This window comes from Methylobacter psychrophilus (genome assembly GCF_025583945.1).
GTDB lineage: Bacteria > Pseudomonadota > Gammaproteobacteria > Methylococcales > Methylomonadaceae > Methylobacter_C > Methylobacter_C psychrophilus.
In genome coordinates, this window is sequence record NZ_JAOEGU010000018.1 from 1 (window position 1) to 57,671 (window position 57,671).

Sequence of the window (57,671 nt, forward strand, 5' to 3'; positions counted from 1 at the left end):
CCTTAAAAGTTAAGGCGCGCACGGCACGCCCTACTTAATTAATTAATGACTCTGTATCAGTTCCGGCTTAACTTAATGGCAGTGCCTTGGAGTTTTAGCCATTAATACTCAGGCTAATATTTATTACACCGTTTTTGTTGATTTTTTTAAACCGGGTATTGCCAACAAAGCCGAGGCAAATAACCAAGCAGCAGAAGGCAGCGGTACCGGTGAAGCTTGCAGTGTTCCAGCTACACCAGCACTTGCATATAGCGCTTCAAACTCACCGGGGGCAAGGGTAAAGTTGAATGCTTGTGAGTTTAGCAAAAAGGCCGTACTTAACGACTGGTTTGTTCCGGCGTAATCAGCACCAAAAAAAGTCGGATCAGCGGTCATGTCGAAAGCAGCGTTGTAATGTTCCGCCGAATAATTGACAACAACATCGGTCAATGCCTCATCGCCAGTGGCACTGGCAGAAAGCGCATAAGACAGGGTAAGGCCAACGTTATAACTATCGGTCGCTGACAAGTTACTAAAAGCAGTATCAAAATAAGCCAAATAATTGGTAAAAACAAAACCGTTATTGCTGGCTGACCCGTCCAATTGGAATGTCCGTGTATAACTACTGCCGACGGCAGCGGTTATGGCAGTGGGCTCTGCATCAAAAGCTGATGCAGTCACTGAACCAGTCCCGGTAATGTCTTGAAAATAGCCGCCGGGTGCCAATACAAAAGAGCCTGCTATATCAAGTCCCGAAAAATCGCCGGCATTGGTCAAGTTGCTCAAGCTGTCAATGGTATAAGTCACTGTTGCATAACTGCTAAAGTTTGCCGCCGCTTGCGCGTTTTGGATGGTCAAGGAGGCTAAAGTAGCCAGTGCCAAAGTAGGTAGTAAGTATTTTTTTGTCATTATAAAATTCATTTAAAGTCCATGATTAACGGTTTGTTGTTACTGGCCAAATGCGGGTGCATTTGGCAACCCGATTAAATCAGGTTGCCAGAAAGGCTGAATAACTTAATGTGCTATTAGTTGATCAAACGGTAATAGCGGGTCGGCTTTACCGTTGGCACCCACGGCAGGAATCACCAGTACTTCATCTTTCGCCAGAACAGGGCTTAAGGGGTTGCCGGCATTAACAGAGACAGCATTACCTTCATGGCCGTAAGGCAAAATAATCTCTGGATGATCAAACGGCGCTTTTTCGTAACGTACCCGGTCATCGGTAAAGGTTTTCAAAAAAGCGATAACGTCTGCACGGTTTTTTGCACGTTGGGTTTCAGAAACATCTGAATTACCTGCACTGCCTAACGTGAGGCCATTGACGATGGCGTGTTTATCGATGTTGTCAACATTGCCATGGCGTGAATAAAACTCTATAACCTCATCCAGGGTAGCCATACTGCCATTGTGCATATAAGGCCCGGTCAATTCGACATTACGCAAGCTGGGTATTTTAAAGGCCGCCTTGTTTGCTATCGCCATTTTCTGCGTGTTTACGTTAGCTATAGCAGCTGCTGTAGTTGGCATATAAGCTGAGTCAGGATCAAAGCAAAATTGGCTGCTACTGTTGGCTATCAAACCATCTACATCAGTAAAACGCCAGTCATCGGCATCCGGTACGTTGGTTGCAAAAGGCACTTCAGGGATAAAGTTACAGGTACGTACGCTAGTGACACCGGGATCAAGGATCTTTTTGGCAGGATTGCCTTGCAGGTAATCCAGATATTGCGCACTAAAAGACAGTGGCTGGCCAAAGTCATCAACACCACCAACACCGGGGTCAGAATCAGGATCGGCAACGCCGGTATTGGCGAAGCCAAAGTCCATTAGCTTGGGGCCACCTTCCGTTTCATCACGAACAATGACATTGGTAAACCGGCTTATTCCTACTGCCTGAGCGCCAAATTGTGGACCTAATGCTTGAGGACCATATGCTCTGGGATAGGCCGCAGGACCAAAGGTTTTTCCGGTGGTAGGGGTTACCAACAGGGCATTGGTAGCAACTGATGCAATGGTGATGGTTGGGCCGCCATGGCATAGATTACAATGGTTGCTGATAAACAAGTCATGCCCGTTTTTTAGCGAAACAATCTTTTCAGGACTATAACCCAGGCCCAGCCAAGTTGGCACATAGGTGGCAGGAACACGTTGTGTTAAATCAATAGGCGCTTGATCAGAAATCAGGGTTGCCTGATACATCTGCAAAGCAATACCAAAAAATAGCGAAAAATTGGCTTCGGTTTGGTTATACGGCATTTGCCCGGGCGCGGGTGCACCAAAGGGGCCAAGCGCATTATAGGACCAATATTTCTTGTTAAACGCCTTGGTAATCATGGTCTTATAGGTAGTATTTAAACCTGTTTTTAGGTCGTTTGCGGTACTTAATGTTAAATTTAAGGGGGCGAAAACGCTGTCTTCACCATGCACTTTCTGGTTTTGTAAAGGTTTGCGCAGGAGTAACTTTCTGCCTATTGCCGCCAGATTACGACCACGGCAACTCATTTCGGTGGCATTGAGTGGTGGACCCATCGCCAGTGAGGCAAGTGATGAGTTTTCCAGATGTAAGCGCTGCTTAACAACTGAGCGAGCGCCGCTGGTTACCCAGATACCTGCAGTGGGATCGCGATCACCCCAAGTACTACTGCCGTTAAAAATGTTATTGGCGCGACCATCCCAAAAATTACGGTAATTAAATATGTCATTAATAACTGTCGGCGTGTTTCTGGGTTCTACGCGTCGAGTGCCCGTGTTGCCAATATGAAAAACAGGATCGGCGCTCCGGTCGCAATTATCATTTGTGCCGTTAAACGGATTGGCTCCCTTAAAGGTGCCACTGAAAGTACCCGCCGAGGACACCACGTCATCGGTAATATAAGTTGGCACGCTGTTACTTTTATTCAGCGGATTGGGATATCGGTAGAGCGGAAAATCGGCAAGTTTTACGGTATAGTTAGGGCCGCCGCCAGTACCTGAAGGCAGCATGTCAAATGTTTGTCCGCTGGCATTGCTGCTTTTCTCACCGGGATTAATCTGATTTTTATCTCTCGCATCAGCGCCTGCATGATAATGGCATGAGCCACAGGCCTGACCGTCACTGCCCACATTCATGTCCCAAAACAAAGCCTTGCCTAAAGCAATAGCCATGTTTTTATCAACCACGATAGGACTGGTACCATCCAAAAGGCCGGGAACAGGAGGCAACGGTACATTTTGCAAGGGGTAAGGTATCGGACCATGCGCATAAACAGCTTGCGTTATTAGCAACCCGAAGCCCAGCATAATTTGAGGGAGAAATTTCATTATTTATCTCGTTAAATCGGTAAGATCAGTAACTACAGCCGATAACGCCGGGTATAGTTATTTTTTGCCAAGCCGGATAAGTCATCCGGCTTGGTGTTGTTAAGTCAGGTTTTAGGTCGTGCTTTTTTTACGACCACGTAAACCAATCAAGCCGGCCATGGCACTACCAAACAACCAAACCGCGCCGGGTACCGGTACGGCACTGATGCTTAATTTATAACCGTCTTGAGTTGCACCCCATGAGCCATTTCTATAGCCGCCAAGGGCGATGGTATAAATTTGACCTGCTTCGGCATTAAAACTGATGGTATTCAGGTTGCTTGGCGTAGTGCCGCCAATGCTGTAGGCAACCATATCGGCAACAGAGAAAGACGTATTACCCTTTGGTAGGGAAGATGATGTAGGTGCGCTTAGTTGAGTGTTGTTGCCCAGGTTCCATGAACCATGATGGTTATAATCGACAGTGCTGGTGTCCATACCTTTAAAGATGGTGAATCCAAAATTGGTGCCACTTTGGTTAATGCCCTGGGCATTGACGGTAACCGTGCCACCGACATCCGATTTAAACAGGCCAAAGTCCACATCATGTCGCCAGCCTTGTGCACCGCTCAATCCCTGGTCGCTCCATGCGCCTTTGGCGGTATCGATGTCAGCGCCAACACCATAACGGGTCAGGGAATCCTGGCTGGAAATTTCTGCCGTACCGTTTGCAGTCATGTGTACTCCCCAATGCAGAACACCGCCACCGTTGTAGCCAAACGGTGTGGTGTTGGTGCCACCGGTGCCTGCCCAAGCCGCAACCGAGTTCGTTGAACCTAATGGTGCGCCGTTAAATCCCCAGACCCAGCCATCGGTTCCTGCGCCACCATTGCAGGGCGCACAAGCTGTGGTATTGCTACTGAAATCATTGCCTTCATAAGTCGACAAATTGTACATGGTTGTCGACGATGCCGAGGCATTGCTGATAGCGCCTACAGACATTACGGTACCGGTGATTGCCATGGCAACGGCTTTAGCGATTTTGGTTGGTTTCATTGTGTTAATCCTGAATGGTTAAGTTAAATAAATAACACTGTTCAAAGTAATAAGGCTGGAGATTAGTCCATCAGTCTTATTACAAGAAGCAACCAGGCAGTCTTTAATCACAAGATCCTTGGCTTTCCGAACCTGCCTCACGACAGGAGTGGCTATTAAATTACTGATCATTTCTGTTGAAAAATTAATTTCAATAAGTGCATAACAAAGTAAACAAATTTGCCTGCTCTTACCTAAGCTATTAGCAATAATTGAGCCATTTTTAAATATCCCCTTTTTTATTCAGGGTAAATGTGCTTGTCATCATTTTAAAGTTGTGGGTTTAGGAATTTAACAAGTCTCAATAATTGGTATTTACTTATTGTTTTATAAGGATTTATTGGTAAAAAATTAATTTTCGTCCTATGCAAATAAGTAAAGAAAAAAGCCATTCTATGGTTGGTATTCCAGAAACAATATCGGTAATAATTTGCGGGATAGTCTGGTGATTTAAAGCTGAATATTAAAAAACTAGGTTATTTGACACAATTAATCAGGTTAAATAACACGATTTAGTTTTAAAGAGCTTGGTCTACGAAAAGCACGAAAAAAATTGCCGGGTTAGTTTGAAAAGCCTTATTCGACGTGTGGCCCTTTGGAAATTCTGACTGATATTGTCGCGATGAACTCCAACCTGATTTCAGGTATTAAATATTTTTTTCGTGCTTTTCGTGGACAACAGCTTTTGCCTTGCATGGCTAATATTTACCAGTAATTTGCTGTAAATAGTGTGTACACTGACATTTTTGTATTTTTAAATGCCCCCATGCCCTTAACACTCTACCGTTTTCCCTTTCGTGCGATGGGTTCGCCCTGTGAAATTCAACTGTATGCTGACGATAAGCAATCCGCGCAGTGCGTCGCAGATAAAGCCATGGCTGATGTGTGGTGTATAGAAGCACGGTATTCCAGATATCGGGAGGATAGCGTGTTGTCTGCGATAAACCGTGTCGCGGCCAAAGGTGGGGTAGTGCCGATAGATGAAGAAACGGCGGCTTTGCTTCATTATGCGGATACCTGCTACCGGCAAAGTAACGGTTTGTTTGATATTACTTCCGGCGTATTGCGCGGCGCTTGGGATTTTAAAGCGCAAGTTTTACCCGAAAAATCTGCCATCAAACAACTGCTGCGTGGTGTAGGCTGGAATAAAGTCCAGTTAAGCACGACACACATTGCTTTTAGCTGTGCCGGGATGCAGCTGGATTTTGGTGGTATTGGCAAAGAATACGCGGTTGACAGAGCGGCAGTTATTTGCCGGGAGCAAGGCATTCAACATGGCTTGGTTGATTTAGGCGGCGATATTAAAATCATTGGCCCACATCCCGACGGCAAGCCGTGGTCTGTCGGTCTAAGGCATCCACGCAAGCTCGGTGCTTTGTTGGCAAACGTCAATGTTTATGACGGCGCGGTGGCCAGTAGTGGTGATTATGAGCGCTGTATGGTCGTTAATGGTAAGCGCTATGGCCATGTAATCAATCCTAAAACCGGCTGGCCGGTTAATGGATTGGTTGGCGTAACCGTATTAGCCGGGCAGTGTGTGATTGCCGGTAGTGCTTGTACGATTGCCATGCTCATGGAAAAACGCGGTAAACAATGGCTTCATGATTTGGGCTTGCCACATATTTGGATGGATAACCAGGGCAAAGTTGGCGGACAATTGGAGTAGTTTGGCGATAAGCACTGCCCATGTAGAGTGGAACGATTTTACAGATAACATCTCTTCAAGGGATGGTATCTGATCCGGCTTGGTTGATAGTTATTATAATTTCAAAAAAACGAGTTATATAACCTGTTTTTTTATAAAAGCAGGTTATATAACCTAGTTTAATAAAGCTATCACCGGGTTTTATTCAGTCAATCCCGGTTTTTTATTACCTGTTGATGAAAAAAATCAATAATTATTTAATAAAAATAAAGGCTTGTAGTTATTGTCATTGTTATTATTTATTTGTATACACAAGGTGGCTTATATTTTGCTTAATTTGATTGGAGGGGGCTGTAAGACAGTTTCCCACTCCTGTTCCAAAGGTTAAACCATTAGTGGCTTTATTTTGGAATTTTTGATCGATGTGCAGGGCTTATTCTTTTTGTAATGTAAAGAGTATCCGGCGATAAGAAAAATGTAAGGAATTTATATGAATAAAAAAATAATTGGCGGCATGTTGTTTGCCGCTGTTGCTGTCAGTGGTACGGCCAATGCGGCTATTACTACCGAGACTATCCTTAACTTCAACAAAGGTGAAGCGGCTACTCCAAATACTGCAAGTACAACGGGTAACCTGGGCATGACTCAGTCTGCTTATGCCGGTTTTGCTAATGTTGCTCCTCAAGCTGGTGGTTTTACTGCTGGCACAAATTCCGCTGGCGCTTATTATGAAGATGGCTTGGTGGTGGGTATTGTCGAAGATACCTCAAATGGGATTGCCCATGTTCATCGTGGTGGTGCTGCTACTAACAGAAGCGTTATGTATCATTCCGACTCCAGTGGACTTTACATCAGGGCTTTGGACAGTACCGCGTTTAGCCTGACATCGCTTAATTTTGATGCATCGGCCAGTGATGAAAATCCGTATGCCACTGGCACTTACATTAGCGCCAATACCGGAGATTCAGTAACCAGTGTGGCTGGTGCCAATGATTATTGGGAAATTTTGGGTTATGGCTCTGCTTTAAATCCAACGCTGGATACCGATGCTAATAGTGGTGCCTATATTGCCCGTCAAACGCTGACTAACGGCTTTAACGGTCTGGTGACACTCGATAGCGCTTTTGATAATATTAGTGCTTTCTGGATTCATTATGCCGGTTATCAACAAACACCAAGTGATGGTATGCAGTTTGCCATGTCGTTGGATAATGTTCATGTCAACGCTGCTGTTGTTCCTCCTCCTGTTGCTGCGGTACCTGTACCTGCTGCGTTATGGATGTTTCTTAGTGGCATGATGGGTTTGTTGGCTTTCGGTAAAAAGAAAGCCCGTTTAGTTGCTTAATAACGCTGGTTAGTAAAGTTAAATTAAGGTGGAAGCTGGCAACCGCTTCCACCTTTTTTTGTCGCTGATGTAGTGGTGTTCCAGTTTTGTAAAGTCACTGATGATGCTCATCAGAGATTGTCATGTTCATGAAAAAGCCATTAATCCACGAAAAGCACGAAAGACACGAAAATATTTAATAAAAATGTTGGCTTGATAGTTAATTGACCGGACAGAATGATAGGTTACCGGTGAAGTAACTTCTCATTAGTCACAGGTAAGCTTATTTTTCAATAAGTTAGCGGTATGGAAATTCACTAAAATTCGCTTTTTTTAATACCGGATAATAAGAAATCAATGAGTTACGATGAATCCCTATGATGGAAGGCATGATTTTTCAATTTTATCGCCATGTAAGTCATTGATTTATAATCTACCTGCAACTAATGAGAAGTTACCCGGTGAACAATCACTGATTTGCACTGCATAACATTATAATAATTTCAGCAACGATTAATGTGTGCTTGGCAATGACTGATGAGTACTTGGCAATGATTATTCAGTGCCCAGCAATCGTTCATGAGCGCTGAACAATGATAAAATAATCTCAGTAACGATTAATGAGCACTCGGCAATGATTGTTCAGTGCCCAGCAATCGTTGATGAGCACTGAACAATGACAAAATAATCTCAGCAACGATTAATGAGTGCTCGGCAATGACTGATGAGCACTCGGCAATGATTATTCAGTGCCCAGCAATCGTTGATGAGCACTGAGCAATGACAAAATAATCTCAGCAACGATTAATAAGTGCTCGGTAATGACTGATGAGCACTCGGCAATGATTGTTCAGTGCCCAGCAATCGTTGATGAGCACTGAACAATGACAAAATAATCTCAGCAACGATTAATGAGTGCTCGGTAATGACTGATGAGTGATCATCATGGATTTAATAACGCTCGAAAAAACAACCTTGATGTCTGCCAAGCATTATTAAATCCCGGGCATGAACAACATGGCGGTTTTTTTGTGCTTTTCGTGTTTTTTGTGGACTTGGCGCTACTATCTAAAACGCATAATTCCAGCTTACTGCCAAGGCACCATTGCGATTAAGCTGATAACCGTTGTAATCGGTACTGACCGGTTGTAGCCATTCAAAACTGACATTATGGCCCACGAATTTGCCACCGGTAACCGAGGCATTAAGACCCACACCGACATCCAGAAAGCGGCCACCGTAATTACTGGCAGAGTCCACGGTTGAGGTAACTTGATGCGCCTGATTGGTTGCTCCCTTTATATCACCCTGTGCAGTATAGACACCGCGCACCGAAGCCGATAACCAATTAAACGCCTGATAGCTGCCCCAAGGGGTTGCCTGAAAAATATCCCCATAAGCATAGTCATATTTATTTTTTTCCAGACGCTTAACACCGCTCACTTGTACGCCCCAACTAAAGTCATTGACTTGTCCTGTATAGGTCAGGCTGGGCTTAAAATCCCAGGTGCCGCTACCGGTTTGCATGCCGTAATCCTGTAAGTTGCTGCTATCCAGTCGTGCGCCGATACTACCGGTTGGTGTACTCATACCTAATCCTAAGTGAACATGATGACCGTTTTTGTCCAAGACTTTAACCAACGCGGTAACTACAGTGTCACCGATATCGTTACTAAAATGCTTGGCTCCGCCATGGCCGCTAAAGTCATTTTCCTCGGTCTGATTGACATAGGGACGGATAGGATTGCTCATGGTCATATCCATACTCATCAATTGCGGCATCAGCATGATATTTAACCAGTCCGTCGGTGCGTACATTAAATCCAGCATATGCATTTGCATGTTCATGGAAGTGGGTTTATACAAGCAACCCTGGTTATAGTCTGTACAAGCATTACTAACCAACGCCTGATCGTTGACCGAATCGCTGCCATGCAGCATGGCGCCACCCTGATTACTGTATTGATAACGATAACCGACCATAATCTCGTCAGCTTGGCTCATCATGTGTCCATACATAACCCCGGCTGGTACCGGCACGCCGTGATGATGCATGGTGTGGCTACTGTGATCGCCACCGGTCAGTGCTTTGGCCGATAAATCCACGCTTAAATTGGCGTGGGCCAGGTAATAATCAAAGTTGGCATAATTACCAACCCCGCCGCCACCGAGTTTTAAAGAGCCTGAATGGGTAACATATTCAGCGCCAATCTCCAGACTGATGCCGCGAGCAAACTGTTTTTTTAGGGTGGCACCGCCACTTAAGTCACCAAAGGCAGATAAACGAAAGTCGCTGGAGTAGTTGCCGTCAGCACGGGGTGCCAAAAAGTACGGCGCAAAAAAGTCGGCTTGCGACTGCGAATAATAGCGAATACTGGGGATAATGGTAAAGCCGCCGGGCAGGGTTTGAAACCATTTTGCTTCAAAGGTATGAGAATTAATACCCCAGTCGTCGGTATAAAAGCGATAGTCAACATGTGCGGAGGCATCAAGCTCGGGTATATAGTGATTAATACGGTTGGATAAAGAGCCGATATTGCGTTGTCTGGGGCGATTTTCGCGGAATAATTCCAAACCAACGACCTCCAGATTGGTTACTGCATTCCAGTCGACGCCAGCATCGGTAGGATTCCAGAGATTATAGTATTCTGTCGGGGTGATTTCACCACGCACATAAACGGATTTATAGGGATTGCTCAAATAGCCGCTTTGATTGGTATAGCTGGCGGTGGACTGAAATAAGGTGTTTTTGGAAAGTACCTGGGCGATACTGGTAGTAAAGCTGTTAAAAGTACTTGCCTCATTTAATGCTTGGTAACTAGTCGGATAATGTGCCGGGTCACTGCCATGATGGGAGCTATGGCCACTGCCGTTGCGGGCAATGGTATTGCTGGTCATGCCGTAACCGGCGGATACTGTAGTGAGTTTGTCATTAAATTCATGACTGATGTTGGTGGAGCCAAAATTGGATAAATAATCCGGTTCGTCAGAAAGACCGCCGGATATTGCCAGTGTAGTTGCATCAAGATAATATTTGACGTTGACTTGAGGCATTGAGCGGGTTTCTTGGGGTTGCACCTGAAAAACCTGTACGGCTTGGGTGCCGGTGGGCACCTGACTATTGAGAATATCACTGTATAAAGAAATGGCGGCTTGCTTGGCCAGTTCGTTGAGCGATGCAGCATTCTGAGGCGATTGATCGATATAGCTTTGGTTTATTGCTGCTGTTTGAGTAGTATAGTTGCCCGTTAATACAGACATTTGCATCGTGTAGTTATTGGTTAGCAAGGCTAGTTGTACAGGATCGGTTAATGCCGCCAATTGTGTATTGTAAGTGGCGGTTAAGGTGGTTATTTCAGCATTATAAGCATTTACTTGATTGGATAATGCCACGACAGGGGAAACACTGATATTATCCAATGCCATGCTGAATTCTTTGCCATCTGCTGGTGTTTGCGGATAACCCTTGAAATGTATCCAGGCTGCATTAATATTATTGAAGCCACTATTAAGCTGCAAGGTACCATCAAAGCCGTTGGCAACCGTCTGATAAGCAACACGAGTGGCATAGTTGGTGCCGTCACCGGTATCCAGATTGGGATTGAGTGCGGTATTAAAGCCTAAAATTTCCCAATAGTCATTGGGGCCGTTATCGGGGTTTGCCCCAGAGATAGGTGCTTTAAAATTCATAGAATCAAGACTAAACGCCTTACTGTCTTGGGAGCGAATATAAATACCGCTGGAGTCTGAATGATATTGCAGGGATCTATCAGCCACAGTACCGGCACGATGTAAGTGGGCAATCGGGTTTGACGTATCCTCAACAATGCCAATCACCATGCCATTTTGGTAATAGCAGCCACTACTACCTGAGCCGGCACAGCCACCATCGGGGGCAGAGGTACCATTAGCAAAGCCGGCATAGGACGAGAAAGTCATACCGGAATTAAAGTCAATAGTTACAGGGCTGGCGATATTGCCGGGAACTGCGGCCAGATTGGTCTCGATAACGGCTTTATCGGTTTCGTATTGGTCTGTCAACGCAGGAATTGCAACATTGAGGTTATTTAAATCTGATTTGTAAGTGTCTGTAATAAGAGCCTTATCCGCATTATAAGAGGTGTCTAGCGCTGCTTGATCGTTGGTTTTGGTGGTTTCAAGCGCGGTTAGTTGGGAATTTTTATCAGTAGTAATTTCTGCCTGAGCTGCGGTATTACCATCAGAAAATGACTGAAAACCGTTAAGACCCCCAAGTATGGTTAATCCTGCTGCCGTGACACCACCTGATGCGGCTGATATGACATCAACATAACTAAGTTCGGTTGAGTTTGTGCCATCTGCTTTTTGTTTGTATTTGGGCACATTGGTCATGCTTGCCGGCATGCTAAACGATGGCGTGGCACCACTGTAAGTATCGCGATCAAGGCTAAAAGCCAATTCAAGCCGGTCGGTCAACGGAATAATCGCATCGGCATGGTAAATATCAACCTGCATACGGTTATCACTTTCCTGGTAATGGCCGTAACTGACATTGGATAGTATTTGTGCCGAAGGGATGGCGGCCGAGACAGTCAATCCGGGCAGACTGAGTGCCGCTGTCGTGAATGCCGCCAGTGCAGTTTTTTTGTCTGATTTAATTGCAGCCACAACCGCCTCCTGCACCGCTATGTCCACCTTGTGAGGCTTCTTTGCTGGTAAAAATATGATCACGAAAGCTGTTTAAATTGGGGTGGGGATTGATACCCATTTCCGGCTTGGCCAGATTACCCCGTTGCCAGGGCGCAACCGTGCTACAACCTTGGCAAACAAGCACGCTGCTACAGAGTAGGGCGATGACCAGTCGGTGAGTCCATTGATTTCTCGTGTAGTTCGATAAGTTACCGAATGTAACGAACACATTGAGTGTCGGTCGCATAGTCTTATCCAAGGTAAGACGTTGCTCACCAAGCCATTGTGTTAAAGCGTGCATGATGTAAATCCTTAAAGTTATTCAGCCAGTAGCGCCGAAACTTGTGCACTAATCATGTCTTTGTCCTCATCCCGAAAGCCGAGATGTATTTTTCTGATTTTGCCGGTTTTATCGACCAGATAAGTCGACGGCATGGCTTGAACATCAAACTTGGCAGGGCAGTCGCCTTTTGGATCAAAAGCCGTGACGTAATCAACGGCATTGCTAACAAGAAACTGTTTGGCTTCTTCGCTATTTTCATCGACATTGATGGCAATAATCTCAAAGCCGTTTTTGACGTGTTCGTTACGCAAACTGTTAAAAAACGGCATTGATTTTTTACAGGGCGGACACCAGGTAGCCCAAAAATCAATCAAAATCACTTTGCCTTTATAGGCATTAAGGTCAAGTTTTTCAGCATTGCCAGTAAGTGCGGCGGGACATTGAGGGGTAGGTTGACCTTCTTGTGCTGCGTTTGCCAGAGGGGCAGTAGCCAAAAATATCAGGGTTGATAAAAGCAATTTTTTCATGACGGTGGACGTTATTAGTTTTAAAAGACAAGCGCTTACATCACCTGTTTCTGTCGGTAAATAGCGGTATGTCGAAACGACAGAAAGGGTTGTACTAGGCGGCCGGGAAGGCATCATCTACAAACACAAAAACCCGATACATCAATTTGATGTGCCGGGTTTTTGTTTATATCAGCAGTTTTAAGATTTTATGCCGCTAATTTGCGTCGACGCAGACCGACAAACCCGGCTAACGCGCTGCCAAATAACCAAACGGCACCCGGCAAAGGAACGGGCGAGGTGGTTTTAATATTTAACGCATAACCATCAACGCCGGTATTCCATCTGGAAAAGCCAACACCGCCTAAATAAACAGAATACTGTTTACCGGCTTCTGCCAAAAAGCTATAGCTATCAACCGAATTAACGTTATCAGAATAGCCAACATTGGTAAGTCCGGTTGTTCCAAATGGGTTGCTTTTTGTGAATAGTGAAGGTGTTGTTGCGCCTGGCGCATTCCAAGCGCCATGATGACTATAATTTGCAGTATTCGTATCAACACCATCAAATACTGTCACACCAAAACGGCTAAAAGTGCCGCCGATAGTTGAAAGATTTAAGGTAACAAATTGAGCAACATCTGATTGAATAATACCGATATCAGTTTGATGTCTCCAACCGGTTGGACCCGTTGTAGTAGCAACACCAGATGCATTTAAGCCATTATCATTCCATGCACCGCCACCGGTGTCGATTTCCGCTGCTGTGCCATATTTTGCTAATGAATCAGCCGCAGAAATGGTTGCTGAATCACCTGCACCGCTTAACTTAACTGCCCAGTTTAAATGTGAAGAACCGGTGTAACCAAGAGGCAAAGCACCAGCAGACGTTCCCAACCAAGGCACGATAGAACCTTTGTTGCCCTGACTTTGAGGGCCGGTTGCAATGCCGGGTGAGGTGGTACCGTTGTCAAATGTGCGTGTCCAGCCATCAGTAGCTGAAGTAGCTGTTGTTGTAAAGGTGTTGTACATTGTGGTTGACGCGAATGTGGTAGTCGCGCTCATGGAAAGTGCTGTGCCGGCAATGGCCACTGTGATGGCTTTAGCTAATTTGGTTTTTATCATGGTGATCGTTGTCGCTTATTTTAAAAGTTAACCTGTCCAGCATCTTGCCAAGGATTTATTGTCATTAACAAAATACTGGGGCCCTCTTTCGCTAATTGACGAAAGAGGCAGCCCGGCTATCTTAAGTAAAACCCAAGATCCGTGGCTTTCCGAGCCCGCTTCACAACGGGGGTGGCAAAGTTATAAAGTTTTGCATCATCTTTATGCAGTACTTTCTTTTTTGAGAGCAAACCGGCTGTGATAGTTGTTGCTGGTTTATTCTGTATTTTTAACAAGCAGATTTTATGCCATATATTTAACAAATATAGAGAAAACCTTTGCTTACAACAGGTTGCTTAATAATGTTATTGCATTTGTAGTAAAAACCAGTGCGAAACTGGAGGCACAATTATTTAAACTGTGTTATTTGACATAAAAAAAATGAAAAGCGGGGGATATGCCGTAATTTAATAAAACGGTTTATTTTAAGTGCCGGATAAAAATTACGGAAGCAGGGGAGTCGGCAAATAGCTTCGATGGCGTAAAGCAGAATCAAGGTGTCTGATTTCGATTAGTCACGATTCCATTACATTATATCGAGTCTACTTGCCGGGTATTATTTTAACGGTTCTATTGGGTAATTGCTTATGCCGCTACAGACCGACGACGCAAACCTATAAAACCAGCCAACGCGCTACCAAATAACCACACTGCACCGGGAACAGGAACAGCAGTAACGGTTAGTTCATGCCATCCTGTACCCCATGATTTAACGCCGGTAGTTGAGTTAATTGAAGTAACAGGGCCGCAGTTTTGAAGATCAACACAGCTGCCGCCGATAGCCAGTATGTAACTGCCCGCTGCCAGATTAACAGTTAGGTCAGTCCATTTAAAGCCGTTAGCATTGGTTCCGGAAGATGCGCCTGCAGAACCTGAACCAACTAAATCACCATTGCCGTTATACCAGCCACTGACACCGGAATTTGAATAACCAACAATACCATTCACGCCGCCTGCAGTTAAAAAATTACCATTGTTGCTGCTTGACGGTGCGGCTACTTGGTTAAAGCCCATCTTGTTGTTATTGCCGCCGGTTGTATAGCCATAAGCCAACGGGCTTTGAACGGTAGTTGCATTGTTGCTTTGGCCTGTACTGGTAAAGGTGCTGCCAGCTAACGACCATACTGTGAGCGAGGGGCTGATTGTGGTGTTTTGGTTAATCCAGGAAGCGGCGACATTGCGTAAACCAATGACTTCATCTTTGATCTGGTAAGTCCCAGAGTCAGTGATATTTAGTTGTACCCAATCTACTGCGTGCATCCAGCCAAGATCGATTTGCATATCTGCCCAAGATTTTACTGTGGTGTAATCATGGTAGATGGCTGACTGTGCTGTCCCTGCGGTAAGAATATGACCACCTGCATTGTTCATGCTGGTGCCAATAACGTTGGTGCCGGCACTATTCGTGATGGTACCAGTGGCATTAAATGTTTCTGGTGTTGCGCTAACACTAATGGCACTGGCTTGTGTAGAAACACCGGCTAAAGCTGCGCCAGCAAGAATGGTGGCTATGGTTGTTCTGAGTATTGTCATTTTAATTTTCTTTGTTAATAGTAAAAGTTTATTTAATTGGCAAATAAAAGTCATAGAAACGGATTAGTAGCAAGTAGCTTCGATAGGTAAAGTAAAATTGAGGTGTCCGATTTCGATTAGTCACGATTCCATGACGTTATATCGAGTCTATTTGCCGGGTATCATTTTAACGATCGTATCTGTGATCTGTTATGCGGCTACAGAGCGACGACGTAAACCTAGAAAGCCAGCCAATGCGCTACCAAATAACCAAATTGCACCGGGAACAGGAACAGGTGAGGCAGTGATGTTGGCTATATAGCTTTGAGAGCCCACTGGTGAAGCAATAGTACCGTTACCACCAATCCACAAGCTGTAATTACCTGCTGCCAGATTGGTAAAAAGATATGATGCAGCGCCACCAGCAACTGTTGTAGATGCTTGCCCCAAATAACTTAAGCCGCTGGTACTTCTGGGATTAACCGGAACTGCCGGAAGCGCAACATTCCATGAACCATGTTTATTGCTGGTTGCAGAAGTATCCCAGCCACTAAAAAGAGTGAACCCGGGCATAAAGGTAGAGCTTTGGCTGGTGTCAGCGGCAACATTAATTAATAAATTGCCGGTCGTATGCAAAGTAATCAAACCAAAATCAAGTGCATTGCCCCAACTGCGAGTTGGGTTCCATCGATTAGATGACGACGCAACCGAGTATGTACTGGCTGCGCCCTGGGTTATAGCATTGGCTGTCGATACGGTGTCAGTGGCATTTGGGTTGCTATTATTTTGAATATCGGCTACCCACGTTACCGGCATTCTGCCGGTGTAACCGATTGGATTTACCGTTGTTCCATCAGACCATGGGCCGGTTGAATTAGAATTGGCTGTTGAAGGATTTAAGTTGTAAGTCACGCTGGCTTCCGTTGCCGTTGTGATTAACATCAATGTGCTTATCGCACCGGCAATAGCCAGTTTTTTAAATTGATTCATTATTTCTATTCCTGATTGTTATGTTTTGCAGTCCCTCAATGTAAAGGGAGCAACCCGGCTATCTTGCAGGTAAACCCAAGACCCGTAGTTTTCCGACCCCGCTTCACAACGGGAGTGGCTTTATAGCATATGGTTTTTAAATAAGCCCTTACAGCGCTCTCTTTTTCTAATAGCAGGCAGACACGATAATTATTGCTTGTCTGGTCTATCGGATAATTAATTAGCAGGTTTCATGCCATCTTTTAAATAAACAGTGAAAGGTATTACTTACAACAGGTTGGATAAATATTTAAGTTACGGTAAGTAACAAATTGCGGCTAGGTTAACGGTTGATTAAGTAAGTTGTGTTATTTAGCATAAATTTTTTAAAAAGTAGGTGATATCCCTGTTTTTTAATGAAAATTGGTTGCTCTAGTGCTTGTTTTTGTTGTGATCGTAATTGTTAATATTAAGTAACCTATTGTAAGTAAATACTTAAATTCTGCTTTAAAAAAAAATGGCACAAAATCTGCTTGGTACATAACGCTCTATGATAGATAGGGGCAAGAGCCAGTAATAACACTGATGACTGGTTCACTTTCAGGAAAGATGGTGCGGAAAGGGATGCTGTAAATGCTTTAAAATTTGCCACCCCCGTTGTGAAGCGGGCTCGGAAAGCTACGGATCTTGGGTTTAACTTAAAGACAGCCGGGTTGCCTTTCTCGTCATTTAACGAGAGAGGGCGCTGGTGTTTTTCTGATGATAGTTAATTATTAGTAAAACGCCGGATAGAGTGACTTTTAAAAACGAGAAATAACGATGACAAAAACAAAATTAGCTAAAGCAATTGCTTTGACAATTACTGGCGTTGCTTTAACTGCAGGTTCTGTTTCCAGCGCCTCTGCGTCTTCAACAACGATGTACAATTTGTTTCATAGCCAAGGTACGGTTCCTTGTGCGCCTTGTTCTGCCGGAGAAACGGATGGTTGGGTTTGGGGTGGTGTGGCTGATAGTACGCCTTCCGGAACGGATACGATTGATCTGGCGACCGGTGCTGGTTGGTTAGGTACTGCTGCTCAAGACAAAACCCCTCTTGGTTATAAAGGCGGCGGTGTTTTGCATTGGGCAGTACAACTCAACGGCGGCGGTACAGCGCAAATATCCAATGCCGATTCAATTGCCCGTTATGGCGTATCTGCTGATATTGATATTGCCAAAGGTGGCTGGAGTGACAATATTAGTGGAAATACTGGAGTAGCTGGCGGATGGCGACATGATGTTGATTTCGGTCTTTTTAAATCCGATATCGCTGGCTTGGTTACCCTAAGCGCACTTGCTGTTAACGGCACTAGCCCAACGACTACACCCAACATTGGCTTTACCATCTTTAAAGGCATGGATATCAGTACCGCTAGTTATCTTCACCACGGTGCATGGAACTCCACCAATAACGCATCAGGCTTAACCTCGGCTTCATTACCCGGTGGGGGCACTAACTTTTCTGGCTTGGCATCTGGTACTACTGCAGTTAAAAACGCTGCGGCAATTGCCAATATCGTGGCCTATAGTGTGGGCGGCGCTTCGACCAGCAACTTGAATGATATTAGCTTTACTGCTGAAGCCGGTCAAATCTATACTATTGCTTTAGGTGGTTATAGAGCGGGTGGTTGGGTTGATACGTTGGATGGTTATAAATTAAATGTTGGTCAAGTCAGCGCTGTTCCCGTTCCTGGCGCCGTGTGGTTGTTTGGTTCTGCCATGGCCGGTTTCTTGGGTTTGCGTCGTAGTAAAAAATTCGCCGCTTAATTTTTTTAAGCGCAACAAGCTGTTTTGCTTCCTCAAGCAACCTAGTCTTCAATTGCGCTTTTTATAATTCAAAAATAATTAATAATAACCAAGGAGCTTAATTATGAAAAAAATCTTATTTATCGCCACAACTTTACTGGTATCTTCACAAGCTTTTTCTGCAAGCACACCTTGCACACAAGCCAATTTGGTAGGCAACTATGTCATGTACCAAGCGGCTATCAATCATCATAATCACATGGGTCGCTGCACCATAAATATTGTTACCGGTGGTGCTTTAACCGGTAACTGTGAGTTTGGCAATAACGCCGCTAATGAACCTGGCTATAACGGCCCTGTTTATGGAACGGCATCCATGAATACTAATTGTTCAGCGACTGCCAACATTAGTTTTGATCCGGTTCCTGGCATTGTCCATATCGATTCTTACTTTGACCTGCAATTTACACCAAACAAAGAATCATTTGTTGGTAACTTCACCAATACTTTTGGGGTTGAAGGCATTACTAACGGTACACGTTATTCAACTGTACTACCTGCCACTACTGCACCTTAAGGATTATTGATCATGACTATTAAATTTTTGGCGGCCGCTTTTATTGCCGGCTTTATGATAATTGCTCCTGCACAGGCATCGCTTTATAACTTTACCCAAACCGGCTATGAAGAAGGCGCTTCTATTTCAGGTTCATTTAGTGCTAGCGACGTCAATAGTGATGGCTGGATCTCAGGCGCAAGCTGGTCAAATTTCACTGAAATTTCTGACTACACAGTCTCTTGGTCCGGTAACTCGTTAGTGTCGGCGTTTACGCATATCTTTGCCGATTTGACTGCTTTAAACTACCAGCCATCCAGAACAGAGCTGGGAGATGTTGATCCTGAAATAATAGCTTCCAACTGGTTTACTACAACAGGCTTTATCTATGTGAGTGGAGTAGGTGCAGGTTCTCAAGGTGGCTCTGTATTAAATATGGCACTTGGTACTGAATCATTGACCACAAATTTAATTCAAGTCACCCCCGCAGCTGTTCCCGTACCTGCCGCTATTTGGTTGTTCGGCAGTGCCATGGCAGGCTTTATAGGTTTACGTCATCGTAACAAAAGCGCCGCTTAATTTCTTTTAAACGCAACGGACTGCTTTACTCTCGCAAACAGTCTTGTCTCACGAAACCCGCCGAAGGCTACTCTGGCGGGTTTTTTTATGCCTGGCGTCGTCGCTTCCACCAAATGATTAATTTGCTGTCAGTCGTCGTAGCTATAAGCGCTGATGAATGGTTGTAACCAAGTCGAGATTTCTGCATATTCGGCTTTGTAATGCCGCCAACGACCAACTGATGATGAATACAGCGGTTGTGCGACTTGGTTAAAGCTGGGGCTGGCAATGTATTTGCCGGCTGCCTGTTTATGAAAATCCGCAACGGCTGGATCCCAATTTACATCCAAAAAATCAAAAACTTTACGAAATGCCGGTTCAAACTGGAATACGGCATCTTCATAACGAAATTCGATAAAATCCATGGTTAACTGTGGCTTTATCGTCATCCACCAATCCATAACCTGCGCATAAAATTGTCCAGTATCTTGCCAGCTAAGTAGATGTACGGTTGAAGGTGTGGGTATCATGGTCTGCATAAAGCAACTCAGGCAGACATCACGAGGATCACGCAGCAGGAAAACCAGTTTGGCATCAGGAAAAATACAGTTGATCAGTCCTAAATCAATGGTGTTCATGGTGGTTTTATCAAGTAACAAGCGACTGCCAATCTTGTCGCCGTATAAGGCATGGGCTCTGTGCCAGTAAAATTCTCGCAAGTGCAGTACACCGGCTAAATCAAGTTTCCTCAGTTGATCCGGTACGCTGCCCTGGTTGTGGGAAAGCCGGTTTAATTCTTTAACCACGGTAACAATTAAATCGGTTTCGTCAGCGACAAAAATATCAGGGTTAGCACCCAACACTTCCTGGGTCAACGTGGTGCCGGTACGCATAAAACCCAGCAAGAAAACCGGCGCAGGTTGATCAGCCGGAAACAGGGTGTTTGACCAGCGCCCCAGTAATTCGTGGTCAAACCCGGCTTTATTGATTTTCAGCATCTGTGGTACCAATTTTACGTCTTGGCGTGATACTTCAGGCAGGCGTTTGGAAACGTCGGCTGATTGATGCAAATGCGTAAAAACCTGGTCATACTCGCCCAGTTTATCGAGGAAGCGAGCCAGTTCTTTATGAGCCCTGAATTGTTCTTCAGGGGTTAGTGACGGGTTTTGTAGTACTTTTTCCAGTCGGCGTTTGGCCTCTGCCGTAAGGCCGTCTGCAGCTTCCAGAGTTGCCAGCAGAATGGCCAATGTAGCGCTATCTGGAACCAGTTGTAATGCTTTTCGACCTGCGGCCAGAGCGGACTTTTTTTGATTCAGTCGTGAATGTGTCAAAGCCAGTAATTGAAAGCCTCTGACGAAACCGGGATTAATCAGTACTGCTTGTTTGCAGACATCAAGAGCACCTGGATAATCATGCCAATATTGCAGTTGATCAGCCATATCCAGAGCCAGCTGGGTATCGCGACTTTTACGGGCTTTTTTTAGTAATAATTGACCTGACTGACGTAAATGAATGATGCCTTGGTCACGCTGACCTTGCCAGCAAAGCGATTGTCCCAGACAAGCCAGGACTTGCGGATCTTTGGGGGTTTCTGTTAAGGCTTTGGTAAACCAACCGACGGCTTCAGCAATATTCTTTTGTTGAATGGCGGCCTGGCCGAGTTGCATAAATTGGCTCATATTTTTATCGTTAGTAGTCAGGTTACAAAAAAGAATCGGATGAAGTCAGATCAAGGTCTACTTGCCTTAATTTCGGGTATTTTAACACAGCAAAAAAACCGTCCAGAATCCAAAGCGGACAAAGCTGCTTAATTTGGATCTACCAGATTTTCTGGGGGTGACGGTATGCAGGAGTGAAAATAACCGCTTGATCATATGGTTTTTTTAGGAAAGTGACTTTAGCCGTATTTTTTTAACGGCTCAAGTCGCCTTCCGCGATCATTTTTTAACGGGGCGTACGGTGTGCCGTTCCTACGTAAATCCAAAGGCAAGATAACGGTTATGCAATCAAGCCGGTTTTCTTGCGACCGAATAAACCAAACCCGGCCAATGCGCTAGCGAAAAGCCAGACAGCAGCAGGCAGGGGAACGGATGAGACGGTTATGTTTTGGCCGTTGGTAGCGATATTCATTGTGGCGGAGCTAAGCGTAATACTATAGTCAGCATGATCAGTAACAGGATTAACAAAACCTGATGGCGAGGAGAAGGCATCACCTCCATTGATACCGGAAACCGCTTCAGTGGGTGTCAATCTGTAATCTGCCACCAGATAGAGATAGTCGCCTGCTGCCAGGGTAACGGTAAAAGACGGGTCACGTTTGTGAAGAGAGCCGTCGGCTGAACCAATGGAATTACCGGTCGAAGTATAAGAATCGGTCAATTTGATGGTGGCATTATTGACGGCGGAGCAATTGTTATTGACATCGTCGCAACGAGCCAGAAAATCTGCGGCTGCCAAAGGATTACCAGTATCTTTGTAAAAATTGGTTTCCGGGTCTAAAAATGTCAGTTCGCCGTCGCCGTTTAAATCAGCAGTTGCACCAGCCGCATTGGCCTCATAGCCCAGTAAGTCAATGTTAAACGAACCGGCGTTGAGCATGTGAATATGCCAGGTATCAAAAGTGGTTCCTGCCCCGATTTTGTTGATAGTTCCAGAAACCGCCGTGGTATTGGCCTGAACATGGGCTAATGGTATCAACGCCAACAGTAATAAACTTGCCGCTAGCAGGGAAGGTTTTAGGGCGAAAGGGCTTTGCATTTTTAATTCCTTTAATATGGGTAATAAATTGATTGAATCCGATTAGATTCGTAGAGATCAACAGCAAGTATTACGCCAATAAGACTGCAAAGAGAGTTATTTTTAGCTAAAAGTATCGGGAGGGATGTAATCCGGACAAACAAGGTCCGTTGCGCCGTGCGGACGTGCAAACCCACGACCAGGTTGGCGGGAATAGAGTATGGGGATGGGTAGAAGATGTATGACTGTCAATAAGGGTTAAGTGATTTCCTGTAAAAAAATAGTCCACGCTAAGCTTAGCTAGATGATTTTTTTGCAAAAGTGTGTGATATCCCATAGAAACGGATTTTTGTACGTCAAATAACTTAGTTTGAAAATTGACTGATTAGTCAAGGCTCATAATGACTACAAAAAGAAAGTGGTATAAATATTGCTAATAATTTAAGCGAAGATGTAATTAGATACCTACTTAACCCGGGCTTAGGTGATTTTCTGTGACTTTAAGAAAGATAAGCGGCCTTAACTTTTTACCAACATTGACAAATAAAATGACACGAAATCGACTTTTAGGATTAATTACGATCATGGTTCTTATTAGTGGCGGGGTTGCTAATTATGCCTTTAAAGCTGAAACAGAAAGCAGTGGAGAAATGGTTTTAGGTCATGGCAATCTGGATGCACTGAAAGGCATTTATGGCCAATGGCAAGAACATTACGAAGCGCGGGGTGGTAATGCGACTACGTTACGTTTATCACTGGCCCATTCTAAAGTGTTATCAAATACCGACTCAAAAGCTCGCGGCACTATGGAGCTTAACTTAATAAACGGTTCCATAGTCGTTAAAGTGAAAGATCTTGACAAGCAAATTTATGATGTGTGGTTGGTTGATAATCATGAAGGTGTTAATCGTACCGTTAAGCCGGAGACTGGCGATAGTTTTTTTCGTCTGGGTACGTTAACTCAACATAATGATATAGCTGAACTGACAACACAAATCAATCGAATCGCCCTGGCTGATTTTAAAATTGATATGGTAACAGTAACCTTGGCAGGGAAAAGCCCTGATCAAAGTATTGTTATTGCAGGGGCCCCCGATTTCTTACAGAATTTATATTACGCTGACAAGATCTGGGCTCAAGCGGCAGTTGGTAGTGTAAAAGACGTATCTGAAACCCGTTCACCTTTTGATTTTTTGTTACCTAAACTGGCACTTGCCGTTGATGCTAATCAACTTAATTTGGCTGGTGTAATGGGTACACAGATTGCCGAAGGACGCCGAATTTTTGTTAATGAAACGTTTAACGGTAATGGACGTACCTGTAGCACTTGCCATCGATTGGATAACAATCATACGATTGATCCAAAATATATCGCTAATCTGCCGCTTTCTGATCCGTTATTTGTCGCTGAAACCAATCCGGCCTTGAAGACAGGTTTTGAAAATCCCAAGCTGATGCGCCAACTGGGGTTGATTTTAACCAATATTGACGGTTTTAATAAACCTGCAGTGATGCGCGGTGTACCTCATACCTTGGGGTTATCTAAAACAATGACTACTGAACTTATGGTAAATCCAAACGGTGCAAAGGGCGAGTTTGCTTTGGATGAAGAATTTGCTCATGCATTGGGTTGGTCTGGAGATGGCTCGGTGGGTACCGGATCTTTGCGCGAGTTTACCTTTGGTGCAATTGTTCAACATTTTACCAAGTCTTTGGCAAGAACCCCCGGCACCGATTTTCGATTGCCAACTGATGCAGAATTAAATGCTTTACAAGCCTACATGCTTTCGTTGGGACGTAGTCAGGAATTGAATTTAAGCAAGATGACTTTTACATCCGAAATTGTCCAACGCGGCTTGGTCTTATTTAACGTAAAAAATAATCCGGTTGTTGCCGGTAAAGCAGTTTTAGGTACGGGAGCTAATTGTAATGGCTGCCATAGCAATGCCGGTGCAATCAGTTCTACAACGGGTGGGAATCCTACCAGAAATACCGGCATTGAAGCCATGAAAGATCAACCTGCGGTGTTATTGGATCCGACCATTGCTATTGACGGCGGAATTGGCGATGTCGATATTAAAGGTTGGTGTAACGATAATGATGAGGATACACCGTGTAGTTATGGTGAAGGTCGCTTTAATTCACCCAGTTTAATAGAAGCGGCAGATACGGCACCTTTCTTTCATAACAACAGTGTGAGCAGTATAGAAGAAGCCGTTGCTTATTATAATACCGATGATTTTAATCAGTCGCCAGGTCACCTTACCTCGTCTAACGCGGATAGAACTATCAAGATTGGTTCTTCGCAAGTGGTTGCTGTGTCTTTATTTTTAAGAACTATCAATGCGTTGGAAAATATTCGTAATTCCAATGCCCTAGATGATCAAGCTATTCGGTTAAATGCAGGCAATGGTAGAGAAATTACTTTGTTGGCGTTAGCTGATACCGAAGATGCCATTCAAGTACTGACAGAAGGACAGTTATTACCTTATCCTGAAGCAGTGAACAAGCTAAAAGCTGCTTATAAACTGGAATATACCGCCTCTTTGTCGCCATTGCCGGGACTGCGTAATATTATGTTGAATAAAGCTAAAGCGTTAAAATTGCAAGCTGATGCCTTAATGGTAAACAGAGCCCCATAATGATTAGTTAATCAATAACGGTGTAGTCAGGCCTGACAGGTACATAAAGCCTGTCAGGTTTGCTTTCATCAGCATTAGCGCTGTTTACGTTTGTGCCAGATGATAAATCCTGTACCGATCAACACTAGCGGGATGATGAGTAAAAAGCCAAAACCTATGGCAGCAACTGCTGTTTGGGTTAATTGCAGGCTTTTATCGCTTGCGATTTTTGCCGGAATGTTGATAAACCGGTCATCATGAATGAGCCATGAAACCGTTTTTAAGCCCATATCCAGATTACCGACATTGCCTAAGTAGGCATTGGATAAAAAGTCGCCATCACCAACCACCACGATGCGTTGCTGCGTTGTTTTATTGAAATTTCTGGTTAAGGCATAGGCAAAAGCAAGCGGGCCTTGTTTTTCTTGGCCATTGGCATCAAAACGTATTTTCCCTTTGATAGCCCCTGTTTCTGTCCATGACTTTGCCGAACTACTTAGCAAGGGTGAGCTGGTAAAATCAGTTTTACCGTCAATTTCAAGTGCTGCCACAACCGGATACAGGGTTATAGTCTGAAAACCTTTGGTGACAGGATGAGGTGCGTATTCGCTGACGAGTATAAAGCTGGGGTCATCAATACCATAAAGCGTTGAGTTACTGTCAACGATAATTCCATCAAGCTGCTTGATACCCAAGAATTTTAGTAAGTCAGTAAGTTGTTTGTTATCAGGGTCGGTTAATACCAGTAGATTGCCACCGCGTTGAATATACCCCTTGATGATAGCTATTTCACCGGTCAGTAACGCTACTTTGGGAGCGGCAATGACCAGCAAGGCCGAGTTGTCTGGAATAGCCGGTAGCGTTACCAAATTAAGTGTTTGAGCATTGATTTTTCGATGAGCCAATTCTTTGCCAAACTGTCCAAAATCGAAATTGGCTATACCATCAGGCGAGCGTTCACCGTGACCGGTTAAAAAAGTGATCCAGCGTTCATTGGCGTTGGTTAGTTGTAACAGGGCATTGGTCAGCGAAGACTCATCAATGAAGGTGAGCTTTTCGGTGCGTTCCTGATAGTCGACAATAATAATCCCTTCCGGGCCTATATTGAGTTCACGGGTTTTTTCAGGCTCAAAATCAGGATCGATAAAGTTAAGCGTTAAATTGGCTTTATAGCGGCTATAGCGATCCACTAATTGTGCAATTTGGGTTCTTATCGGCTGGCCTTGTTTAATATAAGCCGTAACAGTGACTTTATCGGGTAGGGAAAGGAGTAATTTTTGCGAGGCTTGCGACAGGGTATTGCCGGCATTGTTGGTAATATCTGTTTGTATGCTGTAACGCGTAGTTAAAAAAGCCAGTGTACCCAGCACAAATAATAACAGTGCGGTAACAAGAGTGCTTTTCAGGCGTAGTTGTTGGTGTATTCGTGGTGATAATTTCATTTTTGTAAGCGGTCGTTATCCAGACTGCGGATACTTAGCAAGATAAAGGTAGCAGTAAACAGTAAAAAATAGCTTATATCCACCGAGCTAATCAGGCCACTTTGAAGATTTTGGAAATGCCTTAAAATGGATAAATATTCAAAGAGTTCGCTGCGCTGTTCTTTCATCCCCGCTGACCAGTCCAGTATCCATAACAGTAATAAAATACCGAAAGTGCCCATTGCTGCAATCGTAGGATGACCTGCTACAGTGGACATAAACAGACCGGTAGCAGTAAAGGCACTGACCAATAACAATAATGCCAAAAAATTGGCAAATAATTTACCCATATCCAGTTCGCCGCCAATCAGTAAAGACAACGGCATCAAGGTGATGAGACATACCAGAAGCAACAATAAGCCAAGGCTGCCCAAGTACTTGCCGATAATAATATCGACAGTGGAAATGGGCGCAGACAGCAGCAGGGTCAGGGTTTTATTCCGGCGTTCTTCACAAATAAGGCGCATGGTTAACAAAGGAGTGACCAGTAATAAAATAATGCCGGCGTTACCATATAACGGTGTGACGATAATATCGGTTAAGCCGGGTGCACCGTCAATGCCGGCTAATTTGGGCTGGATTAAGGTGAAGGTTTCAACTTGGGTTAAAAATAAATAGGCCAACAGGCATTGCAGGATGGCCAATACTGTCCAGGCCAACGGCGATATAAACAGGCTTTTAAACTCTCGTGTGGCTATTGTTAAAATCATGCTCATGACTGACTATCCTTGGTCAGGGCAATAAAAACATCTTCCATTGACTTTTTTATAGGTGTCAGTTCCTGAAGTTCCCAGCCATTGGCAATAATAGTTTCGATAATTTGCCGGGTTGGATCATTAACTGTGTTGTAATGGATATTGAGCTGATGGTCGGTAATATTTTCGATAGCATTTATGCCGGAAATGGCTAATAAAAGGCTTTTGTCCGCGGCTAGTCGGGTGGTAACGTGAAGACTGTCGGTATTCATGGCCTCGTTAAGACCGGCAATACTTTCCTTTAATATCAGTCGTCCTTGATGAATGATTTGTACATGCGTACAGGATTCTTGTACTTCGTTAAGAATATGTGTCGATAGAATGATCCCGTGATCTTGCCCCAATTCACGTATTAAGGTGCGGATTTCTTTGATTTGTATGGGGTCAAGGCCAACCGTGGGTTCATCAAGAATAATAACATCCGGGTTATGCAAGATAGCCTGGGCAATACCGACACGTTGTTGAAAGCCTTTGGACAGATTGGCAATCAAACGGTGTGATACAGCCATTAAGCCACAGCGTTCCTTGGTCTTGTTAATGGCATGAGTGATGGCATTTTTAGGGATACTTTGAAGTGCCGCGCAATAGTGTAAAAACTCTTGTACACTCAGTTCCTTATAAAGCGGTGGTGTATCCGGCAAATAACCAAGACTGCGTTTGGCCTTGTTGGGTTGATCCAGTAAATCAAAACCATTAATGATAATTTGCCCTGAACTGGGCGCGAGGTTACCGCTCAGCATTTGCATGGTAGTGGTTTTACCTGCACCATTAGGACCAAGAAAACCAAGTACTTCACCTTTTTCCAAGGTAAAACCAACGTCATTAACCGCACAGACTTTACCGTAATAACGATAGAGATGGTCAACTGTTATCAGGTTTGCCATATTGGCGACTAGACCTTTTTTAGCAGGATTTGTAATTCAGCCTGAATCTTTTTGCGGTAAAACAAAAACTTCCAGCGCGTACCGCCACATTGTCGCCACAAGATAGCTGATCTTACACCTGCCAGCAAACAAGCACGTATTTTATTGGCAATTTCGGGTCTGGATAAATATTCCTGATTACCATTAACCATGATTCTTGGTTGCAAGGTACTGATGGTATTCTGATAAACATCGCCAAGATTTGCCAGTACGTTTTCATGTAACAAACCAAAGTGTTCACTCTGTGCCTGCGCTTTAGAAATGCCGATTTGAATGATATTAAGCAGATCCTTGCGATCTGATAACTGATTTTCTAGAAAAACCAGTGAAGCACAATAACGCGCCTGTTCAGGATTAACAATTTTAAAGCCGGTCATTTGTATGTTAAGTTGCGTCAAGCCCAGTTTTATTCCATCCAGGCTTCCATAAATATCAATGACGCTGTCTGAATCTATTTTTAAGACACTGGCAAGACTGGTTTCCATGGCTAGCGGGTCAGCAGTTCCTTTGGTGGCCAGTTGTTGTACCAATGCGGCTGCCTGAGCAATACCGGCAAGCGCAATAGTTTGGTTGGTAATGGTGTTTAATTGCATAAGTAACGTCGTGTTGTTTGGCAGTTAAAGTGATATCCAGAAATGAATAGGTTCAAATTACGCAGAAAACGAATAAAAAGTCATATTCTTCTCAGGAAATCACCTAAGATGGATAACTGTGTATTTAAAGTTAACACGTTGTATCATAATTACTGACGATTAGTCGAATATGATATAAAAATGTAAATTACTAACCCAAGGAAAAAGCAATGATTGAATCTACAGTTTTAACAGTGACCGGTATGAAATGTGGTGGTTGTGAAAGTAATGTAACCGGTAAGCTAAACGCCATTGATGGTGTTATTTCGGTTAAAGCAGTATTTAAGGATGAAACTGTTAGCGTCGAGTATGATACTGAAAAAACAACATTGGATACTATTAAAGACACCATTACTGGCGCGGGTTTCTTGGTAAAGTAGCTAATAAATTATCGAACTTTTAGCGTAGGTACATTTTATGAGTACAGAAAAAACCTCTGATGAGGTACGTTTATCTATTTTAGGAATGCGTTGTGCAGGTTGCGTAAGCGCTGTTGAAGGTGCTTTGGCTGCCGTTGATGGAGTTACTTCTGTCAGTGTTAATTTTGCCGATCATTCTGCGATGATTAAAGGCCATCCTGACACGGATGCTTTAAAGCAGGCGGTTCAAGAGGCTGGTTTTGATGCCGCAGTCATGGAGGGTATGGAAGATCCGGCCGAGCAGGAAGCGCAGGAATTACAGCGTTATCGCCAGCTAATGAAGAAAGCGGCGGTTGCCGGAGTTTATGGTGCCTTACTGATGCTGGCAGAGCATTTTAGCTGGCTGCCAGAAATAGGTTCTGCGACCGGGCAGTGGCTTTGGCCGGAAATTGCCCTGATCACTTTAAGTATACTGGTTTATTCAGGCTGGAATTTTTACAGTGGCGCGATCAAGTCCTTGCGTCTGGGTCAGGCCAACATGGATACCTTGATTGCCTTGGGTACCGGTTCGGCATGGCTTTACTCCTGCATAGTCATTGATTATTCAGCAACCTTGCCCACCTTGGCAAAACATGCTTATTTTGAAGCGGCTGTAGTGATTTTGGCTTTTATTAATTTGGGAACCGGTCTGGAAACACTGGCCAGAGGTAAAACATCCAGCGCGATTCGTCAATTAATCGGTTTGCAACCGCGTACCGCTCGTGTGGTTAGAGAGGGCGAAGAACTGGATATTCCTATTGAAGAAGTGGGTTTGGGCGAGACTTTGCGAGTCAGGCCCGGCGAAAAAATTGCCGTTGACGGTATTTTGCTGGAAGGACATTCAACAATGGATGAATCCATGTTAACCGGTGAGCCGATGCCGGTAGAAAAAACTGTTGGCTCAGAAGTAGTGGCCGGTACCATGAACCAGACCGGCAGCTTTCTGTTTCAGGCAACCCGTATCGGACGTGATACCGCTCTGGCACAAATTATTAAAAGCGTACGGCAAGCACAAAGCAGCAAACCTGAAATAGCCCGCTTGGCTGATAAAATTTCCAGCGTTTTTGTCCCTGCCGTCGTTGCTATTTCAGTGCTGACTTTTCTGGTCTGGTACACTTTTGGTCCCGATCCGTCATTGGGTTATGCTTTTGTAACGTCAATGACAGTGCTGGTTATCGCTTGTCCTTGTGCGCTGGGTTTGGCAACACCCATTTCAGTTATGGTTGCGGTGGGTCGTGCGGCACAGTCAGGTATTTTGATTCGTAAGGGTGATGCATTACAGGCAGCCGGCAAATTAACCTGCTTAATCCTGGATAAAACCGGTACGGTAACGGAAGGCAAACCTACTGTGTCAACGCTTGAAGCCTTCGATGATTATACCGAAGAGCTTGTCTTGCAATTAGCTGCAAGTATTGAGTCAGGTTCGGAACATCCTTTGGCGGCGGCTATTTTAAAAGCGGCAGAAAACCGGCAAATAAAACTTGAAAAAGTGCAGCAATTTGAAGCGGTTGCCGGTTTTGGAGTCACCGCCAACATTAATAAACAAGCTGTTGTTTTTGGCAACAAGGAATTGATGGATAGCAAGGGTATTAATTTTACCCCTTACAACAATAGTCTGGAAAAGCTGTCAACCTTGGGTCAAACGCCGATGCTACTTGCAGTAGATGGCAAAATAGCCGGTATTATTGCGGTCTCTGATCCCATTAAAAAGGATTCGTCACAAGCGGTACAGCGTCTTAAAAATCAAGGCCTGCGTATCATCATGGTGACCGGGGATAATCCACTAACGGCAAATGCTATTGCCCGCCAAGCCGGTATTACTGAAGTCAGGGCGCAAGTATTGCCGCAGGATAAAGCGGCTGTGGTGAGAGAGTTGCAACAACAGGGTGAAATCGTCGGTATGGTTGGCGATGGTATTAATGATGCACCTGCCTTGGCACAAGCTGATGTAGGTCTGGCTATTGGTACCGGTACTGATGTCGCTATTGAAAGCGCCGATGTCGTCATTTTACAAGGCTCCTTGTTAAAAGTACCTGAAGTAATCGAGCTATCCAAAGCGACCGTCATTAATATTAAACAAAACCTGATTGGGGCTTTTTTCTATAATACTATCAGTATCCCCGTTGCCGCAGGTTTGTTGTATCCCGTATTTGGTATTTTGTTAAACCCCATGATTGCTGGTGCAGCCATGGCCATGTCTTCTTTGACGGTAGTGACTAACGCCAATCGCTTACGCTGGAAAAAATTTGATGTCGATAAATAATATATCAAGAGCTTTCCCAATTCTTTGACTCGTAGAGGCTAACCTGTGTGTTTACCTGATTTAATTGATTTTTTCATTTTTGGTAGATATACCGGCCTGTCTTTACGCTTTTGTTATTGAATGTTAATGCTTTGACCGTACAAAAATGAGGCATGGGTGACTAATACTCGATTAAGCTTCACATATTGCCTTACTGTAGGTAAGAAAACTGATAATTTATGAGAGGATAACTGGCATTAACAGCCCGTTCAAATTAAAATAGACGGTTTTTTATTGAAAGTAATCAATAATCATATCAAGACAATCACCTCCGACGGACTTTTAATGACTGATCATAAACTAACACACCTTAAAGAGCTGGAAGCTGAAAGCATTCATATTATTCGTGAAGTCGCAGCTGAATTTGAACATCCTGTCATGTTGTATTCCGTTGGCAAGGATTCTGCCGTCATGTTACATCTAACCATGAAGGCATTTTTCCCCGGTAAGCCACCATTTCCGATGATGCACATCGACACGACCTGGAAGTTTAAGGAAATGATCGAATTTCGTGATCAACTGATTAAAAAGCTGGGGCTGGATTTAATCATTTATACCAATCAGGATGGTGTTGATCAGGGCATTGGGCCTTTTACCCACGGTAGCAAAAAACATACGGATGTCATGAAAACCGATGGCCTTAAGCAAGCACTGGATAAATACCAGTTTGACGCGGCTTTTGGTGGTGCGCGTCGCGATGAAGAAAAGTCACGCGCCAAAGAACGTGTGTATTCATTCCGTGATAAAAATCATCGCTGGGATCCAAAAAACCAGCGCCCCGAATTATGGAATATTTATAACGGAAAAATAGATAAAGGCGAAAGTATCCGGGTATTTCCGCTGTCCAACTGGACGGAATTGGATATCTGGCAATACATTCATTTGGAAAACATCCCTATCGTACCGCTCTATTTTGCTAAGGAACGCCCGGTTGTTGAGCGCGATGGCATGTTGATCATGGTCGATGATGAGCGCATGCCTATCGGTCCTGATGAAAAAATTGAAATGAAAAAAGTGCGTTTTCGTACCTTGGGCTGTTATCCGTTAACAGGTGCCGTTGAATCAAATGCCACGACACTGCCGGAAATTATTCAGGAAATGCTGTTAGCGACCACTTCTGAACGCCAGGGACGACTGATTGACCATGATCAATCCGGTTCCATGGAACAGAAAAAGCGTGAAGGGTATTTTTAATCTATTCCAGTCATACTCTGGTTATCAATGATGATTAAAATGTTTGTTCTGGCTTTTGCCGTGCTTTATTGCGTCAATGGCCAGGGTGGTATTTACAAATGCACCGATGTGAAGGGGCATGTCATCTATACGGATAAAGCTTGCCGTACCAATACCGGTCGTCAGGCTATTGAAGTGATACCAAAACAGGACGCGCCACCATCTTCATTTTTTTCTGCGCCCACTGAAAAAATAAAGGGGATTATCAAGAGTTTTTCCAGCGAGCGCACAACAAGCTCTGAATTACCGGCCAAGGCCTCATCTACTGTACAGCAAACCTATCATTGTGATGGTAGAACTTACTGTTCACAAATGACTTCTTGTGAAGAAGCGACATTTTTTATAAATAACTGTTCTAATACTCAAATGGATGGTAACAACGATGGTGTTCCGTGCGAAAGCCAGTGGTGTCAATAGAGCTTTGTTTTTTGTGTTTTTAACCTTTTACCTTTAAACCTTGAACCTAAATTATGTCCCACCAATCCGAATTAATTAATACCGATATTGACGCTTATTTAGCGCAACATGAAAACAAAGAGTTGCTGCGTTTTTTAACCTGCGGTAACGTCGATGACGGCAAAAGCACCCTGATAGGTCGTTTGCTGCACGATTCCAAAATGATCTACGAAGATCAATTGGCTGCGGTGCAGGCAGACAGCGTCAAGTCAGGCACCACCGGTGCCGGCAAGATCGATCTTGCCTTGCTGGTTGATGGTCTGCAAGCCGAACGTGAACAAGGTATTACCATTGATGTGGCCTATCGCTATTTTTCCACATCCACCCGTAAATTTATTATTGCCGATACGCCGGGGCATGAGCAATATACGCGTAACATGGCTACCGGAGCTTCAAATTGTGATTTGGCCATTATTCTCATTGATGCCCGTTACGGAGTGCAAACCCAGACTAAACGACACAGCTTTATTACTTCGTTATTAGGTATTAAGCATATTATCGTCGCGGTCAATAAAATGGATCTGATTGATTACAGTGAAGCCACTTATAATAAAATAAAACAGGATTATTTGCGCTTCACCGATAGACTGGATTTACATGATATCTATTTTATCCCCATGTCTGCATTGGACGGTGATAATGTCGTCAACCGTAGCGAGAATATGCCCTGGTTTACTGACGAACCGTTAATGGAAAAACTTAACAGCGTTGAAATTGCCAATGACCATAATTTTAGCGACACCCGTTTTCCGGTTCAGTATGTCAACCGGCCTAATCTGGATTTTCGTGGTTTTTGCGGCACAGTAGCTTCCGGTATTTTCAGAAAAGGCGATCAAATTACTGCCTGGCCTTCCGGTAAAAGCAGTAAAATCAAAGCGATTGTCACTTATGATGGTGATCTTGAAGAAGCTTATCCACCGATGGCAGTAACCTTGACATTGGAAGACGAGATTGATATCAGTCGCGGTGATGTTCTGATCAGCACCGAAAAACAGTCGCCAATCATTGCTGATAAATTTAATGCCACTATTGTCTGGATGACTGAAAAAGCATTAACGCCGGGTCGCCAATACACACTAAAACTGGCAACACGCAGCGTGTCCGGTTCCGTTGCCATGATTCATCATCGCATTGATGTTAATACGCTGGAACACCATGATGCCATTGAGTTGCAATTAAATGAAATAGGCTCCTGTACGGTGACAGTCAATGCACCCGTTGTTTTTGATGCTTACAAAATCAATAAAGGCACCGGTGCGTTTATTATTATTGACCGCTTGACTAACGGTACTGTTGGTGCGGGGATGATTACGGGTGCTGTCACTGATGAAAATCAGCAACCTGTTAGTACAGAAGAGCGTGCCGCACGTTATAGCCAGAAAGCTGTTGCTATTGCCTTAACCGGTTTAGTCAGTCAAGAAGTGGCTTATAAGCTGGAAAGAAAGCTGTTTGATAACGGTCATGCCACCACTATTTTGGAAACCCAAAATGCAGCGCTTATACCGATCATTAAAAATTCCGGCTTGATTGGTTTGTGCATCAATTACAGTGCTGATTTGGTTGATATAACCTTTGATACTGACAAACAATCTATCGATGATATTTACAGTGCCTTAAAAGAGCAAAAGGTTGTTTTTTAAATTGTAAAAAATCAGTTTTTCGCTCATTTTTTGAAAAATACAGGTGATGCTTATCTTGATAGCGGATTGGTTAATAGCCAATCCGCTATTCGGTTTTACTAAAAGCATTTGCGAAACAAACTAAAATACTTGATACTTGAGGTCAGCTGGTCTTGCCAAAAAGTAGACTAACGAGACCAATTTTACAACTATTAGCAGGTGACTATAGATGAAGAAAATGATCGTTTTAGGATTGACAGTGGCTGTTGTTGCATTAAACTCCGTTAGTACTTTTGCTACCGACAGCAAATATCCGGCATCGGATTTTGAACCCAGTGTTATTTATATTGATAAAGATACGATAGCTATTGATCCTGTTAAAAATGAAGTCGACCCAAAATACCCGGCCTCAGACTTCACTCCCAGCATTGTCTTTGTTGACAATCAACTAGCTGATCAAGCACAGGATAAATTTGATCCCAAGTATCCCGCCGCTTACTTTAAACCAAAAGTTATTTATCCCTGATTTATATGGATTGTCGCTTCGACAGATTAACCTGACGCTGTAGTAATCTTGTCGAGATTTAAGGGAGCTCTCTACTCGGCTTTTTTAACACGAATCTTGTTACCGGCTATATTCTTGCCGTTGAGGGTATTTATCGCTATCTTGGCTTCACCCAACTTGGGCATTTCGATAAAACCAAAACCTTTTGAACTGCCGGTTTCTTTATCTATGACCAGGTTACAGGACTGCACTGTACCGTGAGCTTCAAACAATGCCTGAAGCTCTGCTTCTGTAGTCGTGCGGGCAAGATTGCGTATCAGTAGTTTCATGGAATTTCCGTGTTATTATAAAATAGATCAATTATACCGCTTCTTGACAAACCATTCCTTATAACAATGCTATCAACTTTGAAACACCAAAGGTGATGCTTTTTTTAGCTTCTAAAAATAGCCGGACTGTTATTTGGCAAGCAATGTTGATAGAAAAATAAAAGACGGCAGTTAACGCTATAAACTCCCCAGACTTCGTGCTTGTTTGAGGTACTCTAATTGCTTAAACCTTAAGTCATATCAGTAAGCGTCGCATCAACAATAGCTTAATCTTGCATAGAACATAATAAAAATCGAATAATGAATAAGTTACTAAAAAATGCTATCTGGGTTCTCATCGCCATTCTTGGTGCATCGGCTATTGGAGGCATTGCCCTTAACCGCGGTGAAAACATCAACGCACTTTGGTTTATAGCAGCAGCACTTTGTGTTTATGCCATTGCCTATCGGTTTTACGCGACATGGATTGCCACTACCGTTTTGATGGTTGATGAAAGTCGCGCAACACCGGCAGAGCGCCTGGATAACGGTCGCGATTTTATACCGACCAATAAATGGATAGTGTTTGGTCATCATTTTGCTGCGATTGCAGGACCCGGTCCTTTGGTGGGACCGACATTAGCCGCGCAGTTTGGCTATTTGCCGGGTACGCTGTGGATATTGTTTGGTGCTGTGTTGGGCGGTTGTGTTCAGGATATGGTGACGTTATTTTTATCGACCCGACGCAATGCCAAAAGCCTTGGGCAGATGGCGCGTGATGAGTTGGGGCCACTGGGTGGAACGGCTGCATTAATAGGCACATTTGCCATTATGATTATTTTGATTGCCGTACTGGGATTGGTAGTGGTTAACGCCATGAAACACAGCCCGTGGGCGACCTTTACCGTATCAGCAACCATTCCTATCGCCATGATTGTGGGCGTTTATATGCGCTATATTCGCCCGGGGCAAATACTGGAAGGCTCGCTAATAGGCGTTGTTTTATTATTGTTGTCGGTAGCCGGTGGTCGTGTCATTGATGAAAACGAGATCTTGCGCAAGGCGTTTGATCACGAAGGTCTTACGCTGGCTTGGTGGGTTATGGCTTATGGCTTTGCAGCCGCTATTTTACCGGTTTGGTTATTGTTGGCACCGCGTGATTACTTGTCGACTTACATGAAAATAGGCACTATCACCTTGTTGGCGGTAGCCATTATCATGTTACAACCGGATGTAAAAATGCCGGCAATAACCCAGTTTATCGATGGCACCGGGCCTATTTTTGGCGGCAAATTATTTCCGTTTGTATTTATCACCATTGCTTGCGGAGCCATTTCCGGTTTTCACGCGCTGATTGCATCAGGTACCACGCCAAAATTACTCAGTAATGAACGGGACATTCGTATGATCGGTTATGGCGGTATGTTACTGGAATCGTTTGTTGCCATCATGGCAATGATTGCTGCTACCGTATTGGACCCGGGTATATTTTTTGCCATCAACAGCTCTGCCGGCGTAGTCGGTGCGGATGCTGCTGAGGCCGTTGCCAAAATATCTTCCTGGGGTTACCCGGTTACCGTCGAACAAATGCAAAATCTGGCGCGTCAAATGGGTGAAGCGACGCTATTTGCACGTACCGGTGGCGCACCTTCACTGGCGGTGGGCATGGCAAGTATTTTCGGCAGTGCTTTTGGTGAAGGTTTATTGGCGCTTTGGTATCACTTTGCCATCATGTTTGAGGCTATTTTTATCCTTACTACGCTGGATGCCGGAACACGCGTTGGGCGTTTTATGTTGCAGGATATGCTCGGTAATGTTTGGCCAAAAATGGGCGAAACATCCTGGACACCTTCCGTTGTTCTGACCAGTGCTCTGGTGGTATCCAGTTGGGGCTATTTTCTTTATATCGGCGTGATAGATCCGAACGGTGGCGTCAACATCCTGTGGCCGCTGTTCGGTATTGCCAATCAAATGCTGGCGGCTATTGCGCTATGCGTAGCGACGGGTATTTTAGTCAAATCCGATAAATTAAAACAGGCTTGGATAACGGGTTTACCGTTAGTTGGACTAATAGTGATTACCACCACGGCAGCATGGCAAAAAATTGCCAGCGACGATATCCGCATAGGTTTCTTTTCTGCTGCCAACGATTTAACAGACAAGCTGGCGACCGGTCTTTTACCGCCGGCAAAAGCCGCCATTGCCCCACAATTGATATTTAATCTGCATCTGGATGCCTGGCTTACGGTGTTTTTTATCAGTATATTGTGGTTGATTGTTTTTGATATGCTGCGTGTTTGCATCCGTTACTTGTCAGGAAAATCCGTATTACCCCTGACGGAATCAGCGCATAGCACCAGCCGTCTGGTTGAAGATTGGGTAAGAGATTAATGATAGCCAAGCTCAAAGCGTTCTGGCGTATTGTGCGCCGTCTTTCAGGTGATGATGCTTACGAGCAATATTTAAAGCATTATGCGCACTATCATCAAACCGATGCCGGACATGAATGCCATCCGCCATTGAGCAAGGCCGATTTTTTCAGGCAGTGGCAAGATGAAAAATGGAATGGCATTAAGCGCTGTTGTTAGGAAAGAAGCTGGGGGGAAATGTTGCAATATCGTATTGTTAAGACGAATATCTTACAATATATTGAGTTGACTTAAGGTTTTAGTATTAAAAGCAGCATTCCCACGACGGAAGAGTATGGGAATGCTTTATAGTTTTCAATAGCCGGCTTTATTTTTTTACCAGCTTATTACGAGCAATTTCAATCAGATTACGGGCAAAATTAGTTAGTGGACGACGTTTGACTACGACGGTATAGCCTAATAATCCCATCACCAAGCCATAAAACAATTTGCCGAAGGCTGATGAACCTTGTTGTTGAGCGGCTATGGCTAAGTCTGATGCTTTTATGGCAACAGTTTGTACGGCTACTTTAGAAGGGGTAACTTCTGCATCGGTATCAGGTAAGCCCAAGCTGCGAAAAGCATCATAATCTTGCCATATAGGATATTTTCCTTTCCATAATGACTTGGAAAAATACGGTTCCAGGCTCATGCCATGTGCGGTGGGAATACCTCTTTCATCAACAAAACCTTTATAAACGACCAAGCTGATATCGCCGCCTTCGCCATGTCCGTCAGTAGTAAACGCTTTTTCAACGTGGTCATGAAACATCCAGATACCTTGTCCAAAGCTGTTCAAGCCATCGTCGACGCCGCTCAATTCAAGATCCAGTCGTTGTGCCGGAACCATACCATGTACATCGCGTTGGATATAAGAACCCGGGCCGTTGTCGACGCCATCATAATGGGTAATGGTCGGTTTGTGGCCATGGATATGCATCGCCAATGCTTCGGTATGACCATTTAAAACCCGTAATTTTACTTTTTGATTTTCTTCCATGTGAATCAATGATTCCCTTAAGGTATAAGGGAAAGAACGGCCATTAAGCATGAAATAATCATCGTTGGCATCGGTGATGTCGTATTCGGTGTTCATATGCTTGGCAATCAGGCGTGGATCATTGGCTGACCTTGCCACAACCTCATGCAATTCTTTATCCGCCGATTCATAATGCAAGTCATATTCACGGGCATATTTTTCAAGCACGGCTACCGACGGATGACGAACTTGACCGGCACCGACATTAAGCGTTTGCGGCCAATTGTTCGGGCGATTTTCCTCAACGACAAAAATGCCCTGCAAGCCCATAGGGATATGGGTGTGTGGTTGCACATGGCAATGGTAATACATCGTGCCGGGTTGGCGAGGCTTAATCACATAGGTCTTACTTTGTCCCGGCATGGTATCCATATTACTGGTTTGTGCCACACCATCATTACCGGTGCCGCTCATGTCCATAAAGGGATGGTCTATGCCATGCAAGTGTATGGAATGTGGCAAGTAATGCGTATTTTCCAAGACTATCCAAACCACATCATCCTGTTCGACACGGATAACCGGCGATGGTACGCGCAACAAAGGGTTGGCTTCCAGCTCATAAAGGCTTTTAGTCGACATGTCCCGGGTTTTTGGCGCATAAACCCAAAAAGTCGGTTGTATACCGGGTGCAATATCAAAGGTTGTCGTTGGGCCTTTCATGTCAGGTGAATGGCCGTTGAGTTCGACTACTTCAAGTTTGATAATGATTTTATCAGGGTCACCATCACCGTCCATATCGTCTGACATGGTAATGGCATCAGCGGCCAGTTGTGTCGACATCAATGTTTCCATTGAAACGCCATTGGTGCCTTTAACAAAGGCGGCAATGTCCGCCGGATTATCGGGATTACAGAGTCTCGATTCTTGTATGGTTACGCCATCAATAACCTGTTCTTTGCGCCATTCCGGATCTGTAAACGCAGAACAGACTTCTTCCACCGGGCCTAAATCAACTTTTGCTGAAGGTGGCAAATCAGTGGCAGCCTGACTCAAAGTATGCACAAAGAGCAGTGCAGCACCACCGGTAAAGGTAATAAGTTTTTTACGCATACAAGAACCCCTGAAAAACACTCGATTAAAAAATGAAACGTCGCCCCTAAGGCGGTATATTTATTATTATCCTTACTATTTTAACTGAATAGTTGGATTAAGTCTTATTTGACTGCTGAATAAATTAAAGCAGGTAATAATGTGCTTACTTTCTTGCGAATCGGTTTAAGAAGCCAATACGGTTTATATAGTTGATCAATAGAATATAAAATGGCCATCGGTAGATGGATGACAAAACCGGCGGCTTTAAGTTATAGCACCCTGAATTAATAAAGCAGGCAGTAGCTTATGTTGCAAGCGCTTTAGCTTACAAGGGCGGGCACGGCATAATATCTTTTAATCAACAAAGGCATCACTATAATCTATGCAGATATCTCCGATGTAATGAATAAATTTACACTTATGTTCTAAAAAAACTTTACACTAAATAAGAGAGGCAGCACGGATAAGTTGCCGAATTAATTAATCACTCAACATAACACTTATTTTGAAAAATCAAACACCATCTTATTTAGTCGGTATCGATTTGGGCACAACCCATACCGTTGTTGCTTTTGCCAACGCTGAAAAAACCCAGCAGGAAATACAACTGTTACAAATTGAACAGCTGATTGCGCCAGGACAAGTGGCGGCCAGGCCATTATTGCCATCGGTACGTTATCATCCGGCACCGGGTGAGCTATCGGCTGCTGATATTGCCTTTCCAAGTTATCGGTCAGAGTTATTGTTTTCTGATGAAGCCCCGGTTATTGGTGAAGCTGCACGGTTATTGGGTGCCAAATCCAAAGGTCGATTTGTTACCAGCGCTAAAAGTTGGCTATCACATCCTTCCGTCGATCATAGTGCTGAAATTCTACCATGGGGCAGTAGCGACGAGATTAGCAAGGTTTCACCAATTGATGCCAGCGCCAGTTATTTGGCACATATTCGTACGGTTTGGGGACATAAGTTTCCTGATGCGCCCTTGGAACAACAGGATATTGTTATTACCGTTCCCGCTTCTTTTGATGAAGCGGCTCGTTCGCTGACGTTGGAGGCGGCAAGCATTGCCGGACTGACAAAGGTGCGGTTGCTGGAAGAGCCTCAAGCGGTTTGTTATGACTGGTTACGGCGTAATGCGGAAAATATTAAACACGCGCTGGCTAATGTGCATTTATTGCTGGTGTGTGATGTCGGTGGCGGTACGACCGATTTAACCTTGATTAAAGTAGAGCAGGGCATAGATGAGCCAAAACTCACCCGTATCGGTGTCGGTGATCATTTAATGTTGGGTGGCGACAATATTGATTTGGCATTGGCGCATTTGGCTGAAAGTCGTCTGGTTGATTTAGCCGGTGGTGCAAAACGATTGTCTGCGGCTGATTTATCGCAACTGATTGAACAATGCCGACTGGCCAAAGAGCATCTGCTGGCTGAGGATGCACCAGAGCATGTGACGGTTACCTTGCTGGGTGGCGGATCCAAACTGATTGGCAGTTCCCGCTCTGTGCTACTGACTCGCGAAGAAGTGCGAAGTCTTGCTCTGGATGGCTTTTTCCCGTTATCAACGCTCGATGAATTACCTGACAGAAAACGTAGTGGCGTTGTTGAATTTGGACTTCCTTATGCTGCGGAACCTGCAGTCAGCAAACATATCGCGGCATTTTTAAAGTTGCATGCTGCCGCTTCCAGTGAAGCCTTAAAAGGCGAAGGTAGAGTACCTGATGCACTGTTACTTAACGGCGGCGTGTTTCGTAGTCAACCCATTACGCAGCGACTGGTAAACTTGCTTAATTCATGGAGCACCAAGCCGCCGGTTTTGCTGGAAAATAAACATCCCGAGCTTTCCGTGGCTTTTGGTGCGGTCAGTTATGCTATTGCCAGGCGTGACAAGAAATTAAAAATTGGTGGTGGGGCTGCGCGTAGTTATTTTCTGTTGGTCGATACCGAGCAGTCAACCGAGCAACAAGGGATCTGCATTTTGCCCAGAGGCAGTGAAGAAGGCGATGAAGTTATCTTAAAAAATCGGCATTTTGCCTTGCGATTGGGTACGCCGGTACGTTTTCATTTAGCCTCGATGAGCGGTGACAGCGAATTTAAACCCGGTGATGTCACCGAAATAACCGAACATTTTCATTCCCTGCCACCCCTTGCCGTGGCTTTTGAAGGCGATGAGAGCAAGCCGAATGCTGAGGCGATTGTACAGTTGGCGGTTACTCAAACAGAAGTGGGAACCCTTAAAATTCAATGTATTTCTGTCGAAAACAGCGAGCAACGCTGGAATGTTGAGTTTCAAATCAGAAAAAAAGGTGGCGCAGGAGTGTCGATGGCTGCGGAATTACCACCCCAATTTAATGGTGCCGTAGAAAAAATACACAGTGTTTTTGGCTCAAAATCCAGGCAGATAGATCCTAAAGCGGTCAAAAACTTACGTGCGGATTTGGAAAAGCAGTTGGGAGCTGCGCGAGCAGAGTGGGAAACTCCCTTGCTAAGAGCCATGTTTGCTACCCTGCTGGAAGGAACCAAATATCATCGCCGTACCGAGAATCACGAAAGGGTATGGCTAAGTCTGGCCGGATTTTGTTTGCGCCCCGGTTTTGGTTATCCGCTGGATGACTGGCGTGTAGAACAACTCTGGAAAAATTATTCTCAAGGCATACAGTTTGTCAACGAAACTCAAAACTGGACAGAATGGTGGACGCTCTGGCGACGAATTGCCGGTGGTTTATCCGTCATTGCGCAGGAACAAATTTTTGCTGATATTGCCAAGTTTATTAATCCTGCTGCAGCAAGACAGCCCGGGGTTGCCAAGCAAATCAAAAATCGCGGTTATGATGAAATGGTACGCCTTGCTGCCGTGTTGGAACGATTGCCGGTTGACAAGAAAATACAGTTAGGCGAATGGTTGTTAAAACGCCTGCAAAAATCCAGCGAACCAACCCAGAGCTGGTGGGCTGTAGGACGTATCGGTGCAAGGTTGCCGTTTCATGGCAGTAGCCATAATGTTATTCCTGCTGATATAGTTTGTGGCTGGTTAACGCAGATTTTGTCTGAGGATTGGAAGAAAATACCCCATGCCGGATTTGCTGCTACCCTTATTGCGCGGATGAGTGGAGACCGCACGCGAGATATTGATGATGCGATACGCCTGCAAATTATAGCAAAACTTAAATTCAGTAAAGCGCCCTTATCCTGGATAGAGATGGTTGAGCAAGTTAAAGAATTGGATGAAAGGGAAGAAAAGCAGATTTTTGGTGAAGCACTGCCGCCCGGATTAAAACTAATCAATAACGAGTAAAATACGCGAGGATAATAAGGAAATTGATCCCGTCGGGATGTTTGCTTATTTGTATACTGACTTAATCACACAGAAGTAATCAGTAGTTAGTTGACAAAATATAATTCCTCTTTTAAAGGAGCACCATGAAATACCCTGTAGTTGATGCACAAATTACCCCTGACGGTCGTCTGGATGTTTTATCCAAGGCTGAAGTTAACAAGCTGTTCGATAGCAGTCAGGGTGATTTATATAAAACATTCCGCAACTGTTCGCTGGCAGTATTAAATTGTGGCAGTGCTATGGATGATGGCAAGCAACTACTTGAGCGTTATCCTGCTTTTGATATTCGTGTGGTTCAGCAACAGCGGGGGATAAAGCTGGAGGTTACAGGCGCTCCTGCTCATGCTTTTGTTGACGGTAAAATGATTAAAGGCATTAATGAGCATCTGTTTGCAGTATTACGCGACATTATTTACGTCAGCGACGAGATTAGTGATAATCCAAAGTTTGACATGGATTCGTCAGACGGTATCAGTAATGCGGTGTTTCATATTTTGCGCAATGCCAATATTCTGCGTCCGATGATTAATCCAAAACTCGTGGTCTGCTGGGGTGGACATTCCATTAGCCGTAAGGAATATGAATATACCAAGCAAGTGGGCCATGAAATGGGCCTGCGTGGTTTAAATATTTGTACCGGTTGTGGGCCGGGTGCCATGAAAGGACCAATGAAGGGCGCGACTATCGGACATTCCAAGCAGCGCGTTAAAGATGGCCAGTATTTAGGCATAACTGAACCCGGCATTATTGCCGCTGAATCCCCCAATCCGATTGTCAATGATCTGGTTATTTTGCCGGATATTGAAAAACGATTGGAAGCTTTTGTTCGTACCGGACATGGTATCGTGGTATTTCCTGGTGGTGCCGGTACGGCCGAAGAAATTCTTTATTTATTGGGCATACTGTTACATCCTGACAATAAAGATATGCCGTTTCCGTTGATTTTTACAGGGCCAGACAGTTCCGAGGCTTACTTTAAGGAGATTGATCAGTTTATTGCCGGTACCTTGGGTAAAGAGGCGCAGCAGCGATACCAGATTATTATTGATGATCCTGAGTTGGTTGCTTGTGAAATGCTGGCAGGAATCAAGCAGGTGCGGGCTTTTCGTAAAGAAAAAGGTGATGCCTATTATTTCAACTGGCTACTCAAAATTGACCGGGTATTTCAGCAGCCTTTTATCCCCACACATGGAAACATGAGCAGTCTGGCTTTACACAAAAATCAGGAGAATCATTTGCTCGCGGCTAATCTGCGTCGTGCTTTTTCCGGTATTGTGGCAGGTAATGTAAAAGATGATGGTATTCGCGCCATTGAACAATACGGCCATTTTGAAATTCATGGCGACGCCAATATCATGAAATTGATGGATTCTTTATTGGCCTCTTTTGTTGAACAACATCGCATGAAGTTGCCAGGAAAAAAATATTTACCCTGCTATCGTATTATTACCTAAGCTTGGTTGCATTAGCTGTATTAACAGCACGTAGCAAAAAGTTTCGGGCGATTTTGCACGATTAATGATCATGCCTACGCTCATGCCCATTTCTATGGTTTTGGTGTCTATTGTCATATTGATAGCTTCTTTGGGAATGGCGGTTTTGGTATCTATTGTTATACTGATAATTTCTTTGTGGGGGATAGTTTTGGTAGCCATTGCCATACTGATAGATTCTCTGAGGGCCATTACTATACCCCTGACTCCAACCAGAACCTTGGAAGGGCTGATGATGTGAGCAGGCCGCTAATAGCAGAAATAAAACAGCAAGACTTAATGTCGTAATAATTTTCTTCATTTTTATATTCCCTTAAATTATAAATGCCGGTTTAAGATTACCTGATAGACCTGAATGCCAAGTGAATTAACAGTTGTTACGCAATAGTTCGTCATAAGCCCTTTTGCCGCACAGTATTAAGCGGTAACTGGAGCTTTTGAACCCGATCAATAAAACTTGTTGTGATAACGACACTAAAGTTGATTTCATAATGATCTGCGTAACATCAGTACATTAATAAAATATTACCTCCTGATAATGAAAGTTATACTTACCGAAAAACCCTCAGTTGCCCGCGATATCGCTAAATGTTTACATATCAATAATAAACATGATGGTTATTTTGAGGGTAATGGTTATCAAATTACCTGGGCATTTGGTCATCTGGTTGAATTAAAAGAACCTGATGAATACTATCCCGAATGGAAACGCTGGTCGCTTGATTCTTTGCCCATTATTCCTGAAGAATTTGGCCTGAAAGCACGCAGTGATGTGTCGGCACAAAAACAATTAAATACTATCAAGCACCTGTTTAAATCAGCGGATGAAATTATCTGTGCTACCGATGCCGGGCGGGAAGGTGAGCTGATTTTTAGATATATTTTGGCCTGGACAGGATGTCTGCAAAAACCGTTTACACGCTTGTGGATTAGCTCATTAACTGATGAAGCCATACGCAAAGGTTTTGCCCAATTACAGGATGGTAGTCTCTATCAGGGGCTTTATCGCGCTGCTAAATGTCGTAGTGAATCAGATTGGATAGTGGGTTTAAATGCAACGAGGCTTTATACCCTTAAGTTTGGTCAGCAGGGCTTGTTATGGACGATAGGTCGTGTACAAACACCGGTGCTGGCGCTTATTGTCCAAAAAGATTTGGATATCGCCAAATTTATCCCCAAGGATTTTTGGGAGTTACATACCCTTTATCGAGCTGCTGATTTTCAATATGTTGGCGGGCGATTTGATAAAAAGCCCGATGCCGAGGCCTTATTAAGCCGGATTGACGGTCATGATTTTAAGATTACTTCGGTTAAAGGTAAGCGTGAGTTGGTTCATCCGCCGTTATTGTATGATCTGACGGATTTACAAAAAGATATGAATATTCGTTATGGTTTTACTGCGGATCAAACCTTAACGTGTGCCCAGCAGTTATACGAGAAAAAACATATCACTTATCCGCGTACGGATAGTCGTTGTTTAACCAATGATATGAAGTCAGGTATTAAGTCTTTGTTGGAAAAATTACGCTTGCGTTTTGAGCCACAGATAGCTGCGCTGGATCTTGATAAATTGTCCTTAAGTAACCGTTATTTTAATGATGCCAAAGTCAGTGATCACCATGCCATCATTGCTACGACTACCTTACCTGGTTCTTTAGCCAATGATGAGGCTAAAGTCTATGAAGCCATTGTGTTGCGTTTTATTGCCGCTTTTTATCCGGCTTGTGTCAAACAAATTACCACTGTGCTGGGCTGTGTTGACACCAAACCAATGCTGGCGGCCTCTTTGGCTAATACTTCCGAGTTGCCCTCAAGCGCAACTAAAAAAGCGGCTATCAATTTTAAAACCACAGGTACCATTATCGAATCACCCGGTTGGCAGGCATTGTTTAAAAATGTATCGCCTGGCGAAAATTCTCCAAAGGCTCAAGGTAATGAAACAAAAATTTTGCCCAACTTTGTTCAAGGTGAAATTGGGCCACATCAACCTACTATTAATCAGGGTAAAACTACCGCGCCAAAAGCTTATAACGAAGCCAGTTTATTAGGCATGATGGAGTCAGCCGGAAAAACCTGTGATGATGAAGAGCTTAAAGAAGCATTAAAAGAAAAGGGTTTGGGTACACCGGCAACCCGAGCGTCGATTATTGAAGTATTAATCAAACGCAACTATATTCAGCGCCAAAAAAAGTTATTACTCAGCACTGAATCAGGACGTCATCTTATTTCAATTATCGCGGATGATCGCTTAAAGTCGGCGGCAATGACCGGCGAATGGGAAGCCAAGCTTAAAAAAATAGAACACAACGCTTATGATCCTGATCTGTTTATGGCAGAAATTATTCAATTTACCCAGCAATTAAAAGATGAATCGACCAAGCCGCTTTATGATGACAGCAGGCTGGGCGACTGCCCACTCTGCCAGCAGCCCATTATTGAAGGCAGGCAAGGTTATGGCTGTAGCCAATGGAAAGCCGGTTGTAAATTTGTATTATGGAAGCAGGCTTATAGCTTGACCATTACCCGGGACATGGCTTGTCAATTATTACAAAATGGCCGAACCTTGAATGCTTATGCGATTAAAGTTAATGATGACGTGTTTAATGCCCAATTAACCCTTAATCCCTCGGGCGAGATTGGTTATAACAAATTGCAAAATCAGCCGGTGCAAAATATAACCGATGCGCTTGCCGATTGTCCGTTGTGCAACGGCAAAATTATTGAAACCAGTAAAGCCTATAGTTGTAGCGAATGGCGCAATGGCTGTAAGGCAGTTATTTGGAAAACTATTGCCAATAAAAACATAACCCCGACCATCGCTAAAAAGCTGTTAAGTAAAGGTGAAACCGGTGTTTTAAAAGGTTTTAAATCGACTAAAGGCACCGAGTTTGAAGTCAATTTGAAGTTTGTTGATGGTAAAGTTGAAATGGATTTTGCCGGACGCTAATTTTTCCTTTGGATAGAAGTCGAAATCAACCGATAATAGCCACATTGTTACACAACCATGAGATAAAAAATGAGCAACGTTTTTAGTTTTACCGGCACTATCGGCCGTGATGCCGAAGTAAGATACGCGCAGTCCGGGCTGGCCGTATTAAATTTTACCGTCGCCAATAATATCGGCTTTGGTGATAAACAACAAACTCTATGGATACGGGTCGCATTGTTTGGTAAACGCGCTGAAGGATCTCTAAAAGATTATTTAAAAAAAGGTCAGCAAGTGTTTGTATCGGGGGAATTAACCCAAAGCGAATACAAAGCTAACGATGGCACGACTAAAACCAGTCTGGAACTTAACGCCAATATTATTGATTTAATCGGCAAGAAAAATGAGTCAGGCAGTCAGCCACAACAAAACTATCAATCTTCTGGAGCACGGGAACAGGCACCTGCAAAACAAGCATCGGGTAATGAGAACTTTGATACACCTTATGATGACGATATACCGTTTTAACGGACACCTTGATATAGTTATGTAAAGAATATAAATAAGCCTCTGTTATAAGAGGCTTTTTTATAAATGATTTAACTGATGTTACGCAGACAATTGTATTACATTGATTGCTTGCGCTGGTTAATTTCCATGAAATTTTACCCCGCTCAATCAAACAAATTTTGGCAAGGAAGAACTGCATTTTGACCCTGAATAAAGAATAACTTTTGTTCGAGATACAATCGCACCGGTAAAAGTAGTTAATTATTTAGCATTGCCGTTTTAAAGCGGGCAGAAGCCCCCAAGAGTCCAACCACGAAGAAAGCGGTACCGACAAGTGTAAAACGTAGATTTGGCTCCTCTATGGTTATATCGTCGGTAGCATAAAGCATAATAATGACGGCACCGGATCCCCATCCAAGAAAACGCAATGCAGCGGCCATAATTAGCGTACCTGTAGTTTCCGATTCACTCACTGGCGTATCCATTCGGTAGGCGACAAAGCCGCACATAAGTGCAGGCAAAATCCCCCAACGCATATGTTGAATGAAGCTTTCCAGAAAATTGAAATCCAGCCTGCGGTAGAAAGTTAACTCGAGAATGAGCGCTGATACCGTGGTGCTAACAATGAACCCCATTATCATCACTGCCATATAAAAACCATAGTATCGATCGGACTGCTCCCGTTGATGTCTGATTGCAATTGTCCGTAAAATAAAGACGAGTGCTATTGGCAGGACATACATCGGAATGACATACGCGACCCAGCGAAGTGTTGTGTAATTAAAATGCGCTAGCGGTTTATCTGGAAACAGGAAAGCATTATGTAGGGAGACCGATATTTCTCGACCTAACATAACCCCTATAGCCGTAGCCGCAGTAAAAAGCAGGACATATTTATAGGTGTGTTTCAAAGGAGCTGCGTGGACGTTGCCGCCAAGTTGCTTAACAGTTGTCCATATATCATCCTCGCTTGCGCTCTTGAACACGACTAGAGAGGCGAGTAAGCGGCAGAGTAGGCCGGTGAGGTGGTCGAGTTCTTTGAGCAAATTGACTGTCTTGGTATAGTGTGGTTGTGCTTCTTTCCAGACCGCAACTTTTTCCGACATTGCATTGTAAGAGATACAGATTTCCCCCCATTTTAGTGATGGTTCGTTAAAAAAACGACGAAAGGACGATTCGTTTGCGTAGTTCTGTATCTGGTCAAATAAAAGGCAATTATGAGCCCATTTATATTCGACGGTTGCGCTGGATTTTTCGAAATCACCAAAGTCAATACTCGACACCAGCAGGCGATTGGCAATTTTTGCTTTTAAGTTATCGTCGACTGCTGATAATCTTGATGTGACTAAAGCATTATAAACTTCTACTGCTTTGGTTGGAATTGCGAAAGCATCATGGATACTGTCTCTCAAAATAAGTAAAGGATTAAAGCGGCTTTCCCAATCGCTAAAAAAAAGAAATAGCCCGGCGACAATCAACGGTATGATCGTGTTGCCATCCAAGCCATTCAGAAGATTTACCAATTCCCGAGAGCGCAGGTTCTTCACAATGAGAGTTACCAACGGTTCCAAGGGTAGCCACCGCCAGGTAAGTAAGCAGTAAAGAGCTACCATAAACGTACAGTACGATACGATCCCTAGCCAGTAGGTGCTTCTGCGGCTAAAGTATTGGGGCAGCGTAGGTTCCTCGCCCAACTGAATTCGGCGTTTTTGAAAAGAGCGATAAGCAAGAAATACTGCGGCTGCGGCTCCAAGAAACTGCACCGCGTAGTTAATCAAGAATTCAGCAGTCATTGTGGAACGGCTCCTAGGTATTTTTACAAGATTTTGAGTTTAGAGGGTGGGATGTCACGATCAGCTTGCTTATCAGCAAATACGGTTGTTTTTATGCCGGTTTTGCAAGGCATGAATTAACGTGAGGTGGCCGAGGCATTATAAATTAAGGGGAAGATGCGTGCAGCGCCGAGTATGACTCCAAAAGCTCACTCGCCAACGTCCAAAACGTTCCGAACACATCTTCATAACTAATTATAGCAGGGTGAGTTTAAACAAACGATAAAAATGTTTAATGGGCTTTACAAGCGATCGCTATTTTAATTTGTGGACTTGTCGCTGTACTAATTTAAATTCTCAATCAATGTCTTTGTTTTGCCGATTTATGCGAGCAAGATAAAAAGATAAAAAATTAATAACAGGAATGATATCGCTGAAACCGGGTGATTTTTAATCAAACCGAAACGGTCTGAAGTATTCTTTGTGTAAAAATAGCCGCAATATAAACATAAAGGATTTATCTGTTGGGTTTGAAAAGTTGGAAAGTGAGTCGTGGACGAGTAAGATATCTGTTTTTTGCAGATTAACCATGTTAGTTTGTTTTGTAGACACAGACGAAATATAAAAGTCATCAAATTTGACCTGATGGTGTTTATTTCTTGGCGTTTGATAAATGTAAGTTATATTCAAAGCAACGTTTGTTTTTCAATACAGCTGGTGGTATTGGTTTAGCATTCTCTGATTTTTTTAATCATCATTTACAGGTAAAGATAATAATGTGTAACAAATTTTTAAAACCGGGTTTTTTAGTGTTGGCACTATTATCGGTTTCCGTTAATGCTGAAATTTTGGATAAAGAGGCCATTCCCTCTCCAATAAAAGATCAGTTTTATAAAAGACATCCGAATGCCATGGATATTTCTGCTGAAAAGAAAACCCATTTTAAGCAAGCCTTATACGAGATTAGTTTTAAAGAAGATAAGGACAAGGAAACAATTATTGAACTATATAGAAGTAACGGCCATTTTTTTGTTAACGGCGATAACGTGACAACTTCCAACATGATGCCCTCTGTTGGTTATGATAATTTGAAAGCTGCTTTCGGTACTTACACCATTAAAAACGCAACATTAGTGGTAAATCCTAATGGTATTGGCGAGGAGTATGATTTAACGGTTAACGCAGCGGGTAATAACTGGAGTGTTATTGTTGATCATAATGGCAATATAACTCAAAAAGAGCGTGATTAAATCGTAAAATTGCTCTCGGATACAAGTTTAATTGCTTCTTTTTAGGTAATAAAAGAATCATATCCTGATATGTTTTGTTACCGGGAGAAGCAAGTATCGACAGTCTTTACAAGATAGAATTAAATGTTACAAAAATTATTATTGTAAAATTTTTCCAAGAGACAGTGATAGAAGGGCCTTATTAATGTGTTAAAACGGGACAATCAATGCGCGATAATGCTTCTACCTATTAGTTTAGTGAAGAAATAGGGTTAGAGTAAAAGAACCTTAAACAATTTGCTATGGCGATTGGGAAAGGAATTGCCGTTGCATTGATTTTTTATGAAAATAACAACTGGATAATACAATGGCAATAAATAGTAACAGACCTATTTCACCACATTTACAAGTCTACAAACTTCCTTTAACCGGTATTATCTCAATTCTTCACCGCATTACCGGCGTATGTCTATCAGTCGGCTTAATCTTTTTTGTCTATATTATCTATGCCCTGGCGGCCGGTTCAAATACTTACGCCGCAATGCAGGTTTTTATGAAGCTATGGCCAATGCAAGTGCTGTATTGGGGGTTTATTTACGCATTTTTTTTCCATTTATGTCACGGTGTGCGCCATTTAATTTGGGATGCGGGTAACAGTTTTAATAGTGATACACTCAATCGCTATGCAATGATTGAACTGGGTACTTCCTTGGTTCTCACCCTGATCACCTTGCTATTTGTCTGAGTTAAGGAATATTTATGGATTATAGATCGCCTTTAGCCAAAGTTCGCGGATTAGGTTCGGCAAAATCGGGTACTTCTCATTGGTGGATGCAACGTGTTACCGCCGTAGCATTGATTCCCTTATCTTTTTGGTTAATTATTTTTCTTGATTTAAGTGTACACGCGCCTTATCAGGAAATGATAGCGTGGCTGGCATCACCATTGAATACGCTGGGTATGGTCGCTTGGATACTTGCTGTTTTTTATCACTCAGCCTTGGGTTTGCAGGTAGTTATTGAAGATTATATTGCTGCTGAAGGAATTAAAATTATTGCCGTCTGGACGGTGAACTTAAGTTTTCTGTTGTTGGCACTAGCGGCGTTGATTGCAGTGTTTCGAATATTATTGATAGGGTAACTTATGTCGTCAGATTATAAAATTATTGAACATGAATATGATGTCATTGTAGTGGGCGCTGGCGGGGCAGGTCTTCGGGCCACTTTTGGCATGGCAGAAAAAGGCTTGAAAACAGCTTGTCTGACTAAAGTATTTCCAACTCGCAGTCATACCGTTGCAGCGCAAGGTGGCATCAGTGCTGCATTGGGCAATATGGGTGAAGATGACTGGCGTTTTCATATGTACGATACTGTTAAAGGCTCTGACTGGTTAGGCGATCAGGATGCCATTGAATATATGTGCCGTGAGGCCATGGCCGCAGTTATTGAGCTGGAACATTACGGCGTGCCTTTTTCCAGAACAGAGGACGGCAAAATTTATCAACGTGCCTTTGGCGGGATGACGACGCATTATGGTAAAGGCACGGCACAACGTACCTGTGCGGCAGCGGATAAAACCGGTCATGCGATTTTACATACCTTGTACCAACAAGCGCTAAAACATAATGCAGAATTTTTTGTTGAATACATTGTGCTCGACTTGATTATGGAAAATGATGAGTGCCGTGGCGTATTGGCATGGTGTCTTGATGATGGCTCACTGCATTTGTTTAAAGCACATGTTACCGTTTTGGCAACCGGTGGTTACGGGCGTAGCTATTTCTCTTGTACATCCGCTCATACTGTAACGGGTGATGGTAATGCGATGGTATTGCGCGCAGGATTGCCATTACAGGATATGGAATTTATTCAGTTTCATCCGACCGGCATTTATGGTGCTGGTTGTTTAATTACTGAAGCGGTAAGAGGCGAGGGCGGTTATCTGACCAATTCGGAAGGTGAACGCTTTATGGAACGCTATGCACCGCATGCTAAAGATTTAGCTTCACGCGATGTTGTTAGTCGCGCCATGACTATTGAGATTCAGGAAGGGCGTGGTGTAGGCAAGCTCAAAGATCACATTTACTTGCACATTGAGCATCTTGATCCGGCTATTATTCATGAACGTCTACCCGGTATCGCTGAAACCTCGAAAGTTTTTGCCGGCGTTGATGTGACTAAAGAGCCTATTCCGGTTTTACCGACTGTGCATTACAACATGGGCGGTATTCCCACTAATTATAAAGCCGAAGTGGTAACGCTCGACGGCGATAATCCCGATAAAGTCGTGACCGGTTTGATGGCCATCGGTGAGGCCGCGTGTGTTTCTGTTCACGGTGCCAATCGGCTGGGTTCAAACTCGTTATTGGATTTGGTGGTTTTTGGCAGGTCAGCGGCCATTCGTTGTGCAGAATTGATTAAATCGGGCACGGCACAAAAACCATTGGCCAAGACTGCCTGTGATAAAGCATTGGCGCGTTTTGATAAAATCCGTAATGCCAATGGCAGTCGCACGACATCAGATATTCGTTTGGATATGCAGAAAATCATGCAAACCAAAGCGGCAGTATTCAGAACGCAATCGACACTGGATGAAGGTATTACCGCCATGGCAGAAATCAAACAATCGTTTGAAGAGGTCGGTGTTAAAGATAAATCCTTGATTTGGAATACTGATCTGGTTGAAACCCTGGAGTTGGATAATCTGCTCAGTCAAGCCAGTGTCGCGATTAATGCTGCCGGTAATCGACATGAAAGTCGTGGTGGACATGCACGCGAAGATTACCCGAGTCGTGATGATGTCAATTGGATGAAGCATACCTTGACATGGATGGTCGATGATAATATTAAAATCGATTATCGCCCCGTGCATTTATATACCTTAACCGACGAAGTTGACGTTATTCCACCCAAAGAGAGGGTTTACTAATGGCTGAGTTCACCTTGCCTAAAAATTCGGTATTGACCGAAGGCAAAAGTTTTAAAGCGCCGACGGGTACCAAAAATACCCGCCGTTTTGAAGTCTACCGCTGGGATCCCGATACTAACGAAAATCCGCGCATTGATAGCTATGAGCTGGATATGGACACTTGCGGGCCGATGGTACTGGATGCCATTTTAAAAATTAAAAATGAAATCGACAGCACCTTAACGTTTAGACGTTCTTGCCGTGAAGGGGTCTGTGGTTCCTGCGCCATGACGGTTAATGGTAAAAATACCTTGGCGTGTATTAAAGCCATTGATTCTTATCCTGATACTATCAAGATATTCCCGCTTCCGCACTTGTCGGTTGTTAAAGATTTAGTGCCGGATATGACGCATTTTTACGCGCAATACGCGTCTATCAAACCGTGGATAGAAACACAAACCCCGGCGCCCGCTGATACTGAACGTCTACAAAGCAAAGAAGACCGCGAAAAGCTGGACGGGTTATATGAATGCGTTATGTGCGCCTGTTGCTCTACTAGTTGCCCAAGTTACTGGTGGAACGGTGACCGCTATTTAGGCCCTGCGGTATTATTACAAGCTTATCGCTGGTTGGTGGATAGCCGTGATGAAAATACCGGTGAACGCCTTGATGAATTGGAAGACCCGTTTAAGCTATATCGTTGTCACACAATTATGAATTGTACTGATACCTGTCCCAAAGGCTTAAATCCCGCCAAAGCCATCGCTGAAACCAAAAAATTGTTAGTCCAGAGAAAGCTGGGGTAATGCAGCAACTCGCCAAACTGCGTTGGCAATGTCGACGCGGCACCAAAGAGCTGGATTTTCTGTTGCTGCGTTATCTTGATTCAGGGTATATGTTGGCTGACGACGAAGAGAAAGCTCTGTTTGTTGAGTTGCTGGCGCTGGAAGATGATCACTTAATTTCAACTTTGCTGGGTGATTTAGATGTGATGATAGCGGCTATGAAGATTTTGGTTGAGAAGATCAGGGCGCAATAAGCAATATTACTTTGGTAGTGGGGTGGTTTGCGAGTTTATGAGATGATTGGGTTATAGTGGTTGAAATCTGGTGTTTTCCAGGATTTTTAACTGGTTCAGTTTATTGATTCACAAAGACAAATACTCTTCTTTACACATAATCACAGCTTTCATCCACTACCTTCTCTCTGTATTTAGCTACGTTTTACACAGGTTACGCAAGATAGGTACAAAGTCCGTTCCTATCTTGCTGAAATAACTGTTAAGATAAACAATCGGATTTGCCCTTATTTATTCTCTACGGGCTTATCGAATTACACTATTTTTGAATGACTATTTTAACTAAAGAGGTAATCATGTTACATATCACATCAAAAAAAAGCACATTGCTGTTATGCTTTTGCGCTATATCTGTACTGTTCACTCCATCAATTGCATTATCTGCATCAGAAACCGGGTCTGTAGCAGCGAATCAGGCCGCTGATCAAAAGGCTGCACTGGCAAAAAAAGCGGCCGACAGACAGGCTAAAAAAGCAGCTAAGGTACAAGTACCTGCCGAGAAACAAAAGAAAAATGCCGAGGAACAAAATACTACTACGGCACCAATATCTACCGAGGAACAAAAGGAAAAATAATCGGTAAGGTGGATTTGCCGTCAGGCAATCCACCATTGTTTTGAGAGTGGCTGGGGTTGCTGTCACGAAACTGTCCTACCAGTCACCAGGAGGCTTTCGAGAATAGAAAATCTACTGCGGAAATGCTATTTTGGTCCTGTTTTCTGCTCATTTTCGTTTAATAGAACAACTATTTTCCTCAAATGACCAAAATAGCTGCCCCTCGCTAGATGCCGATATTAAAAAGCTTTTTTCGTATGATGATCTTAGGGTTAAAAATCATGGAACAAAATTACCCTTGTTCTGTGTGTAATGTCAACGAAAGCAAATCGTGTTATATCTTAGCCGGTATCAGGAAGTTGGGTGGCATGAACAAGAAGTCAGCATTTATCAATACAATTATGCAAGAGATTAAAAGTCGTGCACTTACTTCGGATTAAAATGTTTCATGTCATTTTGTTCATTAATTGTATTGATCCTTTAGTTACAGAGCCATAAATCGTAATAATTGCAGAAGAAAACACTGCCATAAATCGTAATAATTGCAGAAGAAAACACTGCAACTGAACTTGATTTATTTCCGGGAAACCAATTCGACTCCTGTCTGGTGCCGATTGCCTATTGAATTGTTACATTTTGTTACAATTGATAGAGTGTTTTTGGTTATCGCCTAAGGTAAACTAACGTCTCTTTAATTAGTAATTCTGAGTATTAGTTTTCAGAAAATAAAGAGTTTAGTGAGCAATTGTTGCTACATTTATATTTGTGTTGCGGCAATGGCCCTTTAGGTGTGTTAATTAAGAACCTCTCTTAATTCATACCCGCATTCATGGGTAGTTGTATGAAAAAATATATGGTTAAAACTTTAGTGGCAGGTCTTGCCGTTTGTGCCGTTAGTGTGGCTCAAGCCTCTCCAATTGTTGGTTTGTATAACACTGGCGCAGGTATCACGATTAACGGTACAACAGATACCAACTATGCCTTGACTAATTCGTCTGGTGCTGCAATTTACGGCAACTACGGAGAAGCGGCAGTTGGGTCAGGTTGGCCCATTAGCCCATGGCTTGCTGATAATAGTACTTCACATTGGTTAACGCCTACCAGCAATAGAGCACAAAGTTATGACTCTTCCTCTGCTGGCACCTACAAATGGACGCTGCAATTTAATTTGACTGGTTATAATGCGACTACAGCCTCATTTGAAGGGAAGTTTTCAGCAGACAACAATGCTGTTGCTTATCTGAATGGTAATAACATCGGATCGGCCGCAGGATTTTCAAGTTGGTACAACTTTTCAGCAGGCAGTAGCTTATTTAATGCTGGCGTTAACAATTTGGAGTTTGTCGTTACTAATCTTAAAGGATCAGGCAACCCAACCGGTTTACGTGTTGAGATGACAAATTCCAATGTATCAGCGGTGCCACTACCTGGTGCTGTTTGGTTTTTTATGTCCGGTATGCTGGGATTGTTGGCGGTAAAGCGTAAATCGAAAAGTATTTAAAGAGACCAATAAAAATTATTCCATTAGGACGTATTGTAGGCGTTCTTTTAGCTTATGATAATGCCTGTGTACTGAACGTAAAACAATTTGATGCATAAGACATTAGCCTTATGGGGTTATTTATTGTAAATCAGCTGTTTTACTGGTTAATCTTAATCACTAAATTCATGGGTTTTTATACCAATGAGCCGATGCCTATCGGCTCATTGGTCTTTTTAATTTTCCATATTAACCAGTTAGAAAGCTTTTAAAAATCAGTGATTTGTTATCTAATACTTGGAAATTATTTACCTGAAAAATATAGGTAAATTATGGGCCATTAAAATTGAGGTTTACATTGACTGAAGAAAAAAATGACACCATCAATAAGCTTGGCGAAGAAGACCTGGAATTTAAACGTTTTGCCAATAGAGGCAATAAACTTAAATGGACTTGGATCATTGGTGTGTTGGTGATAGTTGTCAGCCTGCTATATGGCGATACTGCCCAGTTGTTATTAGCGGCTTTTGCAGCAGTTTATATAGCGATTACAACCATTAATTATTTTAAGTGTGTTCGCAAGTTGGGTTAGGTAACAGCCGTAACCCAATACAT

The 57,671-nt window shown here is 43.6% G+C and carries 46 protein-coding genes and 4 riboswitches; of the genes, 27 read left to right on the plus strand and 19 right to left on the minus strand.

What is annotated here, in order from left to right:
- Positions 1-123 precede the first annotated feature (123 nt).
- The 3 genes from N7974_RS10335 to N7974_RS10345 all read right to left on the minus strand — a co-directional run bounded on the left by N7974_RS10335 (position 124) and on the right by N7974_RS10345 (position 4,314).
- On the minus strand, positions 124-888 hold the full coding sequence (locus N7974_RS10335) for a hypothetical protein (protein ID WP_262965538.1): 765 nt from the start codon (positions 886-888) through the stop codon (positions 124-126).
- 105 nt (positions 889-993) lie between these two features.
- The gene (locus N7974_RS20665) at positions 994-3,279 is read right to left on the minus strand and encodes a cytochrome c peroxidase (protein ID WP_317451596.1); all 2,286 of its coding nucleotides are present in this window, start codon (positions 3,277-3,279) and stop codon (positions 994-996) included.
- A gap of 111 nt (positions 3,280-3,390) precedes the next feature.
- Positions 3,391-4,314: a VPLPA-CTERM sorting domain-containing protein gene (locus N7974_RS10345; protein ID WP_243217506.1), complete on the minus strand. Its 924-nt coding sequence runs from the start codon at positions 4,312-4,314 to the stop codon at positions 3,391-3,393.
- Between the two features lie 84 nt (positions 4,315-4,398).
- Positions 4,399-4,477, minus strand: a riboswitch (cyclic di-GMP riboswitch).
- A gap of 606 nt (positions 4,478-5,083) precedes the next feature.
- Here N7974_RS10345 and N7974_RS10350 point away from each other — a divergent pair.
- Both N7974_RS10350 and N7974_RS10355 read left to right on the plus strand, forming a co-directional pair.
- Positions 5,084-6,019, plus strand: a complete 936-nt coding sequence (locus N7974_RS10350; RefSeq protein WP_317451597.1) for an FAD:protein FMN transferase — start codon at positions 5,084-5,086, stop codon at positions 6,017-6,019.
- A 469-nt stretch (positions 6,020-6,488) separates the two neighbouring features.
- A complete protein-coding gene (locus N7974_RS10355) occupies positions 6,489-7,343 on the plus strand; it encodes a hypothetical protein (protein WP_262965539.1) in 855 nt (284 codons plus the stop codon).
- A gap of 1,047 nt (positions 7,344-8,390) precedes the next feature.
- Here N7974_RS10355 and N7974_RS10360 read toward each other — a convergent pair.
- The 6 genes from N7974_RS10360 to N7974_RS10385 all read right to left on the minus strand — a co-directional run bounded on the left by N7974_RS10360 (position 8,391) and on the right by N7974_RS10385 (position 16,444).
- Complete coding sequence (locus tag N7974_RS10360; protein WP_262965540.1) at positions 8,391-11,969, minus strand: DUF3570 domain-containing protein; 3,579 nt, start codon at positions 11,967-11,969, stop codon at positions 8,391-8,393.
- Complete coding sequence (locus N7974_RS10365) at positions 11,956-12,291, minus strand: DUF4266 domain-containing protein (protein ID WP_243217509.1); 336 nt, start codon at positions 12,289-12,291, stop codon at positions 11,956-11,958. Before N7974_RS10365 ends, N7974_RS10360 begins: the two co-directional genes overlap by 14 nt.
- Before the next feature lie 17 nt (positions 12,292-12,308).
- Complete coding sequence (locus tag N7974_RS10370) at positions 12,309-12,800, minus strand: TlpA family protein disulfide reductase (protein WP_243217510.1); 492 nt, start codon at positions 12,798-12,800, stop codon at positions 12,309-12,311.
- A gap of 188 nt (positions 12,801-12,988) precedes the next feature.
- A complete protein-coding gene (locus N7974_RS10375) occupies positions 12,989-13,903 on the minus strand; it encodes a VPLPA-CTERM sorting domain-containing protein (protein ID WP_262965541.1) in 915 nt (304 codons plus the stop codon).
- 103 nt (positions 13,904-14,006) lie between these two features.
- A riboswitch (cyclic di-GMP riboswitch) is annotated at positions 14,007-14,089 on the minus strand.
- A 438-nt stretch (positions 14,090-14,527) separates the two neighbouring features.
- Entirely contained in the window at positions 14,528-15,475 is a 948-nt protein-coding gene (locus N7974_RS10380) for a VPLPA-CTERM sorting domain-containing protein (RefSeq protein WP_262965542.1), read from the minus strand.
- A gap of 189 nt (positions 15,476-15,664) precedes the next feature.
- Positions 15,665-16,444 (minus strand): PEP-CTERM sorting domain-containing protein, encoded by a 780-nt coding sequence (locus N7974_RS10385; RefSeq protein WP_262965543.1) that lies wholly within the window; start codon positions 16,442-16,444, stop codon positions 15,665-15,667.
- 45 nt (positions 16,445-16,489) lie between these two features.
- Positions 16,490-16,573: riboswitch (cyclic di-GMP riboswitch) on the minus strand.
- Between the two features lie 487 nt (positions 16,574-17,060).
- A riboswitch (cyclic di-GMP riboswitch) is annotated at positions 17,061-17,144 on the plus strand.
- A 98-nt stretch (positions 17,145-17,242) separates the two neighbouring features.
- On the opposite strand from N7974_RS10385, the gene N7974_RS10390 reads away from it, so the two are divergent.
- The 3 genes from N7974_RS10390 (at position 17,243) to N7974_RS10400 (ending at position 19,343) form a co-directional block, all read left to right on the plus strand.
- The gene (locus tag N7974_RS10390) at positions 17,243-18,229 is read left to right on the plus strand and encodes a PEP-CTERM sorting domain-containing protein (protein WP_262965544.1); all 987 of its coding nucleotides are present in this window, start codon (positions 17,243-17,245) and stop codon (positions 18,227-18,229) included.
- A 103-nt stretch (positions 18,230-18,332) separates the two neighbouring features.
- Positions 18,333-18,785: a hypothetical protein gene (locus tag N7974_RS10395; RefSeq protein WP_262965545.1), complete on the plus strand. Its 453-nt coding sequence runs from the start codon at positions 18,333-18,335 to the stop codon at positions 18,783-18,785.
- A gap of 12 nt (positions 18,786-18,797) precedes the next feature.
- Positions 18,798-19,343 (plus strand): VPLPA-CTERM sorting domain-containing protein, encoded by a 546-nt coding sequence (locus N7974_RS10400; RefSeq protein ID WP_262965546.1) that lies wholly within the window; start codon positions 18,798-18,800, stop codon positions 19,341-19,343.
- A gap of 128 nt (positions 19,344-19,471) precedes the next feature.
- On the opposite strand, the gene N7974_RS10405 is transcribed toward N7974_RS10400, so the two are convergent.
- Both N7974_RS10405 and N7974_RS10410 read right to left on the minus strand, forming a co-directional pair.
- A complete protein-coding gene (locus N7974_RS10405) occupies positions 19,472-21,001 on the minus strand; it encodes a tetratricopeptide repeat-containing sulfotransferase family protein (RefSeq protein WP_262965547.1) in 1,530 nt (509 codons plus the stop codon).
- A 319-nt stretch (positions 21,002-21,320) separates the two neighbouring features.
- Entirely contained in the window at positions 21,321-22,079 is a 759-nt protein-coding gene (locus N7974_RS10410; protein ID WP_262965548.1) for a VPLPA-CTERM sorting domain-containing protein, read from the minus strand.
- A 563-nt stretch (positions 22,080-22,642) separates the two neighbouring features.
- Here N7974_RS10410 and N7974_RS10415 point away from each other — a divergent pair.
- Positions 22,643-24,700, plus strand: coding sequence for a hypothetical protein (locus N7974_RS10415; RefSeq protein WP_262965549.1), 2,058 nt, complete (start codon positions 22,643-22,645; stop codon positions 24,698-24,700).
- Between the two features lie 74 nt (positions 24,701-24,774).
- Here N7974_RS10415 and N7974_RS10420 read toward each other — a convergent pair whose 3' ends face one another.
- The 4 genes from N7974_RS10420 to hflD are packed head-to-tail and all read right to left on the minus strand — an operon-like array spanning position 24,775 to position 28,431.
- Positions 24,775-26,121 (minus strand): GldG family protein, encoded by a 1,347-nt coding sequence (locus tag N7974_RS10420; RefSeq protein ID WP_262965550.1) that lies wholly within the window; start codon positions 26,119-26,121, stop codon positions 24,775-24,777.
- Positions 26,118-26,870, minus strand: coding sequence for an ABC transporter permease subunit (locus N7974_RS10425; protein WP_262965593.1), 753 nt, complete (start codon positions 26,868-26,870; stop codon positions 26,118-26,120). Before N7974_RS10425 ends, N7974_RS10420 begins: the two co-directional genes overlap by 4 nt.
- Before the next feature lie 2 nt (positions 26,871-26,872).
- Positions 26,873-27,799, minus strand: a complete 927-nt coding sequence (locus N7974_RS10430; protein WP_262965551.1) for an ABC transporter ATP-binding protein — start codon at positions 27,797-27,799, stop codon at positions 26,873-26,875.
- Positions 27,800-27,807: 8 nt separating this feature from the next.
- Entirely contained in the window at positions 27,808-28,431 is a 624-nt protein-coding gene (hflD, locus tag N7974_RS10435; protein WP_262965552.1) for a high frequency lysogenization protein HflD, read from the minus strand.
- Between the two features lie 209 nt (positions 28,432-28,640).
- On the opposite strand from hflD, the gene N7974_RS10440 reads away from it, so the two are divergent.
- From N7974_RS10440 to N7974_RS10465, 6 genes are all read left to right on the plus strand, one after another.
- Entirely contained in the window at positions 28,641-28,850 is a 210-nt protein-coding gene (locus N7974_RS10440; protein ID WP_262965553.1) for a heavy-metal-associated domain-containing protein, read from the plus strand.
- A gap of 37 nt (positions 28,851-28,887) precedes the next feature.
- Positions 28,888-31,131 (plus strand): heavy metal translocating P-type ATPase, encoded by a 2,244-nt coding sequence (locus N7974_RS10445; protein WP_262965554.1) that lies wholly within the window; start codon positions 28,888-28,890, stop codon positions 31,129-31,131.
- Positions 31,132-31,455: 324 nt separating this feature from the next.
- Complete coding sequence (gene cysD / locus N7974_RS10450) at positions 31,456-32,364, plus strand: sulfate adenylyltransferase subunit CysD (RefSeq protein ID WP_262965555.1); 909 nt, start codon at positions 31,456-31,458, stop codon at positions 32,362-32,364.
- A gap of 27 nt (positions 32,365-32,391) precedes the next feature.
- Complete coding sequence (locus N7974_RS10455; protein WP_262965556.1) at positions 32,392-32,820, plus strand: excalibur calcium-binding domain-containing protein; 429 nt, start codon at positions 32,392-32,394, stop codon at positions 32,818-32,820.
- Positions 32,821-32,873: 53 nt separating this feature from the next.
- Positions 32,874-34,499 (plus strand): sulfate adenylyltransferase subunit CysN, encoded by a 1,626-nt coding sequence (gene cysN, locus N7974_RS10460; protein ID WP_262965557.1) that lies wholly within the window; start codon positions 32,874-32,876, stop codon positions 34,497-34,499.
- Positions 34,500-34,707: 208 nt separating this feature from the next.
- Positions 34,708-35,004, plus strand: a complete 297-nt coding sequence (locus tag N7974_RS10465) for a hypothetical protein (RefSeq protein ID WP_262965558.1) — start codon at positions 34,708-34,710, stop codon at positions 35,002-35,004.
- 71 nt (positions 35,005-35,075) lie between these two features.
- Here the strand turns inward: N7974_RS10465 and N7974_RS10470 are convergent, their stop codons facing one another.
- A complete protein-coding gene (locus tag N7974_RS10470; RefSeq protein WP_262965559.1) occupies positions 35,076-35,312 on the minus strand; it encodes an RNA recognition motif domain-containing protein in 237 nt (78 codons plus the stop codon).
- A 300-nt stretch (positions 35,313-35,612) separates the two neighbouring features.
- Between N7974_RS10470 and N7974_RS10475 the strand changes: the two genes are divergently transcribed.
- Together N7974_RS10475 and N7974_RS10480 are read left to right on the plus strand one after the other, a co-directional pair.
- On the plus strand, positions 35,613-37,682 hold the full coding sequence (locus N7974_RS10475; protein ID WP_262965560.1) for a carbon starvation CstA family protein: 2,070 nt from the start codon (positions 35,613-35,615) through the stop codon (positions 37,680-37,682).
- Entirely contained in the window at positions 37,682-37,879 is a 198-nt protein-coding gene (locus N7974_RS10480; RefSeq protein ID WP_262965561.1) for a YbdD/YjiX family protein, read from the plus strand. Before N7974_RS10475 ends, N7974_RS10480 begins: the two co-directional genes overlap by 1 nt.
- A gap of 148 nt (positions 37,880-38,027) precedes the next feature.
- Here N7974_RS10480 and N7974_RS10485 read toward each other — a convergent pair whose 3' ends face one another.
- Complete coding sequence (locus tag N7974_RS10485; protein WP_262965562.1) at positions 38,028-39,788, minus strand: multicopper oxidase domain-containing protein; 1,761 nt, start codon at positions 39,786-39,788, stop codon at positions 38,028-38,030.
- A gap of 487 nt (positions 39,789-40,275) precedes the next feature.
- Here N7974_RS10485 and N7974_RS10490 point away from each other — a divergent pair, with 487 nt between their 5' ends.
- Positions 40,276-43,065: an Hsp70 family protein gene (locus tag N7974_RS10490; RefSeq protein WP_262965563.1), complete on the plus strand. Its 2,790-nt coding sequence runs from the start codon at positions 40,276-40,278 to the stop codon at positions 43,063-43,065.
- Between the two features lie 125 nt (positions 43,066-43,190).
- On the plus strand, positions 43,191-44,561 hold the full coding sequence (gene ppnN / locus N7974_RS10495) for a nucleotide 5'-monophosphate nucleosidase PpnN (RefSeq protein WP_262965564.1): 1,371 nt from the start codon (positions 43,191-43,193) through the stop codon (positions 44,559-44,561).
- Here the strand turns inward: ppnN and N7974_RS10500 are convergent.
- Positions 44,535-44,792, minus strand: a complete 258-nt coding sequence (locus N7974_RS10500; protein WP_262965565.1) for a hypothetical protein — start codon at positions 44,790-44,792, stop codon at positions 44,535-44,537. The two genes, ppnN and N7974_RS10500, sit on opposite strands and share 27 nt — an antisense overlap.
- 346 nt (positions 44,793-45,138) lie before the next feature.
- Between N7974_RS10500 and N7974_RS10505 the strand changes: the two genes are divergently transcribed.
- The gene (locus N7974_RS10505) at positions 45,139-47,547 is read left to right on the plus strand and encodes a type IA DNA topoisomerase (protein WP_262965566.1); all 2,409 of its coding nucleotides are present in this window, start codon (positions 45,139-45,141) and stop codon (positions 47,545-47,547) included.
- A gap of 69 nt (positions 47,548-47,616) precedes the next feature.
- Complete coding sequence (locus N7974_RS10510; protein WP_262965567.1) at positions 47,617-48,054, plus strand: single-stranded DNA-binding protein; 438 nt, start codon at positions 47,617-47,619, stop codon at positions 48,052-48,054.
- A gap of 239 nt (positions 48,055-48,293) precedes the next feature.
- Here the strand turns inward: N7974_RS10510 and N7974_RS10515 are convergent, their stop codons facing one another.
- On the minus strand, positions 48,294-49,829 hold the full coding sequence (locus N7974_RS10515; protein WP_262965568.1) for a hypothetical protein: 1,536 nt from the start codon (positions 49,827-49,829) through the stop codon (positions 48,294-48,296).
- A gap of 638 nt (positions 49,830-50,467) precedes the next feature.
- Here N7974_RS10515 and N7974_RS10520 point away from each other — a divergent pair.
- The 9 genes from N7974_RS10520 (at position 50,468) to N7974_RS10560 (ending at position 57,648) form a co-directional block, all read left to right on the plus strand.
- Positions 50,468-51,058 carry a hypothetical protein gene (locus N7974_RS10520; protein ID WP_262965569.1) on the plus strand — a complete coding sequence of 197 codons (591 nt, stop codon included), beginning with the start codon at positions 50,468-50,470 and terminating at the stop codon, positions 51,056-51,058.
- 346 nt (positions 51,059-51,404) lie between these two features.
- Positions 51,405-51,782: a succinate dehydrogenase, cytochrome b556 subunit gene (sdhC, locus tag N7974_RS10525; protein ID WP_262965570.1), complete on the plus strand. Its 378-nt coding sequence runs from the start codon at positions 51,405-51,407 to the stop codon at positions 51,780-51,782.
- A gap of 14 nt (positions 51,783-51,796) precedes the next feature.
- Positions 51,797-52,177 (plus strand): succinate dehydrogenase, hydrophobic membrane anchor protein, encoded by a 381-nt coding sequence (sdhD, locus tag N7974_RS10530; protein ID WP_262965571.1) that lies wholly within the window; start codon positions 51,797-51,799, stop codon positions 52,175-52,177.
- A gap of 3 nt (positions 52,178-52,180) precedes the next feature.
- Complete coding sequence (sdhA, locus tag N7974_RS10535; protein WP_262965572.1) at positions 52,181-53,965, plus strand: succinate dehydrogenase flavoprotein subunit; 1,785 nt, start codon at positions 52,181-52,183, stop codon at positions 53,963-53,965.
- Positions 53,965-54,750: a succinate dehydrogenase iron-sulfur subunit gene (locus tag N7974_RS10540; protein ID WP_262965573.1), complete on the plus strand. Its 786-nt coding sequence runs from the start codon at positions 53,965-53,967 to the stop codon at positions 54,748-54,750. Before sdhA ends, N7974_RS10540 begins: the two co-directional genes overlap by 1 nt.
- Positions 54,750-54,983, plus strand: a complete 234-nt coding sequence (locus N7974_RS10545; protein WP_262965574.1) for an FAD assembly factor SdhE — start codon at positions 54,750-54,752, stop codon at positions 54,981-54,983. The genes N7974_RS10540 and N7974_RS10545 overlap by 1 nt, the downstream gene beginning before the upstream one ends.
- 335 nt (positions 54,984-55,318) lie before the next feature.
- Entirely contained in the window at positions 55,319-55,597 is a 279-nt protein-coding gene (locus N7974_RS10550) for a hypothetical protein (RefSeq protein ID WP_262965575.1), read from the plus strand.
- A gap of 820 nt (positions 55,598-56,417) precedes the next feature.
- Positions 56,418-57,077, plus strand: a complete 660-nt coding sequence (locus tag N7974_RS10555) for a hypothetical protein (protein ID WP_262965576.1) — start codon at positions 56,418-56,420, stop codon at positions 57,075-57,077.
- 337 nt (positions 57,078-57,414) lie between these two features.
- Entirely contained in the window at positions 57,415-57,648 is a 234-nt protein-coding gene (locus tag N7974_RS10560; protein ID WP_262965577.1) for a hypothetical protein, read from the plus strand.
- Positions 57,649-57,671 lie beyond the last annotated feature (23 nt).

Excerpts from the sequence above, each read along its gene's own strand:
- ppnN (WP_262965564.1), top strand. The coding sequence starts at position 43,191 with ATGAAATACCCTGTAGTTGATGCACAAATTACCCCTGACGGTCGTCTG.
- N7974_RS10430 (WP_262965551.1), bottom strand. The coding sequence starts at position 27,799 with ATGGCAAACCTGATAACAGTTGACCATCTCTATCGTTATTACGGTAAA.
- N7974_RS10465 (WP_262965558.1), top strand. The coding sequence starts at position 34,708 with ATGAAGAAAATGATCGTTTTAGGATTGACAGTGGCTGTTGTTGCATTA.
- N7974_RS10550 (WP_262965575.1), top strand. The coding sequence starts at position 55,319 with ATGTTACATATCACATCAAAAAAAAGCACATTGCTGTTATGCTTTTGC.
- N7974_RS10515 (WP_262965568.1), bottom strand. The coding sequence starts at position 49,829 with ATGACTGCTGAATTCTTGATTAACTACGCGGTGCAGTTTCTTGGAGCC.
- N7974_RS10335 (WP_262965538.1), bottom strand. The coding sequence starts at position 888 with ATGACAAAAAAATACTTACTACCTACTTTGGCACTGGCTACTTTAGCC.
- N7974_RS10425 (WP_262965593.1), bottom strand. The coding sequence starts at position 26,870 with ATGATTTTAACAATAGCCACACGAGAGTTTAAAAGCCTGTTTATATCG.
- sdhC (WP_262965570.1), top strand. The coding sequence starts at position 51,405 with ATGGCAATAAATAGTAACAGACCTATTTCACCACATTTACAAGTCTAC.
- cysD (WP_262965555.1), top strand. The coding sequence starts at position 31,456 with ATGACTGATCATAAACTAACACACCTTAAAGAGCTGGAAGCTGAAAGC.
- N7974_RS10455 (WP_262965556.1), top strand. The coding sequence starts at position 32,392 with ATGATGATTAAAATGTTTGTTCTGGCTTTTGCCGTGCTTTATTGCGTC.
- N7974_RS10485 (WP_262965562.1), bottom strand. The coding sequence starts at position 39,788 with ATGCGTAAAAAACTTATTACCTTTACCGGTGGTGCTGCACTGCTCTTT.
- sdhA (WP_262965572.1), top strand. The coding sequence starts at position 52,181 with ATGTCGTCAGATTATAAAATTATTGAACATGAATATGATGTCATTGTA.
- N7974_RS10380 (WP_262965542.1), bottom strand. The coding sequence starts at position 15,475 with ATGACAATACTCAGAACAACCATAGCCACCATTCTTGCTGGCGCAGCT.
- N7974_RS10500 (WP_262965565.1), bottom strand. The coding sequence starts at position 44,792 with ATGGCCCTCAGAGAATCTATCAGTATGGCAATGGCTACCAAAACTATC.
- cysN (WP_262965557.1), top strand. The coding sequence starts at position 32,874 with ATGTCCCACCAATCCGAATTAATTAATACCGATATTGACGCTTATTTA.
- N7974_RS10355 (WP_262965539.1), top strand. The coding sequence starts at position 6,489 with ATGAATAAAAAAATAATTGGCGGCATGTTGTTTGCCGCTGTTGCTGTC.
- N7974_RS10395 (WP_262965545.1), top strand. The coding sequence starts at position 18,333 with ATGAAAAAAATCTTATTTATCGCCACAACTTTACTGGTATCTTCACAA.
- N7974_RS10390 (WP_262965544.1), top strand. The coding sequence starts at position 17,243 with ATGACAAAAACAAAATTAGCTAAAGCAATTGCTTTGACAATTACTGGC.
- N7974_RS10445 (WP_262965554.1), top strand. The coding sequence starts at position 28,888 with ATGAGTACAGAAAAAACCTCTGATGAGGTACGTTTATCTATTTTAGGA.
- N7974_RS10415 (WP_262965549.1), top strand. The coding sequence starts at position 22,643 with ATGGTTCTTATTAGTGGCGGGGTTGCTAATTATGCCTTTAAAGCTGAA.
- N7974_RS10375 (WP_262965541.1), bottom strand. The coding sequence starts at position 13,903 with ATGATAAAAACCAAATTAGCTAAAGCCATCACAGTGGCCATTGCCGGC.
- N7974_RS10385 (WP_262965543.1), bottom strand. The coding sequence starts at position 16,444 with ATGAATCAATTTAAAAAACTGGCTATTGCCGGTGCGATAAGCACATTG.
- N7974_RS10540 (WP_262965573.1), top strand. The coding sequence starts at position 53,965 with ATGGCTGAGTTCACCTTGCCTAAAAATTCGGTATTGACCGAAGGCAAA.
- N7974_RS10410 (WP_262965548.1), bottom strand. The coding sequence starts at position 22,079 with ATGCAAAGCCCTTTCGCCCTAAAACCTTCCCTGCTAGCGGCAAGTTTA.
- N7974_RS10510 (WP_262965567.1), top strand. The coding sequence starts at position 47,617 with ATGAGCAACGTTTTTAGTTTTACCGGCACTATCGGCCGTGATGCCGAA.
- N7974_RS10400 (WP_262965546.1), top strand. The coding sequence starts at position 18,798 with ATGACTATTAAATTTTTGGCGGCCGCTTTTATTGCCGGCTTTATGATA.
- N7974_RS10480 (WP_262965561.1), top strand. The coding sequence starts at position 37,682 with ATGATAGCCAAGCTCAAAGCGTTCTGGCGTATTGTGCGCCGTCTTTCA.
- N7974_RS10420 (WP_262965550.1), bottom strand. The coding sequence starts at position 26,121 with ATGAAATTATCACCACGAATACACCAACAACTACGCCTGAAAAGCACT.
- N7974_RS10475 (WP_262965560.1), top strand. The coding sequence starts at position 35,613 with ATGAATAAGTTACTAAAAAATGCTATCTGGGTTCTCATCGCCATTCTT.
- sdhD (WP_262965571.1), top strand. The coding sequence starts at position 51,797 with ATGGATTATAGATCGCCTTTAGCCAAAGTTCGCGGATTAGGTTCGGCA.
- N7974_RS10345 (WP_243217506.1), bottom strand. The coding sequence starts at position 4,314 with ATGAAACCAACCAAAATCGCTAAAGCCGTTGCCATGGCAATCACCGGT.
- N7974_RS10370 (WP_243217510.1), bottom strand. The coding sequence starts at position 12,800 with ATGAAAAAATTGCTTTTATCAACCCTGATATTTTTGGCTACTGCCCCT.
- N7974_RS10365 (WP_243217509.1), bottom strand. The coding sequence starts at position 12,291 with ATGCACGCTTTAACACAATGGCTTGGTGAGCAACGTCTTACCTTGGAT.
- N7974_RS10545 (WP_262965574.1), top strand. The coding sequence starts at position 54,750 with ATGCAGCAACTCGCCAAACTGCGTTGGCAATGTCGACGCGGCACCAAA.
- N7974_RS10505 (WP_262965566.1), top strand. The coding sequence starts at position 45,139 with ATGAAAGTTATACTTACCGAAAAACCCTCAGTTGCCCGCGATATCGCT.
- N7974_RS10440 (WP_262965553.1), top strand. The coding sequence starts at position 28,641 with ATGATTGAATCTACAGTTTTAACAGTGACCGGTATGAAATGTGGTGGT.
- N7974_RS20665 (WP_317451596.1), bottom strand. The coding sequence starts at position 3,279 with ATGAAATTTCTCCCTCAAATTATGCTGGGCTTCGGGTTGCTAATAACG.
- N7974_RS10555 (WP_262965576.1), top strand. The coding sequence starts at position 56,418 with ATGAAAAAATATATGGTTAAAACTTTAGTGGCAGGTCTTGCCGTTTGT.
- hflD (WP_262965552.1), bottom strand. The coding sequence starts at position 28,431 with ATGCAATTAAACACCATTACCAACCAAACTATTGCGCTTGCCGGTATT.
- N7974_RS10470 (WP_262965559.1), bottom strand. The coding sequence starts at position 35,312 with ATGAAACTACTGATACGCAATCTTGCCCGCACGACTACAGAAGCAGAG.
- N7974_RS10405 (WP_262965547.1), bottom strand. The coding sequence starts at position 21,001 with ATGAGCCAATTTATGCAACTCGGCCAGGCCGCCATTCAACAAAAGAAT.